The organism is Micromonospora noduli (assembly GCF_003264475.1).
Taxonomy (GTDB): Bacteria; Actinomycetota; Actinomycetes; order Mycobacteriales; family Micromonosporaceae; genus Micromonospora; species Micromonospora noduli.
This window is the reverse complement of the sequence record NZ_PYAC01000013.1, coordinates 1-55,854: the sequence shown is the minus strand read 5'-3', so window position 1 is coordinate 55,854 and position 55,854 is coordinate 1. Positions and strand designations below refer to the sequence as shown.

At 71.0% G+C, this 55,854-nt stretch carries 52 protein-coding genes and 1 pseudogene (1 of these 53 only partly in view); 30 read left to right on the top strand and 23 right to left on the bottom strand.

What is annotated here, in order from left to right:
* The 4 genes from pdxS to MED15_RS18415 all read left to right on the top strand — a co-directional run.
* On the top strand, positions 1–13 hold the final stretch of the coding sequence (gene pdxS / locus MED15_RS18430; protein WP_091401733.1) for a pyridoxal 5'-phosphate synthase lyase subunit PdxS. 905 nt of this gene lie to the left of the window's left edge; only the last 13 of its 918 coding nucleotides appear in the window; its start codon lies beyond the left edge, outside the window; it ends in the stop codon at positions 11–13.
* 44 nt (positions 14–57) lie between these two features.
* Positions 58–663 carry a pyridoxal 5'-phosphate synthase glutaminase subunit PdxT gene (gene pdxT / locus MED15_RS18425; protein ID WP_112583376.1) on the top strand — a complete coding sequence of 202 codons (606 nt, stop codon included), beginning with the start codon at positions 58–60 and terminating at the stop codon, positions 661–663.
* 282 nt (positions 664–945) lie between these two features.
* The gene (locus tag MED15_RS18420) at positions 946–1,698 is read left to right on the top strand and encodes a YebC/PmpR family DNA-binding transcriptional regulator (RefSeq protein WP_091401738.1); all 753 of its coding nucleotides are present in this window, start codon (positions 946–948) and stop codon (positions 1,696–1,698) included.
* A gap of 150 nt (positions 1,699–1,848) precedes the next feature.
* Positions 1,849–2,463: a ribonuclease FAU-1 family protein gene (locus tag MED15_RS18415; protein ID WP_112736346.1), complete on the top strand. Its 615-nt coding sequence runs from the start codon at positions 1,849–1,851 to the stop codon at positions 2,461–2,463.
* 12 nt (positions 2,464–2,475) lie between these two features.
* Here MED15_RS18415 and MED15_RS18410 read toward each other — a convergent pair whose 3' ends face one another.
* On the bottom strand, positions 2,476–3,471 hold the full coding sequence (locus MED15_RS18410) for a helix-turn-helix domain-containing protein (protein WP_112736338.1): 996 nt from the start codon (positions 3,469–3,471) through the stop codon (positions 2,476–2,478).
* 253 nt (positions 3,472–3,724) lie between these two features.
* On the opposite strand from MED15_RS18410, the gene MED15_RS18405 reads away from it, so the two are divergent.
* Positions 3,725–4,753: a helix-turn-helix domain-containing protein gene (locus tag MED15_RS18405; protein ID WP_112583372.1), complete on the top strand. Its 1,029-nt coding sequence runs from the start codon at positions 3,725–3,727 to the stop codon at positions 4,751–4,753.
* Positions 4,754–4,826: 73 nt separating this feature from the next.
* Here MED15_RS18405 and MED15_RS18400 read toward each other — a convergent pair whose 3' ends face one another.
* The 8 genes from MED15_RS18400 to MED15_RS18365 all read right to left on the bottom strand — a co-directional run bounded on the left by MED15_RS18400 (position 4,827) and on the right by MED15_RS18365 (position 12,845).
* The gene (locus tag MED15_RS18400) at positions 4,827–6,617 is read right to left on the bottom strand and encodes a carbohydrate binding domain-containing protein (protein WP_112736336.1); all 1,791 of its coding nucleotides are present in this window, start codon (positions 6,615–6,617) and stop codon (positions 4,827–4,829) included.
* 178 nt (positions 6,618–6,795) lie between these two features.
* A complete protein-coding gene (locus tag MED15_RS18395) occupies positions 6,796–7,857 on the bottom strand; it encodes an ABC transporter permease (RefSeq protein ID WP_112583370.1) in 1,062 nt (353 codons plus the stop codon).
* A complete protein-coding gene (locus MED15_RS18390) occupies positions 7,854–8,747 on the bottom strand; it encodes an ABC transporter ATP-binding protein (RefSeq protein ID WP_112583369.1) in 894 nt (297 codons plus the stop codon). The genes MED15_RS18395 and MED15_RS18390 overlap by 4 nt, the downstream gene beginning before the upstream one ends.
* A gap of 80 nt (positions 8,748–8,827) precedes the next feature.
* Positions 8,828–9,544 (bottom strand): response regulator, encoded by a 717-nt coding sequence (locus MED15_RS18385; protein ID WP_112602090.1) that lies wholly within the window; start codon positions 9,542–9,544, stop codon positions 8,828–8,830.
* Positions 9,541–10,878, bottom strand: coding sequence for a sensor histidine kinase (locus tag MED15_RS18380; RefSeq protein ID WP_112736334.1), 1,338 nt, complete (start codon positions 10,876–10,878; stop codon positions 9,541–9,543). Before MED15_RS18380 ends, MED15_RS18385 begins: the two co-directional genes overlap by 4 nt.
* Before the next feature lie 116 nt (positions 10,879–10,994).
* The gene (locus MED15_RS18375; RefSeq protein WP_112736332.1) at positions 10,995–11,942 is read right to left on the bottom strand and encodes a permease prefix domain 1-containing protein; all 948 of its coding nucleotides are present in this window, start codon (positions 11,940–11,942) and stop codon (positions 10,995–10,997) included.
* Positions 11,939–12,280, bottom strand: a complete 342-nt coding sequence (locus MED15_RS18370) for a PadR family transcriptional regulator (RefSeq protein WP_091401756.1) — start codon at positions 12,278–12,280, stop codon at positions 11,939–11,941. The genes MED15_RS18375 and MED15_RS18370 overlap by 4 nt, the downstream gene beginning before the upstream one ends.
* A gap of 130 nt (positions 12,281–12,410) precedes the next feature.
* Complete coding sequence (locus tag MED15_RS18365; protein ID WP_244220497.1) at positions 12,411–12,845, bottom strand: hypothetical protein; 435 nt, start codon at positions 12,843–12,845, stop codon at positions 12,411–12,413.
* Between the two features lie 300 nt (positions 12,846–13,145).
* On the opposite strand from MED15_RS18365, the gene MED15_RS18360 reads away from it, so the two are divergent.
* The 4 genes from MED15_RS18360 to MED15_RS18345 are packed head-to-tail and all read left to right on the top strand — an operon-like array spanning position 13,146 to position 16,150.
* Positions 13,146–14,561, top strand: coding sequence for a serine/threonine-protein kinase (locus tag MED15_RS18360; protein ID WP_112736330.1), 1,416 nt, complete (start codon positions 13,146–13,148; stop codon positions 14,559–14,561).
* Positions 14,562–14,612: 51 nt separating this feature from the next.
* Positions 14,613–15,038 carry a low temperature requirement protein A gene (locus MED15_RS18355; protein WP_167457673.1) on the top strand — a complete coding sequence of 142 codons (426 nt, stop codon included), beginning with the start codon at positions 14,613–14,615 and terminating at the stop codon, positions 15,036–15,038.
* A 15-nt stretch (positions 15,039–15,053) separates the two neighbouring features.
* Complete coding sequence (locus MED15_RS18350; protein ID WP_112583363.1) at positions 15,054–15,788, top strand: hypothetical protein; 735 nt, start codon at positions 15,054–15,056, stop codon at positions 15,786–15,788.
* Positions 15,785–16,150, top strand: a complete 366-nt coding sequence (locus tag MED15_RS18345) for a winged helix-turn-helix domain-containing protein (protein ID WP_112583362.1) — start codon at positions 15,785–15,787, stop codon at positions 16,148–16,150. Before MED15_RS18350 ends, MED15_RS18345 begins: the two co-directional genes overlap by 4 nt.
* Here MED15_RS18345 and MED15_RS18340 read toward each other — a convergent pair.
* The 3 genes and pseudogenes from MED15_RS18340 to tnpA form a co-directional block, all read right to left on the bottom strand.
* Positions 16,147–16,695, bottom strand: coding sequence for a hypothetical protein (locus MED15_RS18340; protein WP_112583361.1), 549 nt, complete (start codon positions 16,693–16,695; stop codon positions 16,147–16,149). The two genes, MED15_RS18345 and MED15_RS18340, sit on opposite strands and share 4 nt — an antisense overlap.
* Positions 16,692–17,231 carry an RNA polymerase sigma factor gene (locus MED15_RS18335; protein WP_112583360.1) on the bottom strand — a complete coding sequence of 180 codons (540 nt, stop codon included), beginning with the start codon at positions 17,229–17,231 and terminating at the stop codon, positions 16,692–16,694. The genes MED15_RS18340 and MED15_RS18335 overlap by 4 nt, the downstream gene beginning before the upstream one ends.
* A 162-nt stretch (positions 17,232–17,393) precedes the next feature.
* A pseudogene (gene tnpA, locus MED15_RS18330) lies at positions 17,394–17,829 on the bottom strand (IS200/IS605 family transposase).
* A 22-nt stretch (positions 17,830–17,851) separates the two neighbouring features.
* Here tnpA and MED15_RS18325 point away from each other — a divergent pair.
* Entirely contained in the window at positions 17,852–19,054 is a 1,203-nt protein-coding gene (locus MED15_RS18325; protein WP_112736328.1) for an RNA-guided endonuclease InsQ/TnpB family protein, read from the top strand.
* Positions 19,055–19,091: 37 nt separating this feature from the next.
* Here the strand turns inward: MED15_RS18325 and MED15_RS18320 are convergent, their stop codons facing one another.
* Positions 19,092–19,712 (bottom strand): L-threonylcarbamoyladenylate synthase, encoded by a 621-nt coding sequence (locus MED15_RS18320; protein ID WP_112583358.1) that lies wholly within the window; start codon positions 19,710–19,712, stop codon positions 19,092–19,094.
* Positions 19,713–19,859: 147 nt separating this feature from the next.
* Here MED15_RS18320 and dnaE point away from each other — a divergent pair, with 147 nt between their 5' ends.
* The gene (dnaE, locus tag MED15_RS18315; RefSeq protein WP_112583357.1) at positions 19,860–23,390 is read left to right on the top strand and encodes a DNA polymerase III subunit alpha; all 3,531 of its coding nucleotides are present in this window, start codon (positions 19,860–19,862) and stop codon (positions 23,388–23,390) included.
* Positions 23,391–23,434: 44 nt separating this feature from the next.
* Here dnaE and abc-f read toward each other — a convergent pair whose 3' ends face one another.
* The 3 genes from abc-f to MED15_RS18290 form a co-directional block, all read right to left on the bottom strand.
* The gene (gene abc-f / locus MED15_RS18310; protein WP_112621119.1) at positions 23,435–25,072 is read right to left on the bottom strand and encodes a ribosomal protection-like ABC-F family protein; all 1,638 of its coding nucleotides are present in this window, start codon (positions 25,070–25,072) and stop codon (positions 23,435–23,437) included.
* 608 nt (positions 25,073–25,680) lie between these two features.
* Positions 25,681–26,376, bottom strand: coding sequence for a response regulator (locus MED15_RS18295; RefSeq protein WP_112699762.1), 696 nt, complete (start codon positions 26,374–26,376; stop codon positions 25,681–25,683).
* Positions 26,373–27,959: an ATP-binding protein gene (locus MED15_RS18290; RefSeq protein WP_112736344.1), complete on the bottom strand. Its 1,587-nt coding sequence runs from the start codon at positions 27,957–27,959 to the stop codon at positions 26,373–26,375. Before MED15_RS18290 ends, MED15_RS18295 begins: the two co-directional genes overlap by 4 nt.
* Before the next feature lie 98 nt (positions 27,960–28,057).
* Here MED15_RS18290 and MED15_RS18285 point away from each other — a divergent pair, with 98 nt between their 5' ends.
* The 6 genes from MED15_RS18285 to MED15_RS18260 all read left to right on the top strand — a co-directional run bounded on the left by MED15_RS18285 (position 28,058) and on the right by MED15_RS18260 (position 35,793).
* Positions 28,058–29,440 carry a cation:dicarboxylate symporter family transporter gene (locus MED15_RS18285; protein ID WP_112699763.1) on the top strand — a complete coding sequence of 461 codons (1,383 nt, stop codon included), beginning with the start codon at positions 28,058–28,060 and terminating at the stop codon, positions 29,438–29,440.
* Between the two features lie 329 nt (positions 29,441–29,769).
* A complete protein-coding gene (locus MED15_RS18280) occupies positions 29,770–31,182 on the top strand; it encodes an FAD-dependent oxidoreductase (RefSeq protein WP_208646684.1) in 1,413 nt (470 codons plus the stop codon).
* 87 nt (positions 31,183–31,269) lie between these two features.
* The gene (locus tag MED15_RS18275) at positions 31,270–33,459 is read left to right on the top strand and encodes an FUSC family protein (protein ID WP_244220496.1); all 2,190 of its coding nucleotides are present in this window, start codon (positions 31,270–31,272) and stop codon (positions 33,457–33,459) included.
* 87 nt (positions 33,460–33,546) lie between these two features.
* Positions 33,547–34,158, top strand: coding sequence for a permease-like cell division protein FtsX (locus MED15_RS18270; protein WP_112583351.1), 612 nt, complete (start codon positions 33,547–33,549; stop codon positions 34,156–34,158).
* Positions 34,158–34,694, top strand: coding sequence for a SigE family RNA polymerase sigma factor (locus MED15_RS18265; protein WP_112583350.1), 537 nt, complete (start codon positions 34,158–34,160; stop codon positions 34,692–34,694). Before MED15_RS18270 ends, MED15_RS18265 begins: the two co-directional genes overlap by 1 nt.
* 61 nt (positions 34,695–34,755) lie before the next feature.
* Entirely contained in the window at positions 34,756–35,793 is a 1,038-nt protein-coding gene (locus tag MED15_RS18260) for an aminotransferase class V-fold PLP-dependent enzyme (protein WP_112583349.1), read from the top strand.
* 39 nt (positions 35,794–35,832) lie between these two features.
* Here the strand turns inward: MED15_RS18260 and MED15_RS18255 are convergent, their stop codons facing one another.
* Together MED15_RS18255 and MED15_RS18250 are read right to left on the bottom strand one after the other, a co-directional pair.
* Positions 35,833–36,354 carry a peptidoglycan-binding domain-containing protein gene (locus MED15_RS18255; protein WP_112736322.1) on the bottom strand — a complete coding sequence of 174 codons (522 nt, stop codon included), beginning with the start codon at positions 36,352–36,354 and terminating at the stop codon, positions 35,833–35,835.
* Between the two features lie 87 nt (positions 36,355–36,441).
* A complete protein-coding gene (locus tag MED15_RS18250; protein ID WP_112583443.1) occupies positions 36,442–37,614 on the bottom strand; it encodes an acyl-CoA dehydrogenase family protein in 1,173 nt (390 codons plus the stop codon).
* A 196-nt stretch (positions 37,615–37,810) separates the two neighbouring features.
* On the opposite strand from MED15_RS18250, the gene MED15_RS18245 reads away from it, so the two are divergent.
* The 3 genes from MED15_RS18245 (at position 37,811) to MED15_RS18235 (ending at position 41,142) form a co-directional block, all read left to right on the top strand.
* Positions 37,811–38,467 carry a TetR/AcrR family transcriptional regulator C-terminal domain-containing protein gene (locus MED15_RS18245; protein WP_112726740.1) on the top strand — a complete coding sequence of 219 codons (657 nt, stop codon included), beginning with the start codon at positions 37,811–37,813 and terminating at the stop codon, positions 38,465–38,467.
* A gap of 81 nt (positions 38,468–38,548) precedes the next feature.
* A complete protein-coding gene (locus MED15_RS18240) occupies positions 38,549–40,003 on the top strand; it encodes an aldehyde dehydrogenase family protein (protein WP_112726739.1) in 1,455 nt (484 codons plus the stop codon).
* Positions 40,000–41,142: an alcohol dehydrogenase catalytic domain-containing protein gene (locus MED15_RS18235; RefSeq protein ID WP_244220495.1), complete on the top strand. Its 1,143-nt coding sequence runs from the start codon at positions 40,000–40,002 to the stop codon at positions 41,140–41,142. Before MED15_RS18240 ends, MED15_RS18235 begins: the two co-directional genes overlap by 4 nt.
* 20 nt (positions 41,143–41,162) lie before the next feature.
* On the opposite strand, the gene MED15_RS18230 is transcribed toward MED15_RS18235, so the two are convergent.
* Together MED15_RS18230 and MED15_RS18225 are read right to left on the bottom strand one after the other, a co-directional pair.
* Complete coding sequence (locus MED15_RS18230) at positions 41,163–41,585, bottom strand: phosphotransferase (protein ID WP_208646683.1); 423 nt, start codon at positions 41,583–41,585, stop codon at positions 41,163–41,165.
* A 115-nt stretch (positions 41,586–41,700) separates the two neighbouring features.
* Positions 41,701–41,988, bottom strand: coding sequence for a hypothetical protein (locus MED15_RS18225; RefSeq protein ID WP_030488337.1), 288 nt, complete (start codon positions 41,986–41,988; stop codon positions 41,701–41,703).
* Between the two features lie 152 nt (positions 41,989–42,140).
* Between MED15_RS18225 and MED15_RS18220 the strand changes: the two genes are divergently transcribed.
* Both MED15_RS18220 and MED15_RS18215 read left to right on the top strand, forming a co-directional pair.
* The gene (locus tag MED15_RS18220) at positions 42,141–42,506 is read left to right on the top strand and encodes a PadR family transcriptional regulator (protein ID WP_091401794.1); all 366 of its coding nucleotides are present in this window, start codon (positions 42,141–42,143) and stop codon (positions 42,504–42,506) included.
* A complete protein-coding gene (locus tag MED15_RS18215; RefSeq protein ID WP_112606148.1) occupies positions 42,503–43,879 on the top strand; it encodes a permease prefix domain 1-containing protein in 1,377 nt (458 codons plus the stop codon). Before MED15_RS18220 ends, MED15_RS18215 begins: the two co-directional genes overlap by 4 nt.
* 166 nt (positions 43,880–44,045) lie before the next feature.
* On the opposite strand, the gene MED15_RS18210 is transcribed toward MED15_RS18215, so the two are convergent.
* Positions 44,046–44,903, bottom strand: coding sequence for an SPFH domain-containing protein (locus MED15_RS18210; RefSeq protein ID WP_112583344.1), 858 nt, complete (start codon positions 44,901–44,903; stop codon positions 44,046–44,048).
* Between the two features lie 222 nt (positions 44,904–45,125).
* On the opposite strand from MED15_RS18210, the gene MED15_RS18205 reads away from it, so the two are divergent.
* The 8 genes from MED15_RS18205 (at position 45,126) to MED15_RS18170 (ending at position 52,793) form a co-directional block, all read left to right on the top strand.
* Entirely contained in the window at positions 45,126–45,887 is a 762-nt protein-coding gene (locus tag MED15_RS18205; RefSeq protein ID WP_112583343.1) for an ABC transporter ATP-binding protein, read from the top strand.
* Complete coding sequence (locus MED15_RS18200) at positions 45,874–46,566, top strand: ABC transporter ATP-binding protein (protein WP_112726738.1); 693 nt, start codon at positions 45,874–45,876, stop codon at positions 46,564–46,566. The genes MED15_RS18205 and MED15_RS18200 overlap by 14 nt, the downstream gene beginning before the upstream one ends.
* Before the next feature lie 51 nt (positions 46,567–46,617).
* Positions 46,618–47,868 carry an ABC transporter substrate-binding protein gene (locus tag MED15_RS18195; RefSeq protein ID WP_373861043.1) on the top strand — a complete coding sequence of 417 codons (1,251 nt, stop codon included), beginning with the start codon at positions 46,618–46,620 and terminating at the stop codon, positions 47,866–47,868.
* 10 nt (positions 47,869–47,878) lie between these two features.
* Entirely contained in the window at positions 47,879–48,760 is an 882-nt protein-coding gene (locus MED15_RS18190) for a branched-chain amino acid ABC transporter permease (RefSeq protein WP_112583340.1), read from the top strand.
* Positions 48,757–49,770 (top strand): branched-chain amino acid ABC transporter permease, encoded by a 1,014-nt coding sequence (locus MED15_RS18185; RefSeq protein WP_112583339.1) that lies wholly within the window; start codon positions 48,757–48,759, stop codon positions 49,768–49,770. The genes MED15_RS18190 and MED15_RS18185 overlap by 4 nt, the downstream gene beginning before the upstream one ends.
* 78 nt (positions 49,771–49,848) lie before the next feature.
* The gene (locus tag MED15_RS18180; RefSeq protein WP_244220494.1) at positions 49,849–50,520 is read left to right on the top strand and encodes a transcriptional regulator; all 672 of its coding nucleotides are present in this window, start codon (positions 49,849–49,851) and stop codon (positions 50,518–50,520) included.
* Positions 50,521–50,604: 84 nt separating this feature from the next.
* Entirely contained in the window at positions 50,605–52,173 is a 1,569-nt protein-coding gene (locus MED15_RS18175; protein ID WP_112583338.1) for an MFS transporter, read from the top strand.
* An 11-nt stretch (positions 52,174–52,184) separates the two neighbouring features.
* A complete protein-coding gene (locus MED15_RS18170) occupies positions 52,185–52,793 on the top strand; it encodes a TetR/AcrR family transcriptional regulator (protein WP_112583337.1) in 609 nt (202 codons plus the stop codon).
* Between the two features lie 157 nt (positions 52,794–52,950).
* On the opposite strand, the gene MED15_RS18165 is transcribed toward MED15_RS18170, so the two are convergent.
* Positions 52,951–54,870 (bottom strand): helix-turn-helix domain-containing protein, encoded by a 1,920-nt coding sequence (locus tag MED15_RS18165; RefSeq protein WP_112583440.1) that lies wholly within the window; start codon positions 54,868–54,870, stop codon positions 52,951–52,953.
* Between the two features lie 14 nt (positions 54,871–54,884).
* Positions 54,885–55,667, bottom strand: a complete 783-nt coding sequence (locus MED15_RS18160; RefSeq protein WP_112583336.1) for a 3-hydroxybutyrate dehydrogenase — start codon at positions 55,665–55,667, stop codon at positions 54,885–54,887.
* Positions 55,668–55,854 lie beyond the last annotated feature (187 nt).

Genomic DNA, 55,854 nt, shown 5'->3' with positions numbered 1-55,854 from the left:
GCGCGGTTGGTGAACCTCTTTTCCGGGCGGCGTGACGCGGAGAGGAATGGTGCGACCATGACGGCACCCGTGATCGGTGTGCTCGCGCTCCAGGGCGACGTCCGCGAGCACGTGGCGGCGCTGGCCGCTGCGGGCGCGGACGCCCGCCCGGTCCGCCGTCCGGCGGAGCTGGACGCGGTCGACGGGCTGGTCATCCCCGGCGGCGAGTCCACCACCATGAGCAAGCTCGCCGATATCTTCGAGATGCGCGAGCCGATCGACAAGCGGATCGCCGACGGCATGCCGGTCTACGGCTCCTGCGCCGGGTTGATCATGTTGGCGACCGAGGTGCTCGACGGTCGACCCGATCAGCGGGGTTTCGCCGGCATCGACATGACCGTCCGGCGCAACGCGTTCGGCCGGCAGGTCGACTCGTTCGAGGCGCCGGTGACCGTCGTCGGGGTGCCCGGGGAGCCGTTCCACGCGGTGTTCATCCGCGCGCCGTGGGTCGAGCGGGTCGGTGCCGGCGTCGAGGTCATCGGGGTGGTTTCCGATGGCCCGGCCGCCGACCGGATCGTGGCGGTCCGACAGGGCAACCTGCTGGCCACCTCGTTCCACCCGGAGCTCACCGGTGACCTGCGGGTTCACGCGTACTTCGTGGACCTGGTCCGCGCCGCCTCCTGAACCGGCGGGCGACTTGGCCGGGCTGTCCATGATGCTCGCCGCGGTCGCGGCCCGGACCGGGTTTTTGTCCCGTCTGCCCTGGTCCGTCGGGGCCGGCCGGCCGTGCCGTGCGCGGTGCATGACAGGGACCCGGGGGACGTCGGTAGGATTGCGGAGATTCGGCAGGGCCATCTGCCCGCCACGGCTTCCACCAGAGCTGACCGGCACCTCCGCGTGCGCCGGCGGGAGCGGGGCGTGAGCGGTGCGGTCGATGCAGACGGCGGGTAGCAACGGAGGTAGAAGATGTCCGGCCACTCAAAGTGGGCGACGACCAAGCACAAGAAGGCCGTCATCGACGCCAAGCGCGGCAAGATGTTCGCCAAGCTGATCAAGAACGTCGAGGTGGCCGCGCGGATCGGCGGCGGCGACCCCACCGGCAATCCGACGCTCTTCGACGCCATCCAGAAGGCGAAGAAGAGTTCGGTGCCGAACGACAACATCGATCGCGCCGTCAAGCGTGGCTCCGGCCTGGAGGCCGGCGGCGCCGACTGGCAGACGATCATGTATGAGGGGTACGGCCCGAGCGGCGTGGCCATGCTCATCGAGTGCCTCACCGACAACCGCAACCGCGCGGCGACCGAGGTACGGACCGCGCTGACCCGCAACGGCGGCTCGCTCGCCGACGCCGGCTCGGTGTCGTACATGTTCTCCCGCAAGGGCGTGGTGATCGTCCCCAAGGAGGGCACCAGCGAGGACGACGTGATGCTGGCCGTCCTGGACGCCGGCGCCGAAGAGGTCAACGACATCGGCGAGGCGTACGAGGTGGTCTCCGAGCCGACCGACCTGATCCCGGTGCGCACGGCGTTGCAGGACGCCGGCATCGAGTACGAGTCGGCCGAGTCCTCCCTGATCCCCAGCGTCAACGTGCCGCTGGACGAAGAGGGCGCGCGCAAGATCTTCAAGCTGATCGACGTCCTGGAGGACTGCGACGACGTGCAGAACGTCTACGCCAACTTCGACGTCAGCGACGACGTGATGGCGGCGGTCGACGCCTGACCCTGTCCTGCCCTCGCCCCCGCCTCACCCCGCCGCGATCTTGCACTTTCTGACCCGACAGACCGGGTCACGCAGGGCATATCGTCAACAGGAAGTGCAAGATCGCGGCGGGGGCTGGGGCTGGGACGGCGAGGGAGGGGGTGCGGGGTGGTGGAGCGGTTTGAGCCTGGCGACACCGTGGTGCGGCGTGAGGTGCTGCGGGGTGAGGTCTGGTTCGGCTGCCCGACGATCTGCGTCGAGGATTCGCCTGACCTGCTCGTCCTCTACCTCCCACCGGGGGCCGAGTTCGGCTTCCCGGACCCGGGCGTCTTCCCCTGCGGGCGGCACCCGTGGGAGGCCGCCGGGCACCGCTCCTGGTCCGGGCACGGCAAGCTGATGCTGCAACGCCCCGGTGAGGCGCACTCGATCGACGTGTTCTGGACCGGGCCGGGGCGCGACTTCGCCGGCTGGTACTTCAACCTCCAGGACCCGGTGCGGCGTACCCCGATCGGGGTGGACACCCTGGACCACGAACTGGACCTGTGGTGGGCCGCGGACGCCGACCGGTACGTCTGGAAGGACGTGGAGATGTTCGCCCAGCGCCTCGTCGAGGGGCGCTACCCGGGCATGGGGGACGCCATCCAGGCCGAGGGTGACCGGATCGCCGCCCTGCTCGACGGGGGTGAGCGCTGGTGGGACCCGGCGTGGGCCACCTGGCAGCCCGACCCCACCTGGGCGGCGCCCCCGCTGCCCGCCGGCTGGGATCAGGTGCCACCCGCGCGTTGAGCGGCGCCGACGTCAGTTGCCGGGCAGCGCGTTGACCAGGAACACCTGATCCGGGCCGCCGGTGCACGGCTCGACCAGCGCGGCGTCCGCCACGGCGCTGTCGTCGTCGCGCAGGCCGACGCACAACTCGGTACGGTCGGGCCGGATGCGGTACGCGTCGGGCGTCGCTCCGGTCGGTTCGAAGTGGAACACCTGCTTCGACCTGTTCGCGCTGCAATCCTTCTCGTTCCAGGGTTCGAGCAGGTTCCGGCCGGGATCCTCCTCGCGGATGGTGAGGCAGCCCTTTCCGAGCACCGGGTGGACCCAGTGGATGAAGAACATTCCGTCGGCGACCGGTTCCAGCGAGGTGTCCGGTGGGGTGGCCTCCGTGCAGGGCCGCTGGACCGCTATCTCCTTGGTGTACTGGCCGGTGCGATCGCGACCCTCGGTGAGGCAGAGGTGCGGGCTGCGGGCGGGGCGGATCTGACTGAGCCCCGCGCTCGGCGAACGGGCACCGCCGCCCGCCGATGCGGTCGGATCGGTGGTTTGCGCGGCCTTTCCCTGCTCATCGTCGCGTCGCTCGATCCAGAAGCCCACGCCGAGCGTGGCCAGCAGGGCGGCGACGACGAGCAGCGCCAGCGGCGCGGGCCGCGCGAACCAGCGTGGGCGGGCCGGGCCAGAGTGCTCCGGGGCCACGGTCGCAACCGCGTCGACCGGCGGTGGGTCCGCTGCCGGCGACGGCGGGGCCAACTGACCTGCCGCGAGGCGGTGCCGGGCCCGTAGCCACGTCTCGACCTGATCTTCCGCGCCGCACGCCCGCACGAACGCGGCCACCACCTCGGGGCGCGGCAGTGTGGACCGGCGAAGAATGTCCGCCGCGGTGCTGCGGGCCAGCACGTCACCCGTCGACGCGGCACGCTGCTCCAGTTGCCGGTAGGTGAGCCCTGACCGGTCCTTGAGCTGGCGCAGCATCTCGACGAACTCGGCCGGGTCGGACGCGTCGTCCGGGCGTAGCTCCCCCGTGGTCATCGCCCGATTCTCCAGACCCCGCGGACGCGAGGGCAAATCGGGTCCCGGCGACTGTCCGAGATGGTCGGACAGGATCCGGACATGCCGCTCTGAGCTGCCCGGACAGCCCAGCGCGGTGACCGGGGCATTGTCCTGGTCGACCGGGTTACCTAGCGTCTTTTCTCGATGGCCGCGTCGCTGAGCGGGGTACGGCCGACGGGCTCGTGCCGGCACGGGTTCGGGCCCGACCACACCAACGACACGGGGAGATTCGATGGATGACGCTGTCCGGGATCCGGTGCCGCAGGCGGCCACGGCGGGGGAGTACGTGGCGTTGCTCAGGGAGGTGCGGCGGCGTTCCGGTCTGACCTATCGGGAGCTCGCCCGGCGAGCCTCGGCGGCCGGGCACTGGCTGCCGCCGAGCACCCTCGCGACGATGCTGGGGCGGACGACGCTGCCCCGGGAACGTACCGTCGTCGCGCTGCTGACCGCCTGCGGCACCCCGGCGGTCGAGGTCGACAGGTGGCTGGAGACACGGCGGGACCTCGAGGCTCGCCTCGGCGAGCACTGTCGAGCCGAGAGTGACGCGGCACGGACCCCTGCCGGCCCGTCCGCGGCCGTCGCGGCGAATATCCGCCCGAGCGTCGGCTCGATTCCACAGCGACCCGAAGCGCCCTGGCCGGCGCGTCGCTGGCTTCGGCTGGCGCTGCTGGCGGTGCTCGGCGTCCTGACGGTCGGGGCGGCCGGGGCGCTGCGACCCCTCGCCCCTCCCGCAGTGGACGGCTCACCGACCGATGGCTGCCCGGAGGTGCTGCGCCAGGGCATGTACGGCCCCTGCGTGCTGAGCCTCCAGGAGCACCTGGTGGCCGACGGACTCACAGTGCCGGTCGACGGCTGGTTCGGCCCGGACACCACCAGCCGGGTGATCGTGTTCCAGGCGTTCGGCGCTCTGCCGGTCAGTGGCACCGCGGACGAGCGGTTGTTCGACGAGTTGGCCGGCGATCGCAAGGTGCCCGCCCGTTGGTCGGAGGACCGGATCGGCAAACATCTGCGGCGGACGTTCCCGGAGGACCCGGCCGGGGCGGTGCAGGTGGCGCGCTGCCTGTCCGGCTTGGACCCGTACCGGGTGGAGGTCGGCGAGGACGGAACGCGGCGCTGGGGGTTGTTCCAGTTCAGCGACATGGAGGTGTCCCGGTTCGGCGTCGACCGCCAGACGGCGCTGGACGCGGCCTGGAACATCAGGACGGCACGGGAGGTCTGGTCTCGTACCGGCGACTTCGGCCACTGGAACTGCGCCGCGTAGCGGTCACGCGTCATGCTCCCCGCCCGGTCCACACGAACCGGACGGGGAGCCCCCCGTTATCCCGACCGACGATTCACTGTCGCAGGCGGTTGGCGAAGACGTACGCGCCCACGGAACGGCCGGTGGCGAGCCCGGCCTCCGCGTCGAACCGATAGTGCACGCCGAGGTAGATCCGGCTCAGCGCGTTCTCCTCGGCGGCGTGGTCGAAGCCGGTCATGTGCCGGACCACGTCCACGGCGTGCGGATCGTCAGTGGTGGCGTCGAAGGCGATCGCGTCGGTGCCGAAGAACCTCTTCATCACCGCGGACCAGGCCCCCGCGAAGGTGGCGTGCCCGGAGATGTAGGCCGGGAAGGCCGGCGTGTACGGCACCCCCTCGCGGGTCTGCGACAGCGGCTGCCAACCGGTGCCCTCCGTCGCCTCGATGGCGGTCACCGGCCGCCACAGGTCGATGGGCGTCTGGTACTTGGCGTCCCAGGCGGCGATGGCGGCGTCTGCGAGGGCGAGGGCGACCAGCCCGAAGAGTCTGGCATTGGCCAGGATGCCGAGCTGACGCTGCTCCGACACGATCCGGGTGTGTGAGAAGAGTTGACCCGGTGGCTTGTACGTGCCCCCCAGGTCGTTGGCCCAGAAGAACGCGATCTGCGTCTGCTCGGGGGTCCGCAGCGACGACGTCCGACCACCGTAGTCGCGGATCTCCCGCACCTGCGTGTCGTATTCGTCCTTGCCGAGCAGGTCGTCGTACCCGTTGGCGCCGGCCGGCAGACCGGGCCGGAACTGCTGGCCCGAGGTGAGCGCGAACGGGGTGACCAAGCCCCAGTTCGGGCTGACCGCCGCCTTGCCGTTGGTCGGCCGCCACGAGCCGGGTACGCCGTCCAGTTGGTACGACCTGTCATTGTCGGAGCCGTCGTTGGCGCGGGCCTGGAGGTTGGCGGCGGCGGCCGCCGCGCCGACGGTGTCACCGCGCGCCTCCTCGGCGTCGTTCACGCCGGACGGCCGGCGCTCGACGGCACCGTCGAGGGCATCGGTGAAGGAACGACCGTGCCGGGTGTACAGCGCGGTCAGCACGTCGTACGCGGCCCGGTCGATGGCCGCGTGCAGGGACGGCGCCACGACGTCGTCCATGGTGCCGGGGTAGCTGACCGGCACTCGTACCCGGTAGGGGTTGCCGACCCCGGTGACCGAGACGGCGGCGTCGTGCATCGCCGCGTGCAGGATGGCGGCCTCGCGGGACGAGGAGGTGGGTGGCAGGTCCAGCCCCTTGTACGTGGCCAGCAGGATGCCGTTCCAGTACAGGATCGGGTCGGTGGCCGGGTTCACGGCCAGCGGGGTGAGCGAGATGTTGTCCAACCGGACCGTCGAGGCGGCCTGGCCGCCGAAGTGGAACAGCAACACCGCCTTCGGGTCGCCGAACGGGGACGCGAAGTCGACTGTGAACCGGCGCATCGAGGACGTCAGCGCAACGCTCTGGTCGACAGCGGAGGTGAAGGGCGTGTCCGCCCGGGAGACCGAGACGCGCAGCGAACGGTTGACGTCGGCCGAGGCGTCGAACTGCAACCGGTACGACTGCGCGGCCGTCACCCCGAACTCGAAGTGACCGACCAGGTCCTCCCAGACGGGCTTGCCGACCGTGGCGCTGGTGCGGACGCGCAGTTGCCCGGCGTTGACAGTGGTGCTGGTCGAGGCGAGCCGGGTCCACCAGGGCTGGGTGCTGCCGTTGTCGAACGTGCCGTTGAGGATGAGGTCGCCCGGGGCGGCGGCGGCCGGCGCGGGCCGGACGAGGGCGGTGAGGGTGCTGGCGAGGGCGACCGCGAGCACGAGGCTGAGCAGACGACGGAGTTGCCGTGCGTTGATCGGTGGGGACATCGAGAGCCTTTCCGGTCCGGAAACCGGCGACGACCAGGTCGTTGCCGTGAGGATCGGCTCAACGTAGGAGTGTTCGCGCAGTTCACGGCCACCGAACAGCGCTCGGAACGGTGCCGTACGGCAGCGGGCGCCGGCATCCGATCAGGACACCGACGCCCGCGCGGGGCGGACCGCTGGCTCAGCCGATCGTCTCCCGCTCCCGCCAGGCGGTACGCAGCGAGGTCCGGCCGTTGGTGCGCAGCAGCGACCCCTCGTACACCCGGGCCCCGGCGAGGAGGAACGCGCCGGCGGCGAGCACCAGGAGGACCAGTGAGACGATCGGCTCCCAGCCGGCCGCGTCGCCGGTGAAGAGCCGCAGCGGCATGGCCGTGGGCGACGAGAACGGCAGGTATGACAGCACCCGCATCGCTGTGGCGTTGTCGTTCAGGAAGATCACCGCGAAGAACGGCAGCATGACGGCGAGCTGCACCGGCGTCGAGACGGCGGCGATGTCCTCCTGCCGGTTGGCCAGCGCGCCGGCCGCGGCCCACATGGCGGCGAGCAGCACGAAACCGATCAGGAAGAACGGCACGAACCAGCCGATCGCCGGGGCGAGCAGGCTGAGCAGACCTCCGCTGTCACCGATCTGCAGCCCGAGAACCGCCACCACCGCGATCAGGGCGATCTGCGCGAACGCCAGGATGGCCCCGGCCACCACCTTCCCGGCCAGCAGGGCCCGGACCGGCACGGCGGCGACCAGGATCTCCACGATCCGGGTCTGCTTCTCCTCGATGACGCTCTGCGCGATCTGCACACCGAACGTCTGCGAGGTGATGAAGAAGACGAACGCGAAGACGAACGGCACCAGGAACGCCACCACCGGATCGACCGCGTCCGGATCGAGCAGGCGGACGGTCGGCTGGGTGCTCAGGGCCCTCACCACGTCGTCGGGGGCGTCGTCCATGGCCAGGACGGCTGGTCCGGTGACCACCGCAGCGTCCACGTCGTCGTCGCGGACGGCCTGCTCGGCGGCCCGGTCATCGGGCACGACCCGGACTTCCAGCCCGGCGGCGCGCAGCGGCGCGGCCAGGCTCTCGGTCACCGCCACTGTGGACGGCCCGCCGGAGAACAGCGGCGGCAGGATGGTGCCGGCCGCGGCGATCAACAGGAAGAACAGCGTGCCGAACAGGAAGGTGCGGTCGCGCAGCTTGACCCGGATCTCGCGTTCGGCGACCAGCCGGGTGGCCTGGGTGACGTTCACTGGGTGACCTCTCGGAAGATCTCGGTGAGCGAGGGGCTGACCGGGCGGAAGGCGCGGACCGGGCCGCGCGCGAGGGCGGCCCGCAGCACGGGCTGTTCGTCGGTGCCGGCCGGCAGGTCGAAGACCACCCGCGCGCCGTCCAACTCGACCAGTGTCACCCCGGGGTGGTCGCGTACCCAGCCGGCGTCGTGCTCCACGACCAGCTCGAAGCGGGGCACCGTGTACGAGTCGCGCAGCTGCTGCCGGCTGCCGGCGGCCCGGATCACCCCGTCCCCGATGATCACCAGGTCGTCGCAGAGGCGCTCCACGACGTCGAGCTGGTGACTGGAGAAGAGCACCGGCGCGCCGGCCGAGGCCCGTTCCCGCAGCACGGCCACGACGGTCTCCACTGCCAGCGGGTCGAGGCCGGAGAACGGCTCGTCGAGCACCAGCACCTCGGGGTCGTGCACCAGCGCGGCGGCGATCTGGGCGCGCTGCTGGTTGCCCAGTGACAGCGTCTCCAGCAGGTCGTCGCCGCGCTCGCCGAGCCCGACGCGGTCCAGCAGCGCGTCGGTGGAACGTCGTGCAGCGGCGGCGTCCAGCCCGTGCAGCCGGCCCAGGTAGGCCACCTGCTCGCGGGTGGTCATCTTGGGGTAGAGGCCCCGCTCCTCGGGCATGTAACCGAAGCGTCGGCGGTCCTGCCGGGTCAGCGTGGTGCCGCCCCAGCTCACCTCACCGGCGTCGGGGGCGAGCACACCCAGGATGATCCGCATGGTGGTGGTCTTGCCGGCGCCGTTGGCGCCCACGAAACCGGTCATCCGGCCAGCGGACACCTCGAAGGACACGTTCCTGAGCACCTGACGGTCGCCGAAGCTGCGGTCGACGCCGTCGAGGCGAAGCGTTCTGGTCACGCACTCACGCTAGATCGATCACGCCGCTGCGCCGTCCGCCCGGCGGGTGAGCGGGCGGGTCCACCTCGCGGCGGACGCCGTCACCCGCCGGGGCGGACCACCCCGTTCTCGTAGGCGAACACCACTGCCTGCACCCGGTCGCGCAGGCCGAGCTTGGCCAGTACCCGACTCACGTGCGTCTTCACCGTCGCCTCTCCCAGGTGGATGGCCGTGGCGATCTCCGCGTTGCTCGACCCGGCGGCGAGCAGCATCAGCACTTCCCGTTCGCGCGGGGTCAGCTCGGCCAGCGCGGCGTCGGCGTCCGGGCCCCGGTGGGCGGTGCCCGCCGGGTCGCCGGGTCGGGCGAAGGTGGAGATCACCCGGCGGGTGATCTCCGGGGCGAGCAGACCGTCGCCCCTGGCCAGCACCCGGATCGCCTCGATCAGCTCCTCCGGCGTGCCGTTCTTGAGCAGGAAGCCGCTGGCCCCGGCCCGCAGCGCCGCGAACAGGTAGTCGTCGCGGTCGAACGTGGTGAGGATCAGCACCGCGGGCGCCCCGGGGCCGTCGGCGACGATCTGCCGGGTGGCCTCCAGGCCGTCCATCCCGGGCATCTCGACATCCATGAGTACGACGTCGGGGCGGGTGGCTCGGGTCATGGTGACGGCCCGTTCGCCGTCGGCGGCCTCCCCGACCACCTCGATGTCGTCCTCCACCTCGAGGATGACCCGGAAGCCGGTACGGACGAGGTGCTGGTCGTCGGCGAGCAGCACGCGCACCGTCGGTCCGGTGTCGGGTGCCTGCTGGGCTGCCGCGCTCATGCCGACGGCTCCGCGCCGGCTGCCGCCTGCTGCCTGTCGCTCGGCTCCCGCTGTGGGCCCACCGGCCGGTCCGCCGACGCCGCCAGGGGGAAGCGGGCGCGTACCCGCCAGCCGCCGCCGGCCCGCGGCCCGGCCTCCAGGTCGCCGTCGTGGGCGGTGACCCGTTCGCGCATGCCGATCAGGCCCAACCCGACGGTGTCGGCCCGGCCGCCGCCCCGCCCGTCGTCGGTCACGTCGACCTCCACCTCCCGGGCCAGGTACCGGACCCGCACGTCGAGCAGGGCCGCCTCGGCGTGCTTCAGGGTGTTGGTCACCGCCTCCTGCGTCACCCGGTAGGCCGTCTGGGAGACCGACTCGGGCAATGCGACCGGGTCGCCGTACACCCCGAGGGTGGCAGTCAGCCCGGCGGCCCGAGCCCGCTCGACCAGTTCGTCGATCCGTTCGACGCCGCCGGCCGCCGGCGGCGTGGCGTCGGTGCCGGCGGAGGTCCGCAGGACGCCGAGCATCCGGCGCAGCTCGTCGACGGCGGTGCGGGCGCTCTGTTCGATGGCGGTCAGCGCCGTACGGGCCTTGTTCGGGTCGCGGTCGAACACCCGGCGGCAGGCGGATGCCTGTACGCCCATCACCGACACGTGGTGGGCGACCACGTCGTGCAGCTCGCGGGCGATCCGGACCCGTTCGCCGAGCACCGCCCGTTCCCGGGCCTCGGCCTGCGACCGGCGCAGGTCCTCGGCCTGGGCGCGCAGCTCGTGCTCGCGGCGCGCGGCCACCCACGCGGTCTCGCCGAAGAAGTACGCGAAGCCGAAGACCAGCACGTTGAGCAGCACACCGTTGACCATCGCGGCGAGCACCGGGGGTACCGGCCCGACCGCGTCGGCGAAGGTGTCCGCCGGAATGTGGTCGATCATCACCGCGTAGTAGACGCCGAGCCAGGCGAACATCGTGGCGATCACGCCGATCCGCAGCCGGCGGGACAGTTGGCGGTCCTGGCCCCAGGCGCCGACGGTGTAGAGGGCGCAGAACAGGGCCCAGGAGGAGAACTGGCTCTCGGGGGCCGAGCGGGCCTGCGCGGCGATGAACGCCACCGCGACCACCAGCAGTGTCGCGGTCGGCCAGCGTCGTCGCCAGATCAGCGGGAGGGTCACCGCGACGGTCCAGAACAGCTGCTCCGGCCCGGACGGCGGTGGGCCCAGCAGGAACGCGCCGGTGCTGCGGGCCAGGGTCAGACTGACCAACGCCAGCCCGGTCATCCCCAGGCCGATCCACAGGTCGTTTCGGCGCTGCTCCGCCGTCGGACCCGGACGACGCCATTCCGGTCGCGGTGCCACTGTCATCCGGGAACGATGCCACGCCGCCCACCAGGCCCTCCAACCGGGCGGCCCGCCGTGGTCACCACGACGGGCGACGGCCCGGCGCGGGGTACGCGCCGGGCCGTCGGGTCGGGGATCACTCACGCCGTCTGCCGCCGGGTCTTCACTGCGGTGTCGATCAGGTCCCAGACCACCACCACTGCCGCGCCGACCGCGATGGTCGCCCCGAGGACGTTGCGGTTGTCCGCATTCGCCAGCCAGCTGAGCCGCTCGCCGAGGGCCGGGTTGAGCAGTCGGTCGGTGAGAGCCAGCCACATCAGCGGCACCGCGAAGGCCAGGCTGAGCAACGCCCTGACGCCGAAGAGCGTCCAGGTCCAGTGCGCGATCCGGTACTTGACGATCTCGACCACCGCGCTGGCGGCCAGGACCACGATCAGCGCCGGCAGCCAGAACGACCAGAGCGCCGGGTCGAGGAGCGGGATGTTCTCGCCGTCGGTGCCGTGGACCCAGGACTGGTAGTGCTGGAACGGCAGGTACGCGATGGTCAGCACCAGCATGATCACCGATGCGACGGTGTCGGCGAGCGGGATGCCCCGGTGCACCGGGGCGTCGGGCAGTTGGTCGACCGTCCAGCCGGGCAGGTCCACCGTCGTCTGGGAGCGCTCGATGATGGCGAAGGTCAGTGTGAGCCAGAAGGCGATGTGCACGGCCACGTGCAGGGCGACGACGATGCCCGGCCCGATGGCCCCGAAACCGCTGCCCTCGGCGACCTTGACGACGGCGACGATCGTGCCGACGAGCGCCGGGATGAAGCTGAGCAGCAGCTTCAGCAGCCGCAGCCAGACCAGGTAGTAGGTCGGGCCGATGAGCTGCAACCGGCGGTCGGCGTACCGGGCGGCCAGCTCGTCCGGATTGCCCAGCTCGGTGAGCACCTCCCGCTCGGCCGCTGTCGGGTCCGCGCCACCGCCGGTGCGGTCGTCGATCATGTCCTCGATGGAGGCCCGCAGCTCGGTGGCGATCTCGTCGCGGCGCTGGGCGGGCACCGATCGCAGGGTGGCGGCGAGGTAGCGGTCGGTCAGGGTGTTCATCGGTCCACTCCTTGGATCAGCCCGGTGATGGAGGTCTGCACGGCGGCGAGGTCGTCGAGGAGCCGGTTCAGCATCGACTCGCCCTCGTCGCTGGTCCGGTAGAACTTGCGCGGTCGGCTCTCTTCGGTGTTCCACTCGCTGGTCAGCAGCCCCTGGTCCTCCAGGCGGCGCAGCAGCGGGTAGAGGGTGTTGGCGTCGACCGGGAAGCCGTGGTCGCTGAGCCGTTGCAGCAGTGCGTAGCCGTAGTCCGGTCGGCGTAGCGCGACCAGGCTGGCCACCACGACGGTGCCTCGACGCAACTCCTGTAGGTGCGTCCGTAGAACGTCCTCGCTAACCATGTGTCACACCATACTGTGTGGCACACAGTGTTGTCCACCCGACATCATCGTGTCCGCCCAACCTCCGTTTCGGGCCGATACGACGTGCGGGGCGCCCGGTCGACACCGGACGCCCCGCACCTGGGAAAAGTCAGCAGGACGGGCCCTGCCGGAAGTTCCGCTCGACGAAGCTGGCCGGCCCGACCTGGAAGTAGCCCACCCCGGGCCGGATCGGGTGCCCGGTGAACAACTCCACCCGCGACCCCGCCCGGACCAGGTACGCCTCGGCGTCCCCCGCGTCGTTGCGGATCAGCGAACCCCGCCAGCCGTAGATCGCCTCCAACTCGTCGAAGGACATGCCGACAGTGGCGCCGGCGGGGGACTGCGGCGGCGCGGTGGCCGTACCGACCTCCACCAGTCGCCCGTCGCGGAAGGCCAGCAGGATCACGCCCGCCAAGGATCCGGTCGCGCCGGTGCGCACCACCCCGTCGCAACCCGGCGCGGTCCAGCCGACGTGCCCGTTCCTGATGAGCGACGCCAGGCTGGCGCCGATGCGGTACACGCCGACGCCACCGACGCTGAGCACCTGCGGGTGGCTGTGCCCGGGGTCGACGGCGCGCGGACCGCGGGCCGAGGCGGGCGCGGTGCCGCCGGCCTGGGGCGCCGCCGCCGCCGGGCCGGCTACCCGCCGCCGGGACGAGCGTGCCGAGCGCCAACGCGGCGGTGGTGAGGAGGATCGCGGGACGGTTCATCGTGGCTCCTTCGGTGATGGGTCTCCTGCCCTCTTAGTCACCGCGCCAGGGCCAATGGTTCGTCGGGATTGCGACCGGCCGGGTCTACTGTGCAGAGGAACGCCGACCGACCGTGCTGGCCGGGGGTGAGACGGGTGACGGCTCCACTGCGGATCGGGCCCTACGCCGTCGAGCGACTGCTCGGCGTCGGTTCGTTCGCGATGGTCTGGCTGGGCTACGACCGGGCGCTCGACGCGCACGTGGCGATCAAGGTGCTGGCCGAGAACTGGAGCCACGACCTACGGGTGCGGGAACGCTTCCTCGACGAGGCCCGGTTGCTGCGCCGGTTGGAGCACGAGCGGCTGATCCGGGTGCACGCCGTCGGTGAGCTGCCCGACGGCCGCCCGTACGCCGTCCTGGCCTGGGCGGACGGGGGCAGCCTGCGGGACCGGCTGGCCGCTGGCGAGATCCCCGCGCCGACGGCGTTGCGGCTGCTCGGTGAGGTCTGCGCCGGGGTCGCCGTGCTGCACCGCCACGGCGTCGTGCACCGTGATCTCACCCCGGGCAACATCCTGTTCCGCTCCGCCGGCCCCGGCGGCGGGGAACAGGTGCTGATCGCCGACCTCGGCCTGGCCAAGGCGCTCGCCGCCGCCTCCGGGCTGACCGCCCGGGCCGGCACCCCGGGCTACATGGCCCCCGAGCAGGACGATCCGGGGGCGGTGGTCGACACCCGCGCCGACGTGTACGGGCTCGGCCGACTCGGCATCCGACTGCTGGCCGCCGACCCGTCGAGCGCGAACCCGACCAGGCCCCATCCGCCTCGGCACTCCCCGGAGATCCGACTTCGGGACGACGTGCCTCCGGCGGTCGCGGCGGTGCTCGCCCGGGCCACCGCCCACCGCCCGGCCGACCGCTACCCCGACGCCGCGACCCTGCACGCAGCGTTGATCCGCGCGACCGGCCCGGCGGGGCCGGCTACGGTGACCGGTCCGGTGCGGCACCAACCTCGGCCGGCCCGCTCGTACCGGTTGCGGCGGGCCGGGGCCGCTGTGGTGGCCGTCGCCGCGGTGGGTGTGGCGGGTGCCGAGCCGGGTGGTGCCGGGTCGGCGCGGTCGGTCGGCGGCACGTACACGACCGGGCCGCTGACAGTGGCGTTGCCACCCGGCTGGTCCGCCACGGGCGCCACCTGGGCCGGTCAGTACGGCGCCGACGGCGAACCCGAACCGGCGCTGGTGATGTCGCCGCAACCCCGCCGCTGGGCAGCCGACCCTCGCCTGCCCGGAGCGTTCGTGGGTCTCTCCGCCAGCACGGCGGCCCGTGCCACGCCCGCCGGGTTCCTGGCCGAGCGCACGCACGGCGACTGCACGCCCGCGCCGGCCCGGGTCACCCGGCAGACCGGCGTCGAGTGGACAGTGGTGGCGTACCGCTGCGAGCGGGGCCGGCCGCAGATCATCGAGTCGGCCGCTCTGCACCCCGATCGACCCGCCCTGGTGTACGCGCAGATCACCCCGCCAGTGGCCAGCGGGCCCGACTTCGTGGACACCCTGCTCGCCGGCGTACACCTGCGGTAGGTGCTGTCGAAACGCGCTCGGCGGCGGCCCTGCGGGTCTGAAGCTGTCACTGTGGCCCAGAAGCGCGAGCCGGTGAGCGGCGGCAGGCGTCGGGCGCAGATCCGCACGCCGAACGGGTCACCGCGTACGGATCTGCTGGAGCTGTTCTTCGACCTCGCACTGGTCGCCGGTCTGGCGATGACCTCGAGGAAGATGGCCGCCGACCAGAGCTGGATCGGCATTGCCCAGGCGCTGCTCCTGCTGTCGACACTGTTCGCGGTGTGGGTGACCACCACGTTGATCACCGACAGCTACAGCCCTCGGAGACAGCCGGTCCCGCTGCTGATCCTGGGCACCAGGTTCGGCCTGATGCTGATGGCCGCCGCGCTGCCCACGGCGTTCGGTGACTGCTGGGGGTCGCGGGCACCGAGTTCCTGCGGGCCCGGCGCCGAGCCACGGGCCAGGTTGCCAAACTCTCTTGCGCGGATAGGTCTGTAATGCAAAGCTGACTGCATGACACACGAATCCGCTCCGCAGGCGGACGGGCCTCGCGAGCTGTTGGCGGCCGTACGCGACCTGACACGCCAGGTCCGTTCCGCCCAGCGCGGCACCTGGTTTCCACTGCTGGTCTTCGCGGTGATCACCCTGGTCGCGGTGCCCGTCTACCGGTACGCCCCCTACCTCGACCTGTTCGACACCTGCCGATCCCGCCCGCAGCACACCGTCTGCATGGGGCCCAACCCCACGCAGCTCGGGTACTGGACGGTCGCGCTGGTGCTCGCCTACGCGGCGATCGCAGGCTTCTACGTCAGGCAGTCCCGACGGCGTGGCGTGGGCACCCCGATCCGCCCCTACGTCGTCGTCGGCGTCGCGTTGGCCGTTCTGATGGCAGCCGTGTCGATCTGGCTGACGTTCCACCCGCTCATCCCCGTCCCCGCCGACCCCTTCTCCACCGATCCGGTCGAGATCGAGGTCGGGCCGGCGGCGTGGCTCATCAACGGGCTGGCCAGCCCCCTAGCGGTCATCGCGTTGGCGCTGCTGGTGCTCGCGCGGGTCGAACACAACTGGGCGCTGCTGGCGTACAGCCTCGTCTATCTGGCGATCGTGATGGTGCAGGGCGGCCAGGTTATCCACTCGACCTCGCCGTGGTTCTTCCTGCCGTACCTGCTAGTCCCGGCGGCGCTGCTGCTGCTCGGCAGTGCCGCCTTCGCCCTGACCCGGCCGACCACCGAGGTTGCGGGGCGATGACCGACCATCCCACCAACGGCCTCGACGACGTGGTCCACCAGCGCGTCCGACTGGGCATCCTGGCCATCGCGCACCAAGCCCGCCAGGTCGAGTTCGGCTTCCTACGCACCACCCTGCAGCTGACCGCAGGCAACCTCGGGCAGCACCTGAGCGTCCTGGAGAAGGCCGAGCTGATCGAGATCGAGAAGGGCTACGAGGGCAAGCGCCCACGCACCTGGGTGACTCTCACCGCTGCCGGTCAATCAGCCCTGCGCGACGAGATCGCCCACCTCAAGCAACTCATCCACCAGGTCGAACAAGCGGAGACGGCATCGACCGCCCATCCAGCGAACGAGATTCGTGATCCGGGAGACAGGGCCTAGCGGACCACCACTGTGATGGTGTGCTCCCGGCCGTCCTTGGGGATCGTCACGGCGACCGTGCCGGGGCGGACGAAGCGGATGTCCACCACGCCCGCCTCGTACTGCTGGGAGACCAGCTCCGGGCGGTCCACGGTGACCAGCCCCGGCCCGATGCCCTGGATGCGCAGCACCGCACCGGTGGCGAAGCAGAGCGATGTCAGCAGCTCGATCTCGGTCTCGGCGAGCGGCAGGTCGTAGCGGACAGCGCCCTGACAGGCCGGCGTCGCGTCGGTCGGCGGGGGAGTCGTTCGGGGCGTACCCCTTGTTCTGGTGGGTGCGGGCGGTGGCGCGGCCGGGCGCGCGCTGGTCGGCGGCGGTCGGAACGGCGACCCGGTGGGCGCGGCGATCGCGGAGATCGTGGGGATCGCGGTGGGGGCCGGCGTCGAACGGGTCGGCCCGGGCGGTTGGACGGGCAGGGGCGAGACGGCGTCGGCGCCGCCGCAGCCGGCGACCGCCACGGTGGCCGCGAGGACGACGACGACCCGGCGCAACGACGTGCGGCTCATTGCGCGTCGAGCCGTTGCCGGACCTGCCGGCGGGCCAGGTGCAACCGGGACTTCACAGTGCCCAGCGGCACGTCGAGCAGGGCGGCGATCTCCGGGTAGCTCAGCCCGAGGACGTCGCGCAGGGCGACCACCTCGGCGAGGTCGGGGTGGACCGAGTCGAAGGCGTCGAGCAGGTCGAGGCGGGTGCCCGCGACCACGCTGGTCCGTCGCGGGTCGGCCTGGTCGGGCAGCGGTACGCCCTCGGCCTCCAGCCGGCAGCGGCGGCGCAGCGTGCGGTACGTGGAGCGGGCCCGGTTGGCGGTCAGCCGGTGCAGCCAGGTGCGGAACGAGGAACGTCCCTCGAACCGGGTGATGCCGCCGGCCAGCGCCAGCAAGGTGTCCTGGCAGGCCTCTTCGGCGTCCTCCCGGCTGGGCAGGAATCGGGCGCACAGCCGCAGCACCTCCGGGCGCACCGCGACCAGCAGGGCGTTCAGCGCGGCCGGATCGCCGTGCGCGGCGGACCGGGCCAGGGCGTCGATGTCGTCCGCGTCGGGCATGCCGGATGTCCAATGCTCGCCGGTGCCGATCCCTGAGCGTACGACCGGTGCCGCCGCGGCGGCCCCGTAGCGTCCGGCACCCGACCCGAACCGGCGCGCTAACGAAATGCGGGCTAGTGCACCGTCGTTCAGGGCGTGGTGAAGGCCCGCGTGGGAGGGCCGTCATGGCCCGTGCGTGCCCTGGGCCGGGCGGTTCTGTTGCTCGATGTACTGCCGCAGGATGCTCAGGGGTGCCCCGCCGACGGAGCCCGGCGAAGTACGACGCCGACCACAGGCGGTTGGTGTGGTGGTAGTGGCGGACGAGGTCAGGGAACTCTTGGCGCAGCCGCCGGCTGGACACACCTTTGAGAGAGTTGACCAGCTTCGCCAGGGCGACCTTGGGTGGGAAGGTCACCAGTAGGTGGACGTGGTTGTCTTCGCCGTTGAACTCGACCAACTCGGTGTCGAAGTCAGCGCACATCGTCCGCATGATGTCCTCCATCCGCTTGAGGTGTTGGTCAGAGAAGACTCGGCGCCGGTACTTGGTCACGAAGACCAAGTGGGCGTGTAACGCGAAAGTGCAGTGTCTACCAGTGCGGACGTCTCCGAGATCAGCCATAGACCAATGGCAGACTCGACGCGTGCAGCTTCGGTACAACTACCGGCTCTACCCGGATGCCGCCCAGCGCGAGGCGCTGGCGAAGGCGTTCGGGTGCGCGCGGGTGGTGTTCAACGACGGGCTGCGCGCGCGACAGGAAGCACACAAGGCTGGCCTGCCGTATCCGACGGACGCCGAGCTGTCCAAGCGGGTTACCGTGGCCAAGTTGACCCCGGAGCGGGCGTGGCTGGGCGAGGTGTCATCGGTGGTGTTGCAGCAGGCCCTCGCGGACCTGAACAAGGCCTACCGCAACTTCTTCGCCTCGCTGTCGGGCAAGCGCAAGGGTCGCAAGCTCGCCGCTCCCCGGTTCAGGTCCCGCAAGGACAGCCGGCAGGCCGTCCGGTTCACCGCCAACGCCCGGTTCAAGATCCTCGACAACGGTCGACTGCGGCTGCCGAAGATCGGCGACCTGGAAGTCCGTTGGTCGCGGGAGCTGCCGGCTGCGCCGACGTCGGTGACGGTGGTCCGAGACGCCGCCGGTCGGCACTTCGCCTCGTTCGTGGTGCAGACCGCCGACCAGCCGTTGCCCCAGCTGGACTCGGAGGTCGGCATCGACCTGGGGTTGACGCACTTCGCAGTGATGTCCGACGGGACGAAGGTGACCGCGCCGAAGTTCTTGCGCCGTGCAGCCCGCAAGCTGCGCCGGTTGCAGCAGGGCTTGTCCCGCAAGCAGCGGGGCAGCAACAACCGCAAGAAGGCCGTCCGGAAGGTCGCCCGCGCGCACGCGAAGGTGGCCGACACCCGGCGGGACTGGCAGCACAAGCTTTCGACGCAGATCATCCGCGACAACCAAGCGGTGTTCGTCGAGGACCTGTGCGTGACCGGTCTCGCCCGGACACAGTTGGCGAAGTCGGTGCACGACGCTGGGTGGTCGCAGTTCGCGGCCATGCTGGAGTACAAGGCCGCCCGGCATGGGCGCACCTTCGCCCGGGTAGATCGGTTCTTCCCGTCGACCCGCATGTGCTCGGACTGCGGCCGGATCAACGACAAGATGGCGCTCAACGTCCGGACGTGGGGCTGCCCATGCGGCAGCCTGCACGACCGAGACGTGAACGCCGCCAAGAACATCAGGGCCGCCGGACGGGCGGACCTCAACGACCGTGGAGCGCAGGTAAGACCGGCACCCGTGCCGGCACCGCGCAGCGAAGCGGTAACCCGCCGGGACCTTGCCCCTTCGGGGGCGTAGCAGACCGGAATCTCCGCCCTCCAGGGCGGAGAGGGCGTCAATCGAAGCGGGAGACGTCCCCGGCACCCCGGCGCAGGATCTCCGGCTCGGGCCCGGACAGGTCGATCACTGTCGTCGGCTCCTTACCGCAGTCGCCGGCATCGAGCACCGCGTCGAGCTGGTGGTCGAGCCGTTCCTTGATCTCCCAGCCCTGGGTCATCGGCTCCTCGTCGCCGGGCAGGACCAGCGTGCTGGACACGAGTGGCTCGGCCAACTCGGCCAGCAGCGCCTGGGTGACGGTGTGCCGGGGCACCCGCACGCCGACGGTCCGCTTCTTCGGGTGCAGCATCCGGCGGGGCACCTCCTTGGTGGCCGGCAGGATGAAGGTGTAGCTGCCCGGGGTGGACGCCTTCACCAGGCGAAAGACCGAGTTGCTGATCTGCACGAATTGGCCGAGCTGGGCGAAGTCGTGGCAGACCAGCGTGAAGTGGTGCCGATCATCGAGGTGTCGGATCTGCCGGATCCGGTCCAGCCCGTCCTGGTTGCCCAGTTGGGTGCCGAGCGCGTAGCAGGAGTCCGTCGGGTAGGCGACCAGCCCACCGCTGCGGATCAGGTCGGCGACCTGCCCGATGATCCGGGGCTGTGGGTTCTCCGGGTGCACGTCGTAGTACCTCGCCATCCTCCGAGCCTAGGCGCACCCGGGGGCGATCAGGAGACGAGGGCCACGACCGTCGGCGCGGACGGTGGAGCCGCCGAGATCACCTCGGTAGGGTAGGTCCCGGTCGGCTCCGACCAACAAGATCCACACCGCCGGGGGGCGCCACGCATGGCTGATTCGTTCGCGCATCTGCACGTGCACACCGAGTACTCGATGCTCGACGGAGCGGCCCGACTGAAGGACCTGTTCGCCGAGGCCAAGCGGCTGGGCATGTCCGCTGTGGCGATCACCGACCACGGCAACATGCACGGCGCGAACGACTTCTACAACCAGGCGATGGCCGCCGGGATCACCCCGATCCTGGGCGTCGAGGCGTACGTGGCGCCGGAGTCGCGCTATCACAAGGCGCGGGTCAAGTGGGGTCGCCCGGAGCAGAAGAGCGACGACATCTCCGGTAACGGCGCGATCACCCACAAGACCATGTGGGCGAAGAACGCGCAGGGCCTGAAGAACCTGTTCACCCTCAACTCGCGCGCCTCCATGGAGGGGCACTACGTCAAGTGGCCCCGGATGGACATGGAGCTGATCGCCGAGCACGCCGAGGGGATCATGGCCACCACCGGCTGCCCGTCCGGCGCGGTGCAGACCCGGCTGCGTCTGGGCCAGTTCGACGAGGCCCTCAAGGTCGCCGCCAGCTACCAGGACATCTTCGGCAAGGACAACTACTTCCTGGAGATCATGGATCACGGCCTCTCCATCGAGAGCCGGGTCCGCGAGGGGCTCACCGAGATCGCCCGCAAGCTGGACATCCCGCCGGTGGTCACGAACGACTCCCACTACACCCACGAGGCGCAGGCCACCGCCCACGACGTGCTGCTCTGTGTGCAGACCGGCAGCAACATCGACGACCCCAACCGGTTCCGGTTCGAGGGCGGCGGCTACTTCATCAAGAGCGCCGACCAGATGCGCGCAGTGGACTCGTCCGAGCTGTGGCAGGAAGGCTGCCGCAACACCCTGCTGGTGGCCGAGAAGGTCGACCCGAAGGGCATGTTCGAGTTCCACAACCTGATGCCGCGCTTCCCGGTGCCCGAGGGGGAGACCGAGGAGTCCTGGTTCCGCAAGGAGACCTTCGCCGGCCTGGCCCGCCGCTATCCGAACGGCATCCCCGAGGGGCACGTCGTCCAGGCCGAGTACGAGCTGGGCGTCATCAACCAGATGGGCTTCCCGTCCTACTTCCTCGTGGTCGCCGACTTCATCCAGTGGGCGAAGAACCAGGGCATCGCTGTGGGTCCGGGCCGTGGTTCGGCCGCCGGGTCGCTCGTCGCGTACGCGCTGGGCATCACCGACCTGGACCCGATCCAGCACGGCCTGATCTTCGAGCGGTTCCTCAACCCCGAGCGGGTCTCGATGCCGGATGTCGACATCGACTTCGACGAGCGCCGGCGCGGCGAGGTGATCAAGTACGTCACGGACAAGTGGGGCGACGACAAGGTCGCCCAGATCGCCACCTTCGGCACGATCAAGGCGAAGGCCGCGATCAAGGACTCGGCCCGGGTCCTCGGCTTCCCGTACGCGGTCGGCGACCGGATCACCAAGGCCATGCCTCCGGCGGTGATGGGCAAGGACATTCCGCTCACCGGCATCTTCGACAACAAGCACCCCCGCTACGCGGAGGCGGGCGAGATCCGCGGCCTGTACGACTCCGACCCGGACGTCCGCAAGGTGATCGACACGGCCAAGGGCATCGAGGGGCTGATCCGGCAGACCGGTGTGCACGCCGCCGGCGTCATCATGTCCGCCGAGCCGATCATCGAGCACATCCCGTTGATGCGCCGCGACGCCGACGGGGCGATCATCACGCAGTTCGACTACCCGACCTGCGAGTCGCTCGGGCTGCTGAAGATGGACTTCCTCGGCCTGCGCAACCTGACGATCATCGACGACGCGGTCAAGAACATCGAGCTGAACCACGGCCGGAAGCTCGACCTGCTGGGCCTGCCGCTGGACGACAAGGCCGCGTACGAGCTGCTGGCCCGCGGTGACACCCTGGGCGTGTTCCAGCTCGACGGTGGGCCGATGCGGTCCCTGCTGCGGTTGATGAAGCCGGACAACTTCGAGGACATCTCCGCCGTCCTGGCCCTGTACCGACCCGGCCCGATGGGCGTCGACTCGCACACCAACTACGCGCTGCGCAAGAACGGCCTCCAGGAGATCACGCCGATCCACCCGGAGCTGGAGGAGCCGCTGCGGGAGATCCTGGAGCCCACCCACGGCCTGATCGTCTACCAGGAGCAGGTGCAGCGCGCCGCGCAGATCCTCGCCGGCTACACCCTGGGTCAGGCGGACCTGCTGCGCCGGGCCATGGGTAAGAAGAAGAAGGAGATCCTCGACAAGGAGTTCATCCCGTTCCGGGACGGCTGCCGCGAGCGCGGCTACTCCGACGAGGCGATCCAGGCGGTGTGGGACGTCCTGGTGCCGTTCGCCGGGTACGCCTTCAACAAGGCGCACTCCGCCGCGTACGGCCTGGTCTCCTACTGGACCGCGTACCTGAAGGCGCACTACCCGGCCGAGTACATGGCCGGGTTGCTCACCAGCGTCGGCGACGACAAGGACAAGATGGCGCTCTACCTGGCCGAGTGTCGCCGGATGCGCATCCAGGTGCTGCCGCCGGACGTGAACACCTCGGCCGGGCCGTTCACCCCGGTCGGCAAGGACATCCGCTTCGGCCTCGCCGCCGTCCGCAACGTCGGGGCGAACGTGGTCGCGTCGATCATGCGCTGCCGGGAGGAGAAGGGCGAGTACGCCGACTTCTACGACTTCCTGTCCAAGGTGGACGCCGTGGTCTGCAACAAGAAGACCATCGAATCGCTGATCAAGGCGGGCGCTTTCGACTCCCTCGACCACCCCCGCAAGGGCCTGCTCGCGGTGCACGCCGACGCGATCGACGCGTACGCCGACGTCAAGCGCAAGGAGGCCGTCGGCCAGTACGACCTGTTCGGCGCCGGCTTCGGTGACGCCGACACCGGCAGCACCACTGTGATGCCGACCATCGGCGACAGCGAGTGGGACAAGCGCGACAAGCTGGCCTTCGAGCGGGAGATGCTCGGCCTGTACGTCTCCGACCACCCGCTGTTCGGCCTGGAGCACATCCTCAACGCGGCAGCCGACACCACCATCGCCTCCCTGGCCGAGGAGGGCGGGGTGCCCGACGGGGCTGTCGTCACCCTCGCCGGCATCCTCTCCGGAGTGCAGCGCCGGGTCACCAAGCAGGGCCGGGCCTGGGCGTCGGCCACCCTGGAGGACCTGGCCGGTGGGGTGGAGACGCTGTTCTTCCCCAACACCTACGAGGTGATCGGGCAGTACATCGCCGAGGACGCCATCGTGGTGGTCAAGGGTCGGGTGGACCGCCGCGACGACACCCCACGGATCATGGCGATGGACATGTCCATGCCGGACGTCAGCACCAGCGCCACCAACAAGCCGGTCACCCTCACCATCCCTGTGCACCGCTGCACGCCGCCGCTGGTGGAGAAACTCAAGGAGACCCTGGTGCTGCACCCCGGCGACACCGAGGTGCACGTCAAACTCCAGAACGGCGGGCGCACCACCACCCTGCGGCTGGGCCCGTTCCGGGTGGCGGCGACGACCGCGCTGATGGGTGACCTGAAGAGCGTCCTCGGCCCGGCCAACGTGAGCTGAGCCGGCCTCGGTCCGGCCGGCGTGCGCCGGCCGGACCGCTGGGCTCAGACCCGCTCGGGGGCGCTGATCTCGCGCAGTTGGCCGTCGGCCAACCGCAACCAGCGCTGCACGCCGATCTCGGCGAGGAACCGTTCGTCGTGGCTGACCACCACGAACGCCCCCTGGTACGCCGACAGCGCGCTCTCCAACTGACCCACGCTGACCAGGTCCAGGTTGTTCGTCGGCTCGTCGAGCAGCAGCAGTTGCGGCGCCGGCTCGGCGCAGAGCACACAGGCGAGGGTGGCGCGCAGCCGCTCACCGCCGGAGAGCACCCCGACGGGCAGGTTCACCCGGGCACCCCGGAACAGGAACCGGGCGAGCAGGTTCATCCGCTTGGCGTCCGGCAGGCTCGGCGCGTACGCGGCGAAGTTCTCCGCCACCGTACGGTCGAGGTCCAGCAGGTCCAGCCGCTGCGACAGGTACGCGATCCGTCCCTCGCCGCGCTTCAGCTCACCGCCGGACGGTTGCAGGTCACCGTTGACCAGGCGCAGCAGCGTCGACTTGCCGACGCCGTTCGCCCCGGTCAGGGCGATCCGTTCCGGCCCCCGGATCACCAGGTCGGCGCCGTCGCCGCCGAACAGCTCCCGGTCGTCGAAGTGGGCCCGCATCCCGTGGCCGGAGAAGACCGTGCGCCCGCCCGGGACGGTGGTGTCGGGCAGGTCCACGACGATGCGGTCCTCGTCGCGTACCGCCCGGCCGGCCTCGTCGAGTCGGGCCTTGGCCTGACCGAGCCGGGACGAGTGTGTCTCCTGCGCCTTGCCCGCCGACTCCTGCGCGCTGCGCTTGAGCCCACCGGCGACGATCCGGGCCAGGCCGGCGTTCTTCAGGTTCTTCGAGGCGTTGCTGGCCCGCCGGTCGGCCCGTTCCCGGGCCTGCTGCATCTCCCGCTTCTCCCGCTTGACCTCCTGCTCGGCGTTGCGCAGGTTGCTCTCGGCCACCTCCCGTGCCGCCTGCACCGCCTCGGTGTACGCGGTGAAGTTGCCCCCGTACCAGCGGATCTCGCCCTGGTCCAGCTCGGCGATGCGGTCCATCCGGTCCAGCAGTTCCCGGTCGTGGCTGACCAGCAGCAGGCACCCGGACCACTCGGTGAGGACGTCGTAGAGCTTGTGCCGGGCCTCCAGGTCGAGGTTGTTGGTCGGCTCGTCGAGCAGCAGCACGTCCGGGCGGCGCAGCAGTTGCGCCGCCAGGCCGAGCGAGACCACCTGGCCGCCGCTGAGGGTGTGCAGCCGGCGGTCGAGCGACAGCTCACCCAGGCCGAGCCGGTCCAGCTCCGAGCGGGTGCGCTCCTCGATGTCCCAGTCGTCGCCGATGGTGGCGAAGTGCTCCTCGCTGGCGTCGCCGGCCTCGATGGCGTGCAGCGCCGCGATCCGCTCGGCCACGCCCAGCACCTGCGCCACGCTCAGGTCACCGACCAGCGGCAGCGTCTGCGGGAGGTAGCCGAGCACACCGTCGACGGTGACGCTGCCGCCGCTGGGCCGCAGCTCCCCGGCGATCAGCCGCAGCAGGGTGCTCTTGCCGGCGCCGTTGGGCGCGACCAGGCCGGTGCGACCGCCGGGAACGGTGAAGGACAGCTCCGAGAAGACCGGGGTGTCGTCCGGCCAGGAGAAGGACAGGTTCGAGCAGACAATGAACGCATCAGACATGCGAGTGACCTCAAAGGGTGGGGTGGGCGCGCCTCAGCCGCCCGACGACAACGGGAACGGTGGAACGACGTCATGGCCTCGGCGGCTGCGCCTACGCGCTCCGAACCGATGGCCGAACACATCCGGTCTCACCCGGAGATGTCGTCGTCACCCGCCATGTCTGGTTCTCCCTGGTCGTACCGCTAACCCAACCCGGCAAGTCTAACAACGGATCTCCGCCCCGCCACCGCAATAGGTGTCACGCCCGGCAGGGTCAGCCAGATCGAGAACGGTGACCTGGAGGCCAACGAGGTCGCGACGCTGAGCCGATACGCACGAGCGCTCGGCGCCCGGATGCGGATCATCTTCGACTACGGCGACGACCTCCGTCAGATCGCCTGAGCTGCTCGGCCAGGTCGTCTACGGAGACGACCGGCTGAATGCCCTGGCGGCGGGCCAACTCCTCGGCCGGCACATGCTCAGCCGTTGACCATTTGCGCTTTCGTCCGGCGTTGCTCGATGTCACGGCTAGCCTTTCCGCCTCGCATGGCCATACCTCTGAGTCATAAATATGACTCAGAGGTATGACGCTCAAAAGACAAACAGACTCAGCCGGAGCGACGCTGTGGTCACCTGGGTCGGTACTCGACCTCGGGGCGGCCAGGGGTGCCGTAGCGGGGGCTGCGGGCCGCCCGGTCGACTGTCACCAGGTACTCCAGGTAGCGGCGGGCGGTCACCCGGGAGATGCCGCTCAGCGCGCTCACCTCGGTCGCGGACAGCCCGACCTCCGCGCGGGTGCCGTCGGTGAGCGCGGCGCGTACCCGATCGAGGGTCTGCGCGTCGAGCCCCTTGGGCAGGCTGTGCCCGGCGGTGCCGCGCAGGGTGGCGAACATCTGGTCCACCTCGTGCTGGGCGGCGACCTCGCCGTCGGCGAGCGCCTGGGCGCGGTAGTCGGCGTACCGCTCCAACTTGTCGCGGAACGCGGCGAACGTGAACGGCTTGAGCAGGTAGTGGGTCACCCCGAGGGACACGGCGGTGCGCACCACCGCCAGGTCCCGCGCGGACGTCACCGCGAGCACGTCGACGCTGCTGCCGGCCGCGCGCAGCGCCCGGCAGACGTCCAGGCCGTGCAGGTCCGGCAGCCGAAAATCAAGGAGTACGAGGTCCACGTCGCCGCCGTCGTTGGCGCGCAGGGCCGCCATCGCCGCCCGCGCGGTGTGCGCCACCCCGACCACGACGAAACCGGGAACCCGTTCGGTGTACGCGCTGTGCGCCTCGGCCAGCAGCGGCTCGTCCTCGACGACCAGCACCCGGATGGCGGTCATGACCGCTCGGTCCTGCTCGGCAGCCGGACGGTGAACAGGCTGCCGCCGTCGTCGGAGCGACAGACCTCGGCGCTGCCGCCGTGCCGGCGCACCACCTGCCCGACCAGCGCCAGGCCGAGGCCCCGGCCGGTGCTCTTGGTGGACCAGCCGCGCCGGAACGCGTCGGCGACCCGATCCGGTGCCAGACCGGGGCCGCTGTCGGCCACCCGGACCACCAGCTCGTCGTCGGTAGCGCCGACGAAGACCCGCACCCGGCGGGGTGCCGGCGTACCGGCCACCGCCTCCAGGGCGTTGTCGACCAGGTTGCCGACCACGGTGAGCAGATCACCGGTCGGCAGCGGACTGTCGTCGAGGCGGCAGTCCGGCTCGATGACCAGATCCACCCCGCGCTCGCCGGCCTGTGCGGACTTGCCGAGCAGCAGGGCGGCCAACGCCGGCTCGGTCACCGCGCCGACCACCCGGTCGGTCAGCTGTTGGGCGAGGGCCAGGTCCCGGGTGCCGAGCCGGACCGCCTCGTCGGCGCGGCCCAGCTCCACCAGGGTCAGCACCGTGTGCAGCCGGTTGGCCGACTCGTGGGTCTGCGCCTGCAACGCCTCGGTCAACGCGCGCACCGAATCCAGCTCGCTGGCCAGGGTGCGTAGCTCGGTCTGGTCGCGCAGGGTCAGCACGGTGCCGAGCACCGCGCCCTCGAAGCGGGTGGTCCGCTGGTTGGCGACGAGCACCCGGTCACCGGCGAGGATCGGCTCGTCGCGGGCGTCACGCCCGGAGTCGAGCAGCTCGGCCGCCGCGGGCGGCAGGTCGATCCCGGCCACCGGTTGGTCGATCACCGGCGCGTCCGCGTCGAGCCCCAACAGCCGGCGGCCCTCGTCGTTCACCAGCGCCACCCGACGATCGGTGGTCAGCACGACGAGACCTTCGCGCACCGAGTGCAGAACGGCGTCGTAGTACTCGTACATCCGCGTCATCTGGGCCGGCCCCAGACCGTGCGTCTGGCGGCGGAGCCGGCGGCTGAGCAGCCAGGAGCCCGTCGCGGCGAGCGCCAGAGCCGGCGCGACCACACCGAACAGCACCGGCAGCTGGCCGAGCAGCTTCTTGTCGATCTCGCGGGTGGTGATGCCCACCGAGACCAGACCGACGAGGCGTCGCTGCTCGTCGTACACCGGAACGACAGCGCGCACCGACTCGCCGAGCGTCCCGACGTTGGTGGTGGTGAACGCGCGGCCCGCCAGAGCGGGCCCGATCTCACCGACGAACGGCTCGCCGATCCGGTCCCGGGTCGGGTGCGAGAAACGGGTGCGGTCGGGGGCCATCACCACCACGAAGTCGGTGCCCGTGGCCTTCCGGGTCGACTCGGCGTACGGCTGGAGGACCCCGGCGGGGTCGGCGGTCGTGAGGGCCGCCCGGACGTCGGGGGAGCCGGCCACGGTCTGCGCCACAGCGAGCACCTCCTCCTGCGCGGCCTGGCGGGAGTCGCTGCGGGCCAACCAGACGGCGCCCGCCGCGCCGGCCAGCACGAGCAGCGTCACCACCATCGCCTGGAGGGCGAAGAGTTGCCCCGCGATGCTCCACTGGCGTCGGGCCACCTCCACCACCTCCCTCGTCGCGCCACCGTTTCTGCCATCGCGGTGAACAGAATGACCGCAAGGCTGTCAACGGGTGAGACGCGCTTCACATTGTCGACATGGACACCACCGCATCCGCCACCACCCCGGCACCGGCGGCCCGCCGGGACCGTACCCGTTACCTGTATCTGGCCGTCATCGTGGCCGTGGTCGCCGGCATCGTGGTCGGCCTGGTCGCGCCCGATTTCGGCAAGGAACTCAAGCCGATCGGCACCGGCTTCGTCAACCTGATCAAGATGATGATCAGCCCGGTCATCTTCTGCACCATCGTGCTCGGCGTCGGCTCCGTCCGGCAGGCCGCGAAGGTCGGCAAGGTCGGCGGCCTGGCCCTCGGCTACTTCCTGACCATGTCGACCGTCGCGCTGGCCATCGGCCTGGTCGTCGGCAACCTCATCCACCCCGGCTCGGGCCTGAACCTCGGCCCGGACCTCGTCGGCTCCGGCAAGGCCGCCGCCGGTGACGAGGCCGCCGGTACGGCCGACTTCCTGCTCGGGATCATCCCGACGACGCTGCTCTCCTCGCTCACCGAGGGCAAGGTGCTCCAGACGCTGCTGGTCGCCCTGCTGGTCGGCTTCGCCGTCCAGGCCATGGGCCGGCGCGGTGAGCCGGTGCTCAGCGCCATCACCGTCATCCAGCGGGTCGTCTTCAAGGTCCTCGCCATGATCATGTGGCTGGCGCCGATCGGGGCGTTCGGCGCGATGGCCGCCGTGGTCGGCGCGACCGGCGTCGACGCCCTCAAGAGCCTCGCCCAGATCATGGTGGGCTTCTACGCCACCTGTCTGATCTTCGTGCTGGTGTTCCTGGGCGCGCTGCTGTGGTTCGTGGCCCGGATCTCGATCTTCTCGTTGCTGCGTTACCTGGGCCGGGAGTTCCTGCTGATCCTGTCGACCTCGTCGTCGGAGTCGGCGCTGCCGCGGCTGATCGCCAAGATGGAGCACTTCGGTGTGAGCAAGCCGGTCGTCGGCATCACGGTGCCGACCGGCTACTCGTTCAACCTGGACGGTACGGCGATCTACCTGACCATGGCGTCGCTGTTCATCGCCGACGCGCTGGGTAAGCCGCTGGCCATCGGCGAGCAGATCTCACTGCTGCTGTTCATGATCATCGCGTCGAAGGGCGCCGCCGGGGTCACCGGCGCCGGGCTGGCCACGCTGGCCGGCGGCCTCCAGTCGCACCGCCCGGACCTCGTCGACGGGGTCGGGCTGATCGTCGGCATCGACCGGTTCATGTCGGAGGCTCGGGCGCTGACCAACTTCGCCGGCAACGCGGTGGCGACCGTACTGGTGGGAACCTGGACTGGGGAGTTCGACCGGGAGCGGGCGGCCGGTGTGCTGAGCGGCAACGACCCGTTCGACGAGGCCACCATGGTCGACGAGCACGACGACGAGGCGGCGTCCCACCCCGACGAGAAGCAGGCCGCGCCGGCCGGAGCCCCGGCCTGAGTCACGGCGTGCACCGGGTCGCGGCGGCCGAGTGCCGCCGCGACCCCGGTCCGGCAGCGCAGCGCCGCCGCGACCCCCTCCGGCCGTGATCCACTCGGCATCCCGAAAATCGGGGCATCCGAGCCGCCCGGACACCGCGACTTCCTGAAAGTCGAGTTGATCAGTGGCCGGCCCCGGCGTGGTCCCGGCCGGCGGGGCTCGCCGCCTGTCTGACCACCGCATCCGGGGCGCCAACTCGAAGTGGCGGGCCAACTCAGCGCTGACGGCGGGGCCCGCGATGGTTACGGTCGTGGATGCCGAGGTATCCCGACCGTTCGAGGAGTGATCGCATGCCCCCCTCTCCGTCCCGGCTCTTCGCCGAGATAGCGACGGCCGAACCACCCGCCGAGACCAGAGTGGTCATGCGACGGGCGGTGGTGCTCGGTGGCAGCATGGCCGGGTTGCTGGCGGCCCGGGTGTTGAGCGACCACGCCGAGGAAGTGCTGATCATCGAACGGGACCCGTCCGCTGTGGACGCCGGTCCACGGCCGGGTGTGCCCCAGGGCAGTCAGGTGCACGCGCTGCTGCCCGCCGGTCAGGTCCAGTTGGAGCGCTGGTTTCCCGGCATCGCCGAGGAGGCGCTCGCGCTCGGCGCCCCGCCGCCACCGCGCGACCCGGGCACGGCGAAGATCTTCGTGAACGGCATGTTGGGTCTGCCGCCCGCGGCGACCGGCACCGGGCCGGCGCTGATCACCACGCGTCCGTTCCTGGAGGCGCTGGTCCGCCGACGCACCCTCACCATCGACAACATCCGCATGGTGTACGGCCGGGCGGAGGGTCTGCTCTTCGACGAGCGGCGGGTCAATGGCGCCCGGTACGTGCCCGAGGGTGGCACCGAGCCCATCGTCGAAGCGGCGGACCTGGTGGTCGACGCGATGGGGCGGTCCAGCCGGTTGAGCGACTGGCTGGCCGAGCACGGGTGGCCGCGCCCGCCGCTGCACCGCATGCCGATCAAGCTGAACTACGCCACGGCGCTCTTCAAGCGCGACGAGTCGGTCAGCGACGCCTGGGTGGCGGTCTTCCACACCATGGCCGGCAAGGGGCGTACCGCCCGGATCGGTGGGATCAACTCGGTCGAGGGGGACCGCTGGATCATGCTGGTGGCCGGCTACGACGGGGACCGGCCCAGCCGCGACGTCGCCGACTTCACGGCCCGTTGCCGGGAGCACTACCCGCAGATGTTCGGTGACATCGCCGAACGCGGGGAGATGCTCGGTGGCGTGGTCACGTACCACCAGGCGGACAGCCGACGCCGCGACTTCCACAAGCTCGACCGTCTGCCCGCCGGGTTGGTCGCCGCCGGCGACGCGGTCGCGTCCTTCAACCCGGTGTACGGCCAGGGAATGACCTCCGCGACACTGCACGCCTCCTGTCTGTCGAAGTACCTGCGCTCCGGTCCGAAGCCGCACGACGAGCCCGCGCACGCGTACTTCGACCAGGTCCGCGTGGTGGTCGACGCCGCCTGGCAGATCTCCACCACCGCCGACATCGAGCTGCCGCACGTCGACGGGCCGCACCCACCCGGCTACAAGGTCACCAAGTGGTTCGGGGACCTGCTCTTCCGGGCGTCGCTGACCGACCCGGTGCTCAACGCCCGGCTGGGTCGGGTCACCACCATGCTCGACCACCCGGCCGCCCTGAGCCGCCCCGGCACCCTGTTCCGGGCCCTCCGGCTCGGCCTGCTCGGCGGCTCCCGGCGGTGATTCGTCGCCAAACCCGTCGCCGGTCGCGGCGCGCGGTGGAGAATGGTGGGCCGGGGAGGGGTGCTGCGACGAACCGGGGGAGCGGTCGTGCTCGGAACCAGCCTCCTTGGCCGGCTTCGCCGCCGTGACCCGGGTGACGCCATCCTGCGACGCGCGGCCCGGCTGACGCTCGTCGCGTCCGTCGTCTTCTACGGCTGCCGGTACGGCGCGGGCAGCTCGACGCTCGCCACGTACGGATTGTTCGGCACGATCGCCGCCGGGTCGTTCGCGCAGCTCCCTGGTCCGGCGCCGCAACGGGCGCGGCTCCTCGTGCTGTCGCTGCCGGTGGTGTGGGCGCTGATCGCGGCGGGCTCGCTGTTGGCGTGGAGCACCTGGGCGGCCGCCGGTGGCATGCTGGTCGTCGGGTTCGTGGTGGCGTTCGCCGGGGTCGGCAACCCGCGTCTGGTGGGTTTGGCGAGCGCGTTCCAGCTCTTCTACATCCTGGCGTCGTTCCCGCCGTACCAGCCGGACACCCTGCCGGAGCGACTCGGTGGGGTGACCCTCGCCGTCGTGCTGCTCGCCGCGGCCGAGGTGTTTCTCTGGCCCGACCCGGTGCCGGTCTCCTACCGGCAGCGCCTCGCCGAGGCGGCGGACGGCGTCGCCGCCTTCCTCGACGCCGCCGCCGAGAAGTTGACCGACCCGCACGCCGCTGCGGGTGACCCGGACGGGCGGCGCGAGCGGGCGCACGACGTGGTGGCGGCGATCGAGCTGAACCGCAGCCCTCCGGCGTGGGCGCCCACCGCGGCGGGCGCTCAGGATCGGGCGTTGCGGATCTGCGCGGCCGCGTTACGGGAGGTGCTCGGCGAGGCGGACCGGTTGGCGGCGGACGCCCCGCCGGAGCCGATCCCGGACCTGGCGGCGGCGCGTCTGCTGCGCTCGTGCGCGGACACCACCCGCGCGGTCGGCCGGAGCCTGTCGCCGGGTGCCCCGGCGGTGACCCCGGCCGACCTGGATGTGGCGGTCGGACGAGCCGAGGCGGCGTACCCGGTGGGAGACGGCCAGGTCCGCGACGCGCCGGACGTACCACGGTTGTGCAGGGACGCGACCGCGCTGGCCCTCGCGGACCAGGTGCGGGTCTTCGTCGTCGGTTCCCGGGTGGCCACCGGGGCGCGGCTCGGCGGCGACGACGCCTCCTCGGCGCTGTTCGAGTACGCCCGACGCAGCCCGTGGACGCTGTACTGGTGGCAGTTCCGCTCCCACCTGGCGCCGCGCTCGGTCCACCTTCACAGCTCGCTGCGGCTGGCCGTGGCGCTGGCCATCGCCCGGGTGGCCGCCGGGGTGTTGCAGCTGACCCACGGCTTCTGGGTGCTGCTGGCCACCCTCACGGTCCTGCGCACGTCGGCCGCCGACACCCGCACGGCGCTGCGGCCGGCCGTGCTGGGCACGATCATCGGTGCGGTCGTCAGCGGCGGGGTGATGGTTGTCGTCGACGATCCGATCGTGTACGCCGTCGTCCTGCCGGTCACCCTGCTGCTGGCCTTCGGCGTCGGCCGCCTGCTCGGTCCGGTGTGGCAGCAGGCGCTGTTCACAGTGCTGCTGACTGTCGTCTTCGCCCAGCTCAGCCCGGAAGGGTGGCGGCTCACCGAGGCCCGCCTCGTCGACGTGCTGCTCGGCGCGGTGATCGGTGTGTTCGCCGGGGTGGCGATCTGGCCGCGCGGCGCGGGCCATGACCTGCGGCACAACGCCACCCGGTACCTGGCGGCCAGCGCGGACGCTGTCGAACAGACGGTCCAGTCGATGCTCGGCGATGCTCCGCCACCCGCGCGTGCCCTCGCCCGGGTCCGTCGCCGGATGATCCTGATCGACTCGTCGTACTGCCAGTACCACTCTGAGCGGCACGATCCGCACCGTCAACAGGTGAACTGGGACGCCGTGCTGAGCGCCGGGCACCACGTCGTGCCCGGCGCGGAGTCGCTGCTGCGCCGCAACCCGCCCGGCTGCCTCGCCGGCTGGCCCGGGGCGGCGGCGCTGCTGCGGGACTCCGCCGCGCGCCTGCGATCGGCGTACGACGCCCTCGCCGACGAGGTCGCCCACGGCCGGACGTCGGACCGGGCACCGGTCTCGACCAGCTGCGTCGATCAGCTGGACCGGATCCGTCCGCTCCTCGGCGAGGCCGACCATCAGTCGGTCCGGCACCTGGTGGAGGTCGACCGGTGGCTCGCCGGCCTCGCCGACAGTCTTGCCCGGATCCCCCTGCCCGCTGCCGACGAGTCGATCGGGCGCTCCCGGAGGCGGTGACACCGGTGCCGCCGGGGTCGATGTGACCGATCCGGTGTCCCAACCAGTCATGACCTGTGGAAGCCCACCGGGGCCACGGGAGGAAACATGGATCAGAACCTACGGGTGCTCTTCGACCGCGCTGTCGCCGACGAGCCGGAACTACCCCTGGTCGACCTGGTCGGTGACGCGGTGACCGCCGGCACCGGCCTGCGTCGACGCCGACAACGCCTGGTGGCGACAGGTGTTGCCGCCGTGATCGCCGTCGCGGCCGTGGGGGCGGTGAACGTGGCGACACCGCCGCAACGGTCGGCGCCGCCACCGACGACGGTGCCGGCGGCGTTCGGCATGCTCGTGAACAGGGCGTGCCAGGCCCCCGCTGACGAGACCGCGACCGACGCCGCGGTCTACCTTGCTCCCGAGATCACCGACCAGCAGCGCAGCGCGGTCAACCGCGCGCTGGACGCGGACCCGGCGGTCGGGACGGTGGCGTATGAGAGCCGCGAAGAGGCGCTGAAGAAGTTCAAGAAGGTGTACGCGGACGCTCCCGAACTCGTCGACCACATCGTGCCCAGCCAACTGCCGGAGTCATTCCGGATCACGCTCGTCGTGCGGTCGAGGTACGCGGAGCTGGCTGAGCGCGTCAAACGCCTGTCCGGGGTCGACGAGATCATCGGCATCGACTGCCCGGCCGGCACCAACGCGTCGGCGGTCGACTGATGGCGGCTGCCCGCTGGGGCGCGGCTCGACGGCGTGAGCAGAGCGCCCAGCAGGCGGAGTTCACCGCCTTCGTCGAGACCACCGCACCGAGGCTTCGGCGTACCGCCTATCTGATGTGTCGCGACTGGCACCTCGCCCAGGACCTGACCCAGACGACCTTCGCGAAGATGTACGCGAACTGGGGCCGGATCCGGCACACCGCGAACCTTGAGGCGTACAGCCGTCGGGTCCTCATGAACGCCGTCTTCGACCAGAACAAGCGGCGCAGCGCCGCCGAGGTCGTGCTCGCCGAGCTGCCGGAGGGGTCGCCGCAACGGCCCGACGACACCACGGAGCTGCACGTCGCCCTGCTCCAGGCGTTGGCCACCCTGCCGATCCGCGACCAGGCCATCGTGGTGCTCCGGCACTGGGAGGACCAGAGCGTCGAGGCCGTCGCCAGCACCCTCGACGTCTCCGTGTCGGTGGTCAAGATGCAGAACGCCCGCGCGCTGACCAGGCTGCGGGCGTTGCTCGGTCAGGACTTCGTCCGCATCTGACAGGCCGCCGATCGCCGATTGGCCGTGCCCGTCGCGCGTCGCTCGGCCTAACGTCGACGACATGGAGATCGAGCAGGCGCAGAAGCTGTGGCAGCCGGAGCCTGGCTGGTTGAACACCGCCAGCTACGGGTTGCCGCCGGAGCCGGCGTGGGCGGCGTTGCAGGAGGCTCTCGCGGCCTGGCGGGTTGGTCGTACGTCGTGGGAGGGCTGGGGCGAGTCGACGCACCGGGCTCGCGTCACCTTCGCCGACCTCATCGGGGTGCCGGTCGGTGACGTGGCGGTCGGCGCGGCGGTGTCGCAGCTCCTCGCGCCGGTCGCGGCGGCGCTGCCGGCGGGTGCCACTGTGGTGGTCCCCGAGGTCGAGTTCACCTCGAATCTCTTCCCCTGGCTGGTTCAGGAGGAGCGTGGCGTCAAGGTCCGCACGGTGCCGCTGGAGTCTCTGGTCGACGCCATCGACGCCGATACCGACCTGGTGGCGTTCAGCCTGGTGCAGTCGGCCGACGGGGCGGTCGCCGCGTACGACGAGATCGTGGCAGCGGCCCGCGCCCACGACGCGCTGGTGGCGGTGGACGCTACCCAGGCGTGCGGCTGGCTGCCGTTCGACGGCAGCCGGGCCGACGCGGTGGCGGTGGGCGGCTACAAGTGGCTGATGAATCCGCGCGGGACCGCGTACGCCTATCTGGCCCCCGGGTTGCGTGAGCGGTTGCGCCCCGACGCGGCCGGCTGGTACGCGGGCCGGGACCCGCACGCCTCCTACTACGGCCCGCCGCTGCGGCTGGCCGACGACGCCCGCCGGTTCGACATCTCACCGGCCTGGTTCAGTTGGGTCGGTGCGGCGCCCGCCCTGGACGTGGTCGCCGAGATCGGCGTGTCGGCGATCGGGGCGCACAACGTGGCGCTGGCCAACCGGTTCCTGACCGGGCTGGGCCGGGCGCCGGGGGAGAGCGCCATCGTCAGCGTGGACGTGCCGGACGCGGAGCAGCGCCTCGCGGCGGCCGGCATCCGGGCGGCGGTGCGCGCCGGACGGGTCCGGGCCTCGTTCCACATCTACTCCACCGAGGCCGACGTGGACGCCGCGCTCACGGCGTTGACCGGTTAGACCGGCCGTGCCCGCTGTGGGGCACGGCCGGCCGGCCGGTCAGGAGCAGATGCTGAAGTTCGCGTGCGTGTACGCGAGAGGCTGCCACTCCAGGTCGACCCCGAGGCTCATGTCCCACTTGCCGTCCGCGAGGCGCCCGAAGTAGATGAAGTTGCTGCCGAGCCCGTCGTAGTAGAACCAGTTGTCGGTCTCGTACGTGCTGAGGCGGGTTGCTGCCCTGGCGAGTGTCTTGGGACCGACGACGCCGTCGCTCACGAGGCCCCTGTCGCTCTGCCACCGCTTGGTGGCGGCCGTCGTCACCGCACCGAACCTGCAGTCGACGCCGGAGGCGGCAAGGTAGCCGTCGGCAACCGGGATCTTCTGCCACATGGCGACGACGTTGTTGTACGAGCGGGTCGACGCGGAGATGGGCCCCTCGTCGTTCCAGTCGTCGGTCCAGGTGCCCGAGCCCGCGACGTACCCCTGGCTGACGTTGGCCGACGCCGGCGCGGCCGGGATGGCGACGGCGCCGACCGTGGCGACGACGATCGCCGTCGCCACGGCCCTGATTCGTAGGTGCATGGAACATCCCCCTTGGCTGTGTGGCAGCTGTCATGGGGGTAGATGGCCGGCGGACCTACTTTGTTCACGACGGGCGGAGATTCGACCTCAGGCCAGGTGGCCACCGATCTTCGTGTACCCGCGCAGCAGGTCCCGCGAGATGATCAGCCGCTGCATCTCGTCGGTGCCCTCGAAGATCCGGTAGAGCCGGACCTGCCGGTACCAACGTTCGATCGGCAGCTCTCGGGTGTAGCCCATGCCGCCGTGGATCTGGAGCACCCGGTCGACCACCCGGTTGACCATGCCGGCCCCGTAGAGCTTGCCCATCGACGAGGCGTGCCGGGGGTCCAGGCCCGCGTCGACCGTCCACGCCGAGCGCAGCACCAGCCAGCGGGCCGCCTCCAGCTCCGTCTCGGAGTCGGCGATCATCCACTGGATGGCCTGGTTGGTGCCGATCTTCGTGCCGAAGGTCTCCCGGGTGTTGGCGTACTCGATGGCCATCTGCAACACCCGCTCGGCGATGCCGATGGCGTGCGACGGGATGGTGTAACGCCCCTTGCCGATCCACTCCATGCCGAGCGTGAAGCCCTGCCCGATCTCACCGAGGATGTTGCGGTGCGGCACGCGTACGCCGTCGAAGATGAGCGACGCGGGCCCGCCCTCGCCCATCGTCTGGATGAACTCGGAGCGCCAGCCCATCGACCGGTCCACCAGAAAGGCGGTGGCGCCGCCGTTGCGGGCGCCCTTATCCCGGTCGGTCACCGCGACCACGATGGCGAAGTCGGCGTCGTGGCCGCCGGTGATGAAGGTCTTCTCGCCGTCGAGGATCCAGTCGTCGCCGTCGCGGCGGGCGGACAGCCGGATGTTTGCCGCGTCGGATCCGGCGCCCGGCTCGGTGATCGCGAAGCAGGAGCGTCGCTCGCCCTCGATGGTCGGGATGAGGAACTCCTGCTTCTGCTCCTCGGTGGCGTGGAACAGGATGTTGTCCGCCTCGCCGCCGAAGCGGAACGGCACGAACGTGCGGCCCAGCTCGGTCCAGATCAACGACTGGAGTACGGCCGGCAGGTTCATCCCGCCGTACTCCTCCGGGGTGGCCAGGCCCCAGAAGCCGAACTTGCGCGCCTTGAGTTGCAGTTCGCGCACCTCGGAGTGGTCGAGGCCCGGCTGGTGCGCCCGTTCCCGGCGGAGCACCTCCGCTTCCAGGGGCATCACCTCGCGGGTGATGAACGCGCGCACGGTGTCCCGGACGGCGCGTTCCTCGTCGGACAGTGCGAAGTCCACGGTTCCCCCTCGGTCGGCGTGGTGGTGTGCCGCCACGGACCGTAGCGGTTCCTCATAAACTAGCGGTGTAAGTTTTCATTCGTCCAGACCCCTTCTCCGGCCGACATGGTGACGCCTGCCCGCAGGCGGTCCCCGATAGGGTGCGTGAACAGGTGGTTCCCACGGGGAGGGACACCGCAGACCGAGGAGTTCTGACGTGCCCCGACCTCGACGGCCTCTGCTCACCCGCGACCGGATCGTCGAGACGGCGCTCGCGCTGATCGACGCCGACGGGCTCGGCGCGCTCTCCACCCGCCGACTCGCCGCCGCGCTCGGCGTCCAGGGTCCCTCGCTCTACAACCACTTCGCCACCAAGGACGAGATCCTCGACGCGGTCGCCGACACTGTCACCGGTGCCGTCGACACCAGCGGCTTCGCCAGCCGGGACTGGCTCGCGGCGCTGCGGGACTGGGCGTGGTCGTACCGGCGCGCGCTCACCGCGCACCCGAACATCGTGCCGTACCTGGCGCAGGGGCCGGGTCGTCGACCGGCTGCCCTCGCCATGGCCGACGCGGTCTACGGCGGGCTGGTCCGGGCCGGTTGGCCGCCGGCCCGCGCCACCCACATCGGCGCGGCGCTGCGGTATTTCGTGGCCGGGTCGGCGCTCGGCTCGTTCGCCCGCGGTTTCGTCGAGGACCCGGAGCTGTACGCGGCGCACTACCCGCACCTGCGTCAGGCCCACCGGCTCGCCGAGCATCAGCAGAGCGTGGACGAGGGCGCCTTCGCCCTCGGCCTGGATGCCCTGCTGCACGGTCTGGCCGCCGAGTACACCCGCACCGTCGAGACGGTGGAGTCCGCCCGGCCCAAGGGGTAGCGTCCAAACTCCCAGCGCTAGTTTCATCGCCCGTCGCGACCCCCGTCGCCATCGCCCATCGCCCACCCTCGAAGGGACGACATGGACCTCGCCGCCCCGCCGTCGCTGTTGCCCGACTCCCTGCGCCTCCGGCGCCACCTGCACGTCGGCGGGGAGTGGACGCCTCCCGCCGACGCCGGTCTCATCGACGTGGAGAACCCGAGCACCGGAGAGCTGATCGGGCAGGTGCCGGCCGGCACCGCTGCCGACGTGGATCGCGCAGTGGCCGCGGCCCGGGCCGCGTTTCCCGGCTGGTCGGGCGCCACCCCCGCCGAGCGCTCCGCCCACCTCGACCGGCTGCACGCGGCGCTCACCGCCCGCGCCGACGACCTCGCCCGCACCATCGCCGTGGAGCTGGGCTCGCCGCTCAAGCTCGCCACCCGGGTGCAGGTCGGGCTCCCACTGACAGTGCTGCGGGACCACGTCGCGCTCGCCGCCCGCGTGCCGGTCGAGGAGAGCATCGGCAACTCCCTGGTCGTCCGCGAGCCGATCGGCGTGGTCGGCGCGATCACCCCGTGGAACTACCCACTGCACCAGGTGATGGCGAAGCTCGCACCCGCCCTGGCCGCCGGTTGCACCGTGGTGCTCAAACCCAGTGAGCTGACCCCGTTGACCGCGTACCTGCTCTTCGACGCGGTCACCGAAGCCGGCCTGCCGCCGGGCGTGCTCAACCTGGTCCCCGGCACCGGGCCGGTGGTCGGTGAGGCGCTCGCCGGGCACCCCGACGTCGACCTGGTCTCCTTCACCGGCTCCACCGCCACCGGCGCGCGAATCATGAGGCTCGCCGCCGACCGGATCGCCCGGGTCGCGCTGGAGTTGGGCGGCAAGTCCGCCAACGTGATCCTCCCCGACGCCGACCTGGCCACCGCCGTCAAGGTGGGCGTCGGCAACGCCCTGCTCAACTCCGGGCAGACCTGTACCGCCTGGACCCGGATGCTGGTGCACCGCGACCGGTACGACGAAGCCCTCCACCTGATCGCCACGGCGGTGGCCGGCTACCGACTCGGCGACCCGTTCGACCCGGCGACCCGGCTCGGCCCGCTGGTCTCCGCCGCCCAGGCCGAGCGGGTGCGTGGCCACATCGACCGGGCCCTCGCCGACGGCGCCCGGCTGGTCGCCGGCGGGCCCGACGCCCCGGTGCCGACCCGGGGGCACTTCGTCGCCCCGACCGTCTTCGCCGACGTGCACCCCGACAGCGGGCTCGCCCAGGAGGAGGTCTTCGGCCCGGTGCTCGCCGTCATCCCGTTCGCCGACACCGACGAGGCGGTCGCCATCGCCAACAACTCGAAGTACGGGTTGGCCGGCGCGGTCTGGTCCGCCGACACCGACGCGGCGCTCGCCGTGGCCCGACGGCTGCGTACCGGCGCTGTCGACATCAACGGTGCGCCGTTCAACCCGCTCGCCCCGTTCGGCGGCTACAAGCAGTCCGGCCTGGGCCGGGAGTTGGGCGTGCACGGGCTGGCCGAGTTCTGCGAGCTGAAGGCGATCCAGCGATGACCGACCCCGAACTGTCCCCGGCCGCTCCGGGCGGCGGCACCGAGCCGGCGTCCGCGCCGGTCATTGTTCGCGCGCTGGTCGCACGCGGGTCCGGCGCCGAGCTGCGGGTCGAGCGGGTACGCCTGCCAGCGCCCGGCCCCGGCGAGGTGCGGGTGACGATCCGGGCGGCCGGTGTCTGCCATTCCGACCTGTCCATGGTCAACGGCACCCTCGCCGCGAGGTTCCCACTGGTCCTCGGGCACGAGGCGACCGGCGTGGTGGCCGAGGTCGGGCCGGGCAGTCAGCTGACCGTCGGCACGCCGGTCGTGCTCAACTGGGCACCCGCCTGCCGGGCCTGCTGGTGGTGCCGGCGCGGCGAGCCGTGGCTCTGCGCCGACACCACAGCCCCGACAGTGCCGCGCGGCGAGACCGACGACGGGGTCCCGCTGCACCTGACCCTCGGTCTCGGCGCGCTCGCCGAGGCGGTCGTGGTACCCGAGCGTGCCGTCATCCCGATCCCCGCCGGGCTGCCGCCCGAGCAGGCCGCACTGCTCGGCTGTGCGGTGCTCACCGGCGTCGGCGCGGTCCGGAACACCGCCCGGGTGGCACCCGGCGAGTCGGTCGCTGTCGTCGGGCTCGGTGGGGTCGGGCTCGCCGTGCTCAGCGCGGCCCGCCGGGCCGGTGCCACGACGATCCTGGCCATCGACGTCGCCGAGGCGAAACGGGACCTGGCGCTGGCCGCCGGGGCGACCGACTTCCTGCTCTCCGACGACCGGCTCTCCAAGGAGGTACGGGCGCGCACCGAGAGCCGGGGCGTCGACCACGCCTTCGAGTGCGTCGGTCGGGCCGCCACCATCCGCGCCGCCTGGCGGCTGACCCGGCGCGGGGGAGCGGTGACGGTGGTCGGCATGGGCGCCAAGGACGACATGGTCAGCCTGGGCGCGCTGGACATCTTCCACTCCGCGCGCACGCTGCGCTCCTCGGTGTACGGCTCGTCCGATCCGGACCGGGAGGTGCCGGTGCTGGCCGCCGAACTCGCCGACAGTGCACTGGATCTGGGTGTGCTGGTCAGCGGGACGGTTCCGTTGGACGAGGCGCCCGCGGCGTTCGACAGACTGGCCCGGGGTGAGGGCGCTCGCTGGGTGGTCACCCTGGACTGACGCTGGTCACAGCCAGGATCTCAGCACGTCGACGATCTCAGCACGTCGACCTCGCAGCCTGGTGCCCACGGGTCGAAGCCGTGCTCGACGAGCCAGCGGACGGCCAGCAGGCTTCGCAGCGACCACCACGCGCGGATCACGTCGAGGTCGACGTCGGCGCGGTAACCGGCGAGGACGTCGCCGAGGTGCTCCTCGTGGCCGAGCGTCAAGGTGGCGAGGTCGAAGAGGGCGTCGCCCTGGCACGCCTCGGACCAGTCGAGTACGCCGGTGATCTGGTCACCGTCGACGAACACGTGGGTGATCTGTAGGTCGCCGTGCGTGAACACCGGGGTCCACGGCCGGAGCGCCGCCTCGGCGACCTGGCGGTTGCGCGTGACCAGGTCGGTGGGGAGGACGCCGTTGGCGACGAGCCACTCACACTCGGCGTCGAGCTGCGATGTCAACTCGTCGCAGTCCCAGCGATTTGTCGGGGGCGACTGGCGTGGTTGGCCAGGTGCCCTGGGTCGACCCGGGAAGGGCCAACCCTGGGCACCCGGGCAACGAGGCCGGGGCGACTGGTCAGAAGGGTGGGGCGTCCTCGCCCATCAGCGCCAGCACGACGCCGCCCTTGCCGCTCTTGAGGCCCTGGACGACGACCTTGCCGGTGCTGCCGTCGGGCAGCTCCAACGTGAAGGTCTTGCCGACCGCGTTCTTGGGGCCGTTGCCGGCGCTGTTGGCGGGTCGGAAGTCGCCTGCCCAGGGCGGAATCCCGCCCCTACGGGCCGGCTCGGCGAAGAGCGCGGCGGTGCCGGGGGTCCTGGTGCCGTCTGAGGAAAGGAGCACTGAGGCGCTGCGAAAGGTAGCCATATGCGCCAAGGCTAACCCGGACCATGCCGTTCGCGGCACCACAGCTGCCCGGAACGGCGATTCGGTTGACCTCTCGTCCCGGGACGTTGCGCCGGGAGTGATACCTAGCAGTACTATGCATCGTACCTCTAGGTTTCGGAGTGGGGGGTTTCATGAAGGTCGCCAAGGATCTGGTCGCCGCCTCGGCGACGCCGATGGTGCTCGGCATCCTGGCGGAGGGCGAGAGCTACGGCTACGCCATCCTCCGGCGGATCAACGAGCTGTCCGGGGGTGAGCTGGACTGGACCGAAGGGCTGCTCTACCCGTTGCTGCACCGGCTCGAGCGCCTCGGTCACCTGGAGTCGAGCTGGCAGGCGGTCGCCGGCGAGCGGAAGCGCAAGTACTACCGCATCACCGACCGGGGTCTGGCCGAGCTGGCCGAACAGCGCCGACAGTGGGACACGGTGGTGGGTGCGCTCAAGGAGATCTGGCACGACCGCGCGCCGCTGACGGTGCACCCGTTGGAGGGCCTGGCATGACGGCGCACGAGGGGCCGCAGGAGCTTGAAGCGCAGTTCGAGCAGTGGCGCCAGTACGTGCTGCGCCGCCGGGAGCTGCAAGCGGTGGACGCCGACGAACTGGAAGACCACCTTCGTGGCTCCGTTGACGAGCTCGTCGCTGCTGGCCTGAGCCCGGACGAGGCGTTCCTGGTCGCTGTGAAACGAATGGGCAGCCTCGACGACCTCTCCCGCGAGTTCGCCCGGGAACACTCCGAACGGTTGTGGAAGCAGTTGGTGCTGACCGGCGACTCCGGCAGCCCGGTCGGCGGCACCCGCTCCCGCCGGGACCTGTGGGTCATGCTCGGCTGTGCGGCGGGTGCTGTGGTGTCCGTCAAGGTGCCGGCGCTGTTCGGGCTGAGCTTCGCCGACGACGGCTCGTTCTACGCGCGGAACTTCACACTGTTCGCGCTGCCCTGGCTGGCGGCGTACCTGGCCTGGCGCCGGGGGGCCCGCCGGATGGTGATCGCGGCACTGGCGGTGCTCTTCGTCCTCGGCGCCGTGGCGGCCAACGCCTACCCTCTGGCGGACGATTCACAGTCCGTTGTCGTCACCAGCGTCCACCTGCCCATCGCCCTGTGGCTGGTGGTCGGCCTGGCCTATGTCGCCGACGACTGGCGCTCCTCCCGTCGACGCATGGACTTCATCCGGTTCACCGGCGAGTGGTTCATCTACCTGGTGCTGATGGCCCTCGGTGGCGGCGTGCTCTCCGCGTTCCTGTTCAACACCTTCGCGGCCATCGGGATCGTCCCGGAGGCGTTCATCTCGCAGTGGCTGCTGCCCGGTGGCGCCGCGGCCGCGGTCGTGGTGGCCGGGTGGCTCGTCGAGGCCAAGCAGAGTGTCGTCGAGAACATCGCGCCGGTCCTCACCCGGCTGTTCACCCCGCTCTTCACGGCCGCCCTGCTCGCCTTTCTCGTCGCTGTCGTCTGGACCAGCCACGGCATCGACGTCGAGCGGGAGGCGCTGCTCCTCTTCGACCTCCTGCTGGTCGTGGTGCTGGGGTTGCTGCTCTACTCACTCTCGGCCCGTGACCCGCTGGCCCCGCCCGGCCCGTTCGACAAGCTCCAACTCGCGCTCGTGGTCAGCGCGTTGGCCATCGACGTGCTGGTGCTGCTGGAGATCACCGGGCGCATCACCGACGAGTACGGCGGTACGCCGAACCGGGCGGCCGCGCTCGGCGAGAACGTGATCCTGCTGGTCAACCTCGCGTGGTCGGCGTGGCTGCTGCTGTCCTTCATCCGTCGGCGCACGCCGTTCGCGGCGCTCGAACGGTGGCAGACCGGCTACCTGCCGGTGTACGCGGCGTGGGCCTGGATCGTGGTCCTCGTCTTCCCGCCGCTGTTCAGCTTCGCCTAGACGAGTAATTCCTCACGGCCTCCACCGTGGGCCCGGCTGACCCGCCATGTCGATCTGCCGGGGAGCGGTATACCTCAGAGGTATAAATATGCCTCTGAGGTATACCGCTTGGTGCCGCATCCGCCCCGGCGAAGGTGACCGATGGTGATCGCCCTGGGATTGCGGGTCACTTGCCGGTGACGATGCCCGGGTTGATGCAGAGCCCCGGGTTCGCGCCGTTCTTCTCCGCGATCTCCAGACAACGGGTCACCTTGTCGACAGTCGCGTTGGTCTCGGTGATCTGCTTGGAGATCTCGGCGTTCTTGCGGTCCTGCTCCAGGTTGCGGGTCTGCGCCAGCTTGTCCTGGAACGCCTTGATGTTGCCCTCGGTCTTGTCGTCGTGGTTCACCCGGGTGATGGTCACCGAGAGGATGTCCACGTCGGTGGCGAGGCGGGCCTCCGCGCTGGTCTTGATGTTCGCGGCGAACGGCTTCAGGTCGACGTTGAGGTCGCCGGTCTGGGCATCGATCTTCTCCAGCGGGTTGTACGCGGCGAAGGCGTCGTTGACCGCGCTGTCGAGCTGCACACCCACCCGCTGACCCCGGAAGCTGCCGAAGTCGCCCTTGTAGTCCATGAACTGCTTCGGCGCGTTCTCCGGCTTGACCTGCCATTCGACGAGCACCTCGACGCAGGCGTCGGCGAGGGTGCCGGTGCGCACACGTACGCAGTTGTTGCCGCCGATGTGGTCGTACTTCTGGCGGCCCGCGTCCCACTCGCCGACCTTCTGCCAGGGGGCCACCCACTTCAGGCCCGAGCCGGTCACCTCACCGGTGGGCTTGCCGAAGCTGGTGACGATGCCGACCGAGCGGATGGGCACCGAGTGGGCGCTGGAGGCGACGCCGACCACCAGCGTGAGGGCGAGAAAGCCGAGCGCCGCGAGGGCGGCCATCCGCTTGAGCGACCGTGCGGGAGCGACGAGAGCGACGACGGCGCTGACCGCCAGGGCGACGGCGAAGACGATCGCCATGGTGAAGCCGACGGGCATGGGGTGGGGACCTTCCGATGGGCTGTGTGGATCATCAACCTAGGGGGTCTGGTCAAGTCGACGGCGCGGGGAGTGGAGTTCGCGCACGTCAAACGTGGGTCGAATATGGAGCTCATCGACATGGTTCGACTCCGGCGGCCCGCCGTAGGTTTCGTCCACGCGACGGGCCTGTGACCACGGTCACCGAACCGACCGTCGCCGCGACGTGCGGAGGATGAGGCGATGGCCGGGCAAGCGCTCCTGTCGGCCCGTGGGCTGACCCGCGACTTCCGGGGCTTCCGGGCGGTCGACGACGTCGACCTCGACGTGGCGTCGGACAGCGTGCACGCGCTGGTCGGCCCGAACGGCGCGGGCAAGACCACCCTGTTCAACCTGCTCACCGGCTTCCTGCGACCCAGTGGTGGCCGGATCGAACTGGCCGGACGGGACGTCACCGGGCTGCCCCCCGAGCAGGTGGCCCGGCTCGGTGTGGCCCGCTCGTTCCAGATCACCAGTCTCTTTCCCCAACTGTCCGCGCGCGAACACGTCGCGCTGGCGTTGCAGTCGCCCAGCGGGCTGGGCTGGCGGTTCTGGCGGTCGGCGAAGCTGATGGGCCGCTACACCGAACGGGCCGACGAACTGCTGGCCATGGTGGGGTTGGCCGAGCTGGCGGACGCCCCCTCGGCGTCTCTGGCGTACGGCCGGAAACGCGCCCTGGAGCTGGCCATCGCCCTGGCACTGGACCCGAAGGTGCTGCTGCTCGACGAGCCGACCGCGGGCATGGGCCTGGAGGACGTCGACCGCACCGTCGAGCTGATCGGTCGGGTCCGTCAGGGCCGGACCGTGGTGATGGTCGAGCACAACATGAGCGTGGTCGGCCGTCTCGCCGACACCGTGACCGTGCTCCAGGCCGGCAAGGTCCTCGTCGAGGGTCCATACGAGCAGGTCCGCGCCGACGAGCGCGTGATCACCGCCTACCTGGGAGCCGCCGATGCTGCGCATTGAGAACCTGTCCGCCTTCTACGGCGAGGCGCAGGTGTTGCGCGACGTCAGCCTTGAGGTTTCTGTCGGCGAGGTGGTCACCCTGGTCGGCCGCAACGGCGCCGGCAAGTCCACCCTGCTGCGCTGCGTGATGGGGCTGCACCCCGGTCAGCGCGGCACTGTGGAGCTGGACGGGCGGGACATCACCAGGTTGCCGGCGCACAAGCGGGCCCGCCTGGGGCTGGGCTGGGTGCCCGACGACCGGGGCAGCTACGCCACGTTGACAGTCACCGAGAACCTCACGCTGCCACCCACTGTCGGCCCCGACCCGTGGTCGCTGGAGCGGGTGTACGAGGCGTTCCCGGCCCTGTACACCCGACGGGACTCGGCGGCCACCATGCTCTCCGGCGGCGAGCAGCAGATGCTCGCGCTGGCCCGGGTGCTGCGGATGGGCGCCCGGCTGCTGCTCTGCGACGAGCCCACCGAAGGGCTGTCGCCACTGCTGGTGCAGCAGGTCGGCGACCTGCTGCGCGAGGCCAAACGGCACGGGGTGACAGTGCTGTTGGTCGAACAGAACCTGCACTTCGCCACCGGTGTCGCCGACCGGCACTACCTGCTGGCCGAGGGCCGGGTCGCCGAGGCGATGGACAACTCCGAGGTGCGTTCGCGCGAACGCGAACTGCTCGCGTACCTCGGGATCTGAATTTTCTCAACGACGACCCGCGCGACGCCGCGCGGAATGGATGGAGTGGGCATGCGCAGGACGATGGGTGTGGCCGCGGCGTCGGCCGTGGTGGTGCTGGCCGCCGGATGCGGTGGCGGTGGTCCCCAGTCGAGTGGCGACCAGAAGCTGACCGGCGACAAGATCGTGCTGGGCGTGCTCAACGACCAGTCCGGGGCGTACTCGGAGTTGTCCGGAAAGAACTCGGTGGCTGCGGTGGAGATGGCCATCGCCGACTTCACAGCGAAGTACGGCGACAAGGCGGTGACCACTGACATCACAGTGGAGACGGCCGACCACCAGAACAAGCCGGACGTGGCCAACTCCAAGGCCCAGGAGATGTACGACCGCAAGGGCGTCGACCTGATCCTGGACGTGCCCACCTCGTCGGCCGCATTGAAGGTCGCCGACGTGGCGAAGGAGAAGAAGAAGCTCTACTTCAACATCGGGGCGGCGACCACCGACCTGACCGGCAAGAGCTGCAACAAGTACACCTTCCACTACGCGTACGACACGTACATGCTGGCCAACGGCACCGGAAAGACCACCACCGAGCAGATCGGCAAGAACTGGTACATCCTCTATCCGAACTACGCCTTCGGTCAGGACATGGAGAAGAGCTTCTCCACAGCGATCACGGCGGCCGGCGGCACTGTCGTCGGCAAGGACGGGGCGCCGTTCCCGAACACCAGCGGTGACTTCTCCACCTTCCTGCTCAAGGCGCCGAACCTGAACCCGAAGCCGGACGTGCTGGGCACCATGCAGGCCGGCGCGGAGCTGGTCAACGTGGTGAAGCAGTACAACGAGTTCAAGCTGCGGGACAAGGGCGTCGGCCTGGCGGTGGGGCTGATGTTCCTCACCGACATCCACTCGCTCACCCCGGCCGCGCTGGCCGGCACCACGTACACCGACGCCTGGTACTGGAACTTCGACGCGAAGAACCGGGAGTTCGCCGACCGCTTCCAGCAGAAGGCCGGCACCCGGCCGACCTTCGCGCACGCCGCCAACTACTCCGCGGCGTTGCAGTACCTGGAGGCGGTGCAGGCCGCCGGCACCGATGACGCGGACGCCGTGGTCAAGGGCCTGGAGGGCAAGACGGTCGAGGACGTCTTCCTGCGCAACGGGAAGATCCGCGCCGAGGACCACCGGGTGGTGCACGACGCGTACCTGGCCCAGGTGAAGCCGCAGTCCGAGGTCGCCGAGCCGTGGGACTACGTGAAGGTGCTCAAGACGATCCCCGCCGCGGAGGCGTTCCGCGCGCCCTCCGCGGACTGCAAGCTGTGAGCGGCTCGCTGTGAGCGGATTCGCGCAGAACACCTTCAACGGGTTGGTGAGTGGGGCGTTCTACGCCCTGCTCGCCCTCGGGCTCGCGGTCATCTTCGGCATGCTGCGGGTCGTCAACTTCGCCCACGGCGCGTTCTACATGCTCGGCGCGTTCGGGGCGTACGTGCTGCTCAGCGAGGCCGGCGTGCCGTTCTGGGCCGCCCTGGTGATCATGCCGGTGGGGCTGGGTCTGCTCGGCATGGCGCTGGAACGCGCGGTGATCCACCGACTGACCAAACTGGACCCGCTCTACAACTTCCTGCTCACCTTCGGTCTGACGCTGATCCTTCAGGACCTGGTGAAACTGCGCTACGGCGTGCAGTCCAGCCCGTACGAGACACCGTCGCTGTTGAGCGGGTCGGTCGACTTCGGGCTGTTCGACTTCCCGACGTACCGGGTGTTCATCCTCGGCTTCGCGGTGCTGCTCTGCGTCGCGGTGTGGTGGGTGCTGACCCGGACCCGGATCGGCATGGTGGTCCGTGCGGCCACCGAGCGGCCGGACCTGACCCGTGCGTTCGGCATCGACGTCGGACGGTGGGTGACCCCGGTCTTCGGCTTCGGCATCGGGCTGGCCGGCCTCGCCGGTGTGCTGGCTGCGCCGATGCGCGCGGTCAACCCGCTGATGGGCGCCGACCTGATCATCGTGGTGTTCGCCGTGGTGGTGATCGGCGGGCTGGGCTCGATCTTCGGGTCGGTCGCCGCAGGCTTCGGCATCGGACTCGTGCAGGCGTGGGGTGAGGCGTACCTCTCCAACTTCCCGCTCGTCTCGCAGACGATCGTCTTCGTGGTGATGGCCGGCGTGCTGCTCTGGCGCCCGGCCGGCCTGTTCGGTCGGGAGGAGGCCCCCGCATGACCAACACCGTGGACACTCCTACCGACGCGTCCCGTTCGACGCCACCGTCCGGGCTGATCGCCGTGGCCCGGGCCCCCGGCTGGGTCCGGTACGCGCTGCTCGCCGTCGGCCTGGCCGTCGCGGCGTGGCTGCCCAACGGCCTCTACCCGGCGGTCGCGGTGGACATCCTCTGCTGGGCGCTCTTCGCCGTGGCGGTGGACCTGCTGCTCGGCTTCACCGGGCTGATGTCCTTCGGTCACGCCGCGTTCTGGGGCACCTCCGCGTACGTCACCGGGCTGGTGGCCATCCACGCCGGCCTGCCGTTTCCCCTCGCGGTGCTGGCCGGGGCCCTCGCCGCGGCCGTGCTGGCGGTGCCGATCGGATACCTGGCGGTCAAGCGGACCGGCATCTACTTCGCCATGGTGACCCTGGCCTTCGCGCAGATGGTCTACTACGTCGCCAACGAGTGGCGTTCGGTGACGCAGGGCGAGAACGGCCTCCAGGGGGTGCCCCGCGAGCTGTTCGGCGTCGACCTCACCGACGACTACTTCTTCTACTACGCGATCCTGCCGATCGTGCTGCTCGGGCTCGCCGCCGCCTGGCGGATCGTGCACTCACCGTTCGGTCGGGTGCTGGTCGGCATCCGGGACAACCCGGCGCGGGCCAGGGCGCTGGGCTATCCGGTGCACCGCTACAAGCTCACCGCGTTCGTGCTCTCCGGGTTCATCGCCGGCCTCGGTGGCGGGTTGTTCGCGGTCGGCCACCGGTTCGTCTCGCTGGACGTGCTGCACTGGACCACCTCCGGCAAGGCGGTCATCGTGGTGGTGCTCGGCGGGATCGGCACCCTCTGGGGTGGGGTGCTCGGCGCCGCCCTCGTGGTCCGGCTGGAGGACTGGCTGTCGTTCTCCGGGTTCGAGGCGATCGGCCTGGTCACCGGCGGCATCTTCGTCCTGGTCGTGGTGCTGTTCCGGCGCGGCATCTGGGGCAGCGTCGCCGCGTTGGCCCACCGGCTGGCGGCCCGCCGCCGCTGAAATTCCGCGACGGCGCATCCGCCAGGTGCGTGCCGAGCGAACCCCCGGGTAGAGAACGTCTACCCGGGGGTACGTCTGGTGCTGACCGATCCGATGCCGGCCGAGGCCGTGGAGATCGCGCACAAGCAGGTGTCGCTGGCTGCCGAGGACCTGGACGCCAACGCCGTTGCGACGCTTGTGCTGGAGTTGGCCGAGGCCTGGGGCGTGCCGGCGCTCTGGGAGCAGGTCTGTCGTCCGTTGCTGGCCCGGCTGTCGGGGCGTACCGCCGTCGAGGTTGTCGTCGAGCACGCCCTCTGCGAGGGTGTCCGGGTCGGGTTGGACGTCTACCGCCGGGAGCCGGGCCGGTCACTGCCCACCGGCGGCGTGCTGTTGGCCGGCGCCGAGAAGGAGGCGCACAGCCTGGGTCTGCTGGCGCTCGGCGCCGCGCTGCGCGAGCAGGGCCGCGGCTGTCTGAACCTCGGCGCCGCGCTGCCCTGGACCGCGCTCACCAGCGCGGTGTACCGGGCCTGCCCGCGCACCGTCGTGCTCTGGTCGCAGACGCCGCTCACCGGCCGCGCGTACCGCCTGGTGCGCTTCGCCCGGGACTTCCCGCTGCTCCGGGTGTACGGCGCGGGGCCGGGCTGGATCGAGCCGCTCGGCGCTCCGGCGGTCCGTCTCGGCACGTTGACGGAGGCCGTCCACGCCTGCCTGGCGGTCGCGTCCGGGCGTGATGCCCACCACATACGATACGGATCGGTGCCGTATCGTTAATACGCGTCGTAGGCTGACCCGCGTTACGAGTCTGACCCGTATCGTATTTCGTCGCGGGTGATCAGCGTGGGGGGAAAGCCAGGCATGGAGCTGCACAACAACACCGGACACCCGAGGCGGTGGGCGATCCTGGGGGTGCTGGTGATCAGCCTCCTCGTGGTCGTCCTCGACAACACGATCCTCAACGTCGCCCTGCGCACCCTGGCCGACCCGGTGCACGGTCTCGGCGCCAGCCAGGGCGAGCTGGAGTGGTCCATCAACTCCTACACGCTCGTCTTCGCCGGGCTGCTGTTCACCTTCGGGGTGCTCGGCGACCGCGCCGGCCGCAAGCGCTTCCTGATGATCGGACTGGTGCTGTTCGGCCTGGCTTCGCTGCTCTCCGCGTACGCCCAGAGCCCCGGACAGCTCATCGCGGCCCGCGCCCTGATGGGGGTCGGCGGCGCGGCCATCATGCCGGTGACTTTGTCGATCATCTCCAACGTCTTCGACCCGCGCGAGCGTGGTCGGGCCATCGGTGTCTGGGCCGGTGCGGTCGGTCTCGCCGTGGCGATCGGCCCGATCCTCGGCGGCGCGCTGCTGGAGCACTTCTGGTGGGGCTCGGTCTTCCTGATCAACGTGCCGGTGGTCGTTGCCGGCGTGGTTCTGGTGGCGCTGCTGGTCCCCGAGTCGCGTGACCCGCGGCCCGGCCGGATCGACGTGCTCGGCGTGCTGCTCTCCGTGGTCGGCCTGGTCGCCCTCTCCTACGGCATCATCGACGGCGGCGAGCACGGCTTCGGCCGCCCGCTGGCCTGGGGCTCGATCCTGATCGGCGTCGCGGTGCTGGCCTGGTTCGTTCAGCACGAGCGGCGCAGCGACCACCCGTCGCTGGACGTCCGACTGTTCAAGGTGCCCCGGTTCGCAGCGCCGGTCGCCATCGTCGGCCTGGTGTTCTTCGCCGCGATGGGCTCGATGTTCTTCGGCTCGTTCTACCTGCAACTCGTGCGCGACTACAGCCCGTTGCAGACCGGTCTGCTCTTCCTGCCCTTCGCCGGCGCCCAGCTGGTCTTCGCGCCGCGCAGCGCCGCGATGGTCCGCCGCTACGGCGGTAAGGCCGTCGCCACCGTCGGGTTGGCGCTGACAGTGGTGTCACTCGGCGCGTTCGTCTTCATCGGCGCCTCCACCCCGATCTGGATCGTGCTGCTCGTCTTCCTCATCCAGGGCGCCGGAATGGCCAACATCATGCCGCCGGCCACCGAGTCGATCATGTCGGCGCTGCCCCGGGAGAAGGCCGGGGTGGGCTCCGCGGTCAGCAACACCATCCGCCAGGTGGCCGGCGCGCTCGGCGTCGCCGTCCTCGGCTCGGTGCTCTCCGCGGTCTACCGCAGCGACATCGGTGACGCGTTGACCGGTCTGCCCACGCAGGCCCAGGACGCGGCCAACGAGTCGATCTCCGGTGCGTACGCGGCGGCGGGCCAGCTCGGCCCGGCGGCGCCAGGGCTGATCTCGGCGGCCAACGACGCCTTCGTCACCGCCATGCACTGGGCGGCCGGGCTCTCCGCGGTGATCGCCGCACTCGGGATCATCGTGGTGCTGCGCTGGATGCCGGGCAAGGAGGACACGAGCGTCGCCCCGGCGGCGCCGGTCGCCGAGCCTGAGCTGGCCGGTACGGCATAGGTTCGGGGAGAATGGCGGACATGACGTCCACTGCCGATGCTCCGCGGTCGCCCGGGCGACCGCGGAGCATCCGCGCCGACGAGGCCATCATCGAGGCCACCCTCGACCTGCTCGCCGAGGGCAGCACCATCGAGGCGCTCTCGATCGAGGCGATCGCCACCCGCGCCGGGGTCGGCAAGGCCACCATCTACCGGCGCTGGGCAGGCAAGGACGCGTTGCTGCTGGACGCGTTGCGCCGCCTCAAGGGCGTCATGGCGCAGCCCGCGGGCCACTCCGTCCGCGACGACCTGGTGCTGCTGGTCGGCGCGATCGGCAAGAACGTCGACCCACGAGCGGCCAAGATCATGCCCTGCCTGGCACCCGCCGTGAACCGCAGCGCCGACCAGTTCCAGCTCTACCAGAACATCATCTCGCCCCGGCGGCAGCTGATGCGCGAGGTGCTGCGGCGCGGCATCGACGAGGGCGTGCTGCGCGCCGACATCGACGTCGAGGTGACGATGGCGCTGCTCACCGGGCCGATGCTGATCCAACGGGTCCTCCAGTGGAACCCGGACCTGGACGAGCAGTCCCTGCCCGAACGGGTCGTCGACGCCGTGCTGGAGGGCATCCAGGCCCGCTGACGCCGAGCGCTCGGTCGGCGGCGTTCGTGCCTACTGACGGCGGGCGCTCGGTCGGCGGCGTTCGTGCCTACTGACGGCGGGCGCTCGGTCGGCGGCGTTCGTGCCTACTGACGGCGGGCGCTCGGTCGGCGGCGTTCGTGCCGTCGGCCGGCGTCGGTCAGCCGGCCGGTGCGCGCAGGCGGTGCAGGCGCAGCGCGAGCTGCACCTCCAGCGCCCGCTCGGGCCGCTGCCAGTCGACGCCGAGCAACTGCCCGACCCGCTCCAACCGCTGGGTCACCGTGTTGACGTGCACGTGCAGTTGCTCGGCGGCCCGGGCCAGGCTGCCACCCACCCCGAAGTACGCCTCCAGCGTCTTCACCAGAGCCGTGCCGCGCCGGGCGTCGTAGTCGAGCACCGGCCCGACGGTGGCGCTGAGGAACTCGGTCACGTCCTTCTCACCCCGGTCACCGACGGTGCCCAGCAACAACCCGACGAAGCCCAACTCCACGGTGCTCGCGCCCTGCCCGGCGCGGCCCAGCGCGCCCAGCGCCGTCAGGCACCGGTCCGCCTCCTGGAACGTCCTGGCCAGCGCCGCCGGTGTGTTCGACGGGCCACTCGCCCCGGCGGTCACCGGCCGACCGGTCACCCGGGACAGGTCCCGGGCCACCGCGCGGGCGCTGCCGCCCGCGTCCAACCCCGGCAGCATCAGCACCACCCGGCCGTCGCGCGCCGCGGCCAGCCCGCCGCGCGCCGAGGCGTACGTGGTGGCCCAGGAGAGCACCCGCTGCCGAGCCGAGCCGGTCGCGGCGATCGCGTCGTCGCCCACCGCCACCAGCACGTGCGGCGCGTCCAGGTCCACCCCGAGCCGACGGGCACGACTGCGCAGCGCGTCGGTGTCGCGCAGCGGGCGGGCGATCAGGTCGTCCAGCAACTCACCACGCACCCGCCCCTCCGCCTCCGCGACCGTCCGGCGGAACAGCAGCAGCAGCGCGGTCACCAACGCCGCCCGCTCCAGGATGCGCTGGTCGGCGTCGACCAACTCGTCGTCCGGGCGCAGCACCAGGGCGCCCAGGTTCTCCGCGCCCGCCACCACCGCCGCGTACCAGAGCGGACCCCGCCGTACGCTGCGACCCTCGGTCCGGGACGCGGCCACCGCCTCGACGATGTCCGCGCGGTCCGGCTCCTCGATCTCACCCACCCGAGCCAGCAGGCGGCCCTCGGCGTCCAGCGCCAGCAGCGCGCCGCCCAGCACCTCGGTCACCGCAGCCGCCACGTCCTCCACACCGCCGCCACGCAGCACCAACGCGGTCATCCGGTCGTGTGCCGCCGCGGCCCGCTCCACCGAGCTGCTGTGCGCCCGGATGGTGGTGTTCGCCGCCGACAACTCGGCCAACGCGGAACGGGTCTCGGTCAGCAGCCGGGCGGTGTCGATCGCCACCGCGGCGTGCGCGGCCAGCGACACCAGCAGCGCCACCTCCTCCCGGACGAACGGCCGGGCCGAACGGTTGGCCGCGTAGAGCACCCCGATCGAGGTCGAACCGAGCCGCAGCGGCACCCCCAGGATCGCCACCAGACCCTCCTCGCCCACCCCGGCGTCGATCTCGCCGGTGTGGTGGAAGCGCGCGTCCTCGCCGTAGTTGGCGGTGACGTACGGGGCACCGGACTGGGCCACCAGACCACCGAGACCAGCGCCCATCGGCAGGCGCAGCCGCTGGAAGCGGGCCGAGACCGACCCGTCGGTCACCCGCATGTAGGTGTCGCCACGTTCGTCGTCGTTGAGCGTCATGTACGCCACGTCCGCGCCCAGCAGGTGACGGGCCCGGTGCACGATCGCCCGCAACACGTCGTCCAGATCGCGCAGCCCAGCCAGGTCGCTGACCGTGTCGTACAGGCCGGACAGCTCGCTCTCCCGGCGGCGGCGACGCTCCAGCAGCGCGCGGACCCGCAACGCCACCGACTTGGCCTGCTCCAGCTCGGCCAGCCGGTCCGGTGGCAGCCCGGCGGCCCGCGCGGCCACCAGCGGTCCCTCGAACTCGACCGCCGCGGCCTCTCGGGCGAGCAGCTCCAGGAACTCCACCGGCGAAGACATGGTCGACATTGTGCTCAGCCCCACTAGTTGGCCGTCCAGCCCCCGTCGAGGGCGATCGACGCCCCGGTGATGAACGCCGCCGGCGGCGAGCAGAGGTACGCCAGCAGCTCGGCCACCTCCTCCGGCTCGATCAACCGTTTGATCGCGGCCCGAGCCAGCATGATCTTCTCGATCACCTCGGCCTCGTCGATGCCATGACTGGCCGCTTGGTCGGCGATCTGGCTCTCCACCAGCGCGGTGCGCACGTACGCCGGGTTGATGCAGTTGGCGGTGACCCCGTGCGCGGCGCCCTCCAACGCGACCACCTTCGACAGCCCTTCCAGGGCGTGCTTGGCCGAGACGTAGGCCGCCTTGTACGGCGAGGCACGCAACCCGTGCACCGAGGAGATGTTGACGATCCGCCCCCAGCCCCGCGCGTACATGTGCGGCAGCGCCCGGCGGATCAGCAGGAACGGCGCCTCCACCATCACCCGCTGGATGTACTCGAAACGCTCGACGGGAAAGTCCTGCAACGGCGCGACGTGCTGGAGCCCGGCGTTGTTCACCACGATGTCCACGTCCACGTCGAGTGAATCCACCGCCGCGGCGTCGGACAGGTCCACGCCCTCGGCCCGGCCACCGGCCTCTGCGGCCACCGCCTTGGCCGCCTCCAGGTTGCGGTCCACCACGATCACCTTGGCGCCGGCCGCGCCCAGCCGCAGGGCACACGCCCGCCCGATGCCGCCGCCGCCCCCGGTGACCAGGGCGGTCCGACCGGAGAGGTCGACCTGTACGACGTGGGGGACCACCACGGGTTCTGCCGTCATGGCGCAAGAAGTTACGAGCTGTGTGCTCCCCGGCACATGGGCCAGCGACACATACTCCGTACCAAAGCTGTGTGGCCCCACCCGCCCCTGCCACCCGTTCCCGCCCCGCCGCCGCTCCCTTCCACCGCGCCGCGCCTCGTCTCGCCGTGCCGCCCCCGTCTCGCCGCGCGCCGCCTCCGCGCGCCGC

What these genes read in the sequence shown, in the direction of transcription:
- pdxT (WP_112583376.1), top strand. Translation starts at nt 58, where the DNA reads ATGACGGCACCCGTGATCGGTGTGCTCGCGCTCCAGGGCGACGTCCGC.
- MED15_RS18420 (WP_091401738.1), top strand. Translation starts at nt 946, where the DNA reads ATGTCCGGCCACTCAAAGTGGGCGACGACCAAGCACAAGAAGGCCGTC.
- MED15_RS18410 (WP_112736338.1), bottom strand. Translation starts at nt 3,471, where the DNA reads ATGACCACGGGGGAGCTACGCCCGGACGACGCGTCCGACCCGGCCGAG.
- MED15_RS18405 (WP_112583372.1), top strand. Translation starts at nt 3,725, where the DNA reads ATGGATGACGCTGTCCGGGATCCGGTGCCGCAGGCGGCCACGGCGGGG.
- MED15_RS18400 (WP_112736336.1), bottom strand. Translation starts at nt 6,617, where the DNA reads ATGTCCCCACCGATCAACGCACGGCAACTCCGTCGTCTGCTCAGCCTC.
- MED15_RS18385 (WP_112602090.1), bottom strand. Translation starts at nt 9,544, where the DNA reads ATGAGCGCGGCAGCCCAGCAGGCACCCGACACCGGACCGACGGTGCGC.
- MED15_RS18380 (WP_112736334.1), bottom strand. Translation starts at nt 10,878, where the DNA reads ATGACAGTGGCACCGCGACCGGAATGGCGTCGTCCGGGTCCGACGGCG.
- MED15_RS18375 (WP_112736332.1), bottom strand. Translation starts at nt 11,942, where the DNA reads ATGAACACCCTGACCGACCGCTACCTCGCCGCCACCCTGCGATCGGTG.
- MED15_RS18370 (WP_091401756.1), bottom strand. Translation starts at nt 12,280, where the DNA reads ATGGTTAGCGAGGACGTTCTACGGACGCACCTACAGGAGTTGCGTCGA.
- MED15_RS18350 (WP_112583363.1), top strand. Translation starts at nt 15,054, where the DNA reads ATGACACACGAATCCGCTCCGCAGGCGGACGGGCCTCGCGAGCTGTTG.
- MED15_RS18345 (WP_112583362.1), top strand. Translation starts at nt 15,785, where the DNA reads ATGACCGACCATCCCACCAACGGCCTCGACGACGTGGTCCACCAGCGC.
- MED15_RS18340 (WP_112583361.1), bottom strand. Translation starts at nt 16,695, where the DNA reads ATGAGCCGCACGTCGTTGCGCCGGGTCGTCGTCGTCCTCGCGGCCACC.
- MED15_RS18335 (WP_112583360.1), bottom strand. Translation starts at nt 17,231, where the DNA reads ATGCCCGACGCGGACGACATCGACGCCCTGGCCCGGTCCGCCGCGCAC.
- MED15_RS18320 (WP_112583358.1), bottom strand. Translation starts at nt 19,712, where the DNA reads ATGGCGAGGTACTACGACGTGCACCCGGAGAACCCACAGCCCCGGATC.
- dnaE (WP_112583357.1), top strand. Translation starts at nt 19,860, where the DNA reads ATGGCTGATTCGTTCGCGCATCTGCACGTGCACACCGAGTACTCGATG.
- abc-f (WP_112621119.1), bottom strand. Translation starts at nt 25,072, where the DNA reads ATGTCTGATGCGTTCATTGTCTGCTCGAACCTGTCCTTCTCCTGGCCG.
- MED15_RS18295 (WP_112699762.1), bottom strand. Translation starts at nt 26,376, where the DNA reads ATGACCGCCATCCGGGTGCTGGTCGTCGAGGACGAGCCGCTGCTGGCC.
- MED15_RS18285 (WP_112699763.1), top strand. Translation starts at nt 28,058, where the DNA reads ATGGACACCACCGCATCCGCCACCACCCCGGCACCGGCGGCCCGCCGG.
- MED15_RS18280 (WP_208646684.1), top strand. Translation starts at nt 29,770, where the DNA reads ATGCCCCCCTCTCCGTCCCGGCTCTTCGCCGAGATAGCGACGGCCGAA.
- MED15_RS18270 (WP_112583351.1), top strand. Translation starts at nt 33,547, where the DNA reads ATGGATCAGAACCTACGGGTGCTCTTCGACCGCGCTGTCGCCGACGAG.
- MED15_RS18265 (WP_112583350.1), top strand. Translation starts at nt 34,158, where the DNA reads ATGGCGGCTGCCCGCTGGGGCGCGGCTCGACGGCGTGAGCAGAGCGCC.
- MED15_RS18260 (WP_112583349.1), top strand. Translation starts at nt 34,756, where the DNA reads ATGGAGATCGAGCAGGCGCAGAAGCTGTGGCAGCCGGAGCCTGGCTGG.
- MED15_RS18255 (WP_112736322.1), bottom strand. Translation starts at nt 36,354, where the DNA reads ATGCACCTACGAATCAGGGCCGTGGCGACGGCGATCGTCGTCGCCACG.
- MED15_RS18240 (WP_112726739.1), top strand. Translation starts at nt 38,549, where the DNA reads ATGGACCTCGCCGCCCCGCCGTCGCTGTTGCCCGACTCCCTGCGCCTC.
- MED15_RS18235 (WP_244220495.1), top strand. Translation starts at nt 40,000, where the DNA reads ATGACCGACCCCGAACTGTCCCCGGCCGCTCCGGGCGGCGGCACCGAG.
- MED15_RS18225 (WP_030488337.1), bottom strand. Translation starts at nt 41,988, where the DNA reads ATGGCTACCTTTCGCAGCGCCTCAGTGCTCCTTTCCTCAGACGGCACC.
- MED15_RS18220 (WP_091401794.1), top strand. Translation starts at nt 42,141, where the DNA reads ATGAAGGTCGCCAAGGATCTGGTCGCCGCCTCGGCGACGCCGATGGTG.
- MED15_RS18215 (WP_112606148.1), top strand. Translation starts at nt 42,503, where the DNA reads ATGACGGCGCACGAGGGGCCGCAGGAGCTTGAAGCGCAGTTCGAGCAG.
- MED15_RS18210 (WP_112583344.1), bottom strand. Translation starts at nt 44,903, where the DNA reads ATGCCCGTCGGCTTCACCATGGCGATCGTCTTCGCCGTCGCCCTGGCG.
- MED15_RS18205 (WP_112583343.1), top strand. Translation starts at nt 45,126, where the DNA reads ATGGCCGGGCAAGCGCTCCTGTCGGCCCGTGGGCTGACCCGCGACTTC.
- MED15_RS18200 (WP_112726738.1), top strand. Translation starts at nt 45,874, where the DNA reads ATGCTGCGCATTGAGAACCTGTCCGCCTTCTACGGCGAGGCGCAGGTG.
- MED15_RS18195 (WP_373861043.1), top strand. Translation starts at nt 46,618, where the DNA reads ATGCGCAGGACGATGGGTGTGGCCGCGGCGTCGGCCGTGGTGGTGCTG.
- MED15_RS18185 (WP_112583339.1), top strand. Translation starts at nt 48,757, where the DNA reads ATGACCAACACCGTGGACACTCCTACCGACGCGTCCCGTTCGACGCCA.
- MED15_RS18175 (WP_112583338.1), top strand. Translation starts at nt 50,605, where the DNA reads ATGGAGCTGCACAACAACACCGGACACCCGAGGCGGTGGGCGATCCTG.
- MED15_RS18170 (WP_112583337.1), top strand. Translation starts at nt 52,185, where the DNA reads ATGGCGGACATGACGTCCACTGCCGATGCTCCGCGGTCGCCCGGGCGA.
- MED15_RS18165 (WP_112583440.1), bottom strand. Translation starts at nt 54,870, where the DNA reads ATGTCGACCATGTCTTCGCCGGTGGAGTTCCTGGAGCTGCTCGCCCGA.
- MED15_RS18160 (WP_112583336.1), bottom strand. Translation starts at nt 55,667, where the DNA reads ATGACGGCAGAACCCGTGGTGGTCCCCCACGTCGTACAGGTCGACCTC.